The sequence below is a fragment of the Lysinibacillus phoenicis genome (assembly GCF_047238325.1).
Lineage (GTDB): Bacteria > Bacillota > Bacilli > Bacillales_A > Planococcaceae > Lysinibacillus > Lysinibacillus irui.
In genome coordinates this window covers 3,663,357-3,721,027 of record NZ_JBDFMP010000002.1, presented here as the reverse complement: position 1 = coordinate 3,721,027, position 57,671 = coordinate 3,663,357, and the positions used below count along the sequence as shown (strand labels likewise).

The following is a 57,671-nucleotide window of genomic DNA, read 5'->3' as shown; positions in this document are numbered from 1 at the left end:
TTTTTTTCAGATGATGATATCCTTATCCTTATTTACTGATACAATATTGCTCACCTTTATGTATGGAGACGGCGGGAGTCGAACCAACCGTCTCAGAATGTAGTTATATCAAAGGTTGCGGGGGCAAATGAATTTTTTGACTACGTTTTTGACTACGTTTCAAAAAGAAAAAATATTTACAACTTTTTAAATGCCACTCTTAAAAGACCATTCTTTGTAAAATATCAATCGAGACATCTTCATTTGACCAAGCCCAACCATATGATTCTATATCTCTTACTACTATATAATCAGGATGTCCATATTTACCAGTCTGAGCAGAGGAAATAACTGAGATAGGATAGTTACAATCAGATAATAATCTATTATCCCAATTATGTCTTGAGCCATGATGAGGTACTGTTAAAAATTGAACCCTTTTAAGTTTATCTTGATAATGATTCACAAAATCTATGTATGTATCACTTTTTGTACCATTTTTATTAGCAGAGAGATTAATATCCCCTGTAAAAAGATAACCGAAATATGCATACCTAACGCATAAATAAGCCCTATTCGTTAGTTTTTCTCTAAATAGTGGTAATTTTACACCTCTAAAACTCACTGAAGAATTATAGCTTGGCCAATTTAGACTTAAATTTTGAGAGTTTCCTAAATAATTGTCTCCTAAGAAATAACATCTGGCTTTTATAATTTCAGATACATTAGAAATTAAAACGCAAAGTGAGGTATCATTAAAGTCCTCATGTAACTTTTTATAAGCAGCATAGACTCTTTTATCTTTAGAAATTTTTGAAGCAATTGTTTGTAATGAAGAACCGCTACTAATAATTCTATCCATATTTGATGTAAACTCTTCTAATAGATCTGGATTACATTTTTTTACCCAGAAATCAAATTCAATTAATGCTAATATAGTAACTTTTACATCGGTCAAATGATATAAAGTAAGCATATGACTTACATTTTCGCTTTCAATACCTAAAACGTTTGTTCCAACAATCTTTACACTATCATCATCTGATAGAGGAAGAACAGCGTTGTTATTGATTTCCGTATTATTTAAATCACTCGGATGTATAAAAATGAGATTATTAACTATATTAAAATTATCTAGAAAGCCTACTGGATTTAATATAAAGTCCAATATCCAGCCTTCAGATTTACTTAACTTCTTACTCCAATATATATATAAATAATTCCTTTGCATTTTTGTATAATATGGAATAAAAAAATTTTTTATCCTTATATTCTTTTGAACAAACCCTTCAAGAAGCTGCTTTAATCCTGATATATGGTCCTGATGGAAATGTGAAATTATAAGAATATCTAAACAACTATCTTTATTGAGATTAATCAAGTACTCTTCAATTTCCATCTTTAATTCAGTTGCACCCTTTGAAGTTCCACAATCAATAATATATTTAATATTTTCATCTGAATCTATATTTTTTATAGTTGCAGAATAAAATAGCCCTTGCCCTACCTTATGGAACCTCGATAAGTGATTAATTTTTATCATTCAATTCTCCATTCAAAATCTATGATATAAATCCTAATTCTTTTAATGCATTAGAGCTTTAATATTAGTCTATTTTTAGAAAATAAGCTCCTTAAAATTTAAATACAAGTTTTTTGCTGATTGTTGACCACTAGATTCAAAATTACTTGCATTAATTTTTCCATTAAGTATTTTTAGTTTAGACAAATAATTATCAAAAAAATCTTTTGACAGTGTTCCATTTTCAAAACCAATAACAAATAAATCTTTAAATAATAGCATCAATGCGTTATATCCTGTAGTTTTCTTGATAATACTCTTATCTCCAGATTCCCAATCTTTATATAGTACTTCTGAGAGAGAATCAAAATAATTATTTAAAATTTTATAAAGTAATTCTTTTTTGTACTCAACATAAACATCCCATAATATGTATTTTTCTGAACCACTAAATTTTGTATAATACTCTAAGTAGTTTTTAAAAATTGAAGGGTTATTAACATCTTCACATAATAAGTTTCTAACTTCAAAATAGAGATCATCATCATAAATTAAATCTAATATTGGTTTATAAAATGCACTAAGACTAATTATTCCTTCCTCTGAGAATTCATCTTTAAAACCTCTAAGTTTTATTTGATTGTACCATTTTGATTTTTTATCTGTAGCAAATGCAACTGCTATTTCTGCAGCAAACTTTCTTGGAGTTAATATCGAATCCTCGTATTCTTGGTATACTGAAACAGATGGATTCACTTTTGTTTGTTCAGAATTTATCGTAACAAATATTCTTGATTGCTCACTTTTATCTAAACCAATAAATATTGAACAACTAAGACTAAACTTACCATTATACCCCTTTAAACCAGCAAGTCTATGTTGACCATCTATTATTGAAAAGGACTCTTTATCAACTTTTATTTTCAAAGTAGATTCTTTTAATTCAAGTAAAGATTCTTTATTTAAATTTAAAATAATTGAGTTAGGAAAAGTTGCGTCATTTGATTGTAGATATTTTTTAATTTTATCCACTTTCCTAAGGTCTAATTCTCTCTGAATCCCCTCATAAATAGTATCTGCTTTATTAGAAATCCTCATAATATCTGCTTTTGCCATTGAATATAATATTTCACTATCAATCTGAGCAATGTAAAACTCTCCAATAGGTTGTGTAACTTTTTCCACTTTGATTTCTAAAGTTTTCATCCTTTCACCTCATTTCTTATTTATTAAACTTCAATTTCTTTCCCTGCTACAGTACCCGTAGTTTCTTTTTCACTTTCGTTCCTAAGTTTCTTAGAATCGTTTTCATATTTTTTTCTTTTAGTTCTCTCTTCGTTTGTGGAGATTACCAAATAATGAAATGATAAAATTACACCTAAAATAGCAATAGTGAATAAAAGTTTTGTATTAATCTCGACAGAACTGTCAATCAAAAAATAACTCATAAATCCAAATATCGGTAAAATGGCAAGTATATTAAATAACATTGGCACAGTCTTTAAAGAAGTATTATTTTTTTCAATTGTTACAGAAGCAACTGCTAGCATACTACTACTACAACCTAATATTGAAAAAATAATATCCCTGCCTAATTCAGTTCCAAACAATTGCTGGTTGTTTAATTTCAAAATTAATATTACAACTATTACAGAAGAATAGCCCATTAAAAAACTAAAGATGATTTTCTTAAAATCAGATTTATAATCCTTACACCATTCAATAAATATCTTCACCGCTTTATGTATTACTTTCAAAATTTCACCTCCTTTAAATATTTATAGCAAAATATAAAACTATCTTCCATAATAATTCATTATTTACTTACAAATATAGTTATATTTTTAGGTTCTATAACTATTAAATAAGTACAAAAACAATAGTTTAAAATTCTAACTGTCCTTGCTGTATTCGGCATTCAAAAGATGACGTTTATGGCGGTATGTTTTTTGAATGTAAAAAAGCTGAAAATATGCAAAGAATGAATAATAAATTGCATATTTTCAACTTTTTATAATTTTGGACGCTGATCTTTATTAAAAAAAGGCGCCCGATTGTTCAATATCATAGCTTAAATCTTATTCAAGATAAGCACCCGTTACTTAAAGTACATTCCTTTCCAATCTAACATAAAAAATTGCACAATCTGAGCATAGATAATAATATCGTTAATTTCGAAAGGAGAATAGTTCATAATCTCCCCATATACTAATTTACGCTTTCTGTTGTAGTATAATATGGTAAAATTACCAAATTAATTACAGGATGGGCGTATGGAAGGATATTACAAATTACTACTACTAATATTAATAGGTTTAGTAATTGTAGGATTAATTATTTTTTTAATTAAACTCGCATTTCAAATGAAAAAAGGCTGGTTTTTCTCAGGTATTATAATTATTATATTGGCCGTAATAAATCCTTTCTTTATCATGTTGCTATCAAAAACTGGTTTCTCTACTTCTGAAATAGGAGAATTAGGTACGATAGGAGACTTCTTTGGTGGAACAACTGTTGGTCTACTTTCATTAGCAAGTATATTTTTTGTAATACATACTATTGGAATCCAAAGAAGCGAACTCGAACTAACTCGCGAAGAGTTCAAAACAGGAAATACAACCGCTAAAGTTCAACAAATAGACAATGCTTTTTTTAATATGTTGTCGTTACATCATCAAATTGTAAATAATATTGAATTAACCCTCTTCAAAAGTAGTTATTCAGGTCGAAAGGCGATTTCTAAATTAAAAGATATATATGAAGAAAGATTTGCCCAAAAAATATATTTCATTGAGAATCCTGAAGCTAGTTTATCAAATTGGACAAATAGCTTTTATCTGCGAAATCAGTATTTTCAAAATTTATTTTGGAATTCTGACACTATTAAACAAGAAGTTTTGGATGAAGTTTATAAAGAGTTTCATGATGATTTTGGAAACGATATTGGTCATTATATGAGATTTAATTATCGGATTGTAAAATTCATAGTGAATAATGTTGCAAATGATGAAACGGAACAAATGAAAATAAAAGAAGCAACTGGACGTGAAACAATAATTGCAGATAGAAGATATTATTTTGGATTGCTACGTGCTCAGTGGTCTAATGCTGAATTTGAATTAATTCTTATCAATTCTCTATATAGTGAAAATTAAAAATTTAAAGAATTGATATTAAAATACGATGTATTAGACATTGAAGCAACTGAAAACGGAACAAATTCAGAGACTTTTAAACTTAAAGACAGTATGAACATATTTCAACCTTATAAAAGTTTAATTGAAGTCAAAAAGCAGCTTTAGATATATGGTATTAGATAACTTGGCGAAAGAAATAAAAGAACCTATGAAAATATAACATAGGTTCTTTTCAATATTATCATTTAGGATGTTTGCTTTAATTGATTCGCAAAGTGATTGATTTTTTCATCAATAATTTGCTTCCATGATGGAGCATCTGTAGTAGAACAATCTTCTCGACAACTATTTATTAGCTCTTCAAACATTTTATAATTGATTATTCTCTGACCATTATTAAACCCATTTTCGAAAATAGTAATAAATTGTTCTATTGTAATCGGTAAAATTTCTAAATCCATTTTCTCATCATCTTGATGATACCAGACTCCTAAACGGAATGTTTCAGCAGTATTTGTATCAATTGTATTTGCCATAAATAAACCATAAACCCTTTTTCCTTGTTCTGCATATTGTTCCACCATGTCGGCAACGTGCTTTCTTACTGGAGCACCTTCCATGGCTTCTTGTCTTGAAGAAGTTGAAAGCGTTACTTCACCCACTATAACAAAATCATCAAATTCAAATATTAAATCTGAACCGCCACCAACTGCATGGCCTAATGGATAAAATTCTTCATCGACCCTAAAACGTCTTGCTTCCCAAGGAGAATTTTGTAAATGATTTATTGCTAAAAATGCTCGCCATAAAGCCCATTCAAAGTAAGCAGGTCCTTCACCTTGCGGAATTTTGCTACCTCTTCTAATCGGTTGAGTTAAGGCTTTTAGATATTCAAGAATATCTTCCCACTCATTAACTTGATTGCTAGCAAACTGTTTTTCTAGTACCTTTAACCAATCCTCTTCTAAATTAAGCCTTAACATAGATAAATCTCGTTCATTCATTGATGTTAAAATAGGCAATTCTAATTGTTCACCATTAGTTTCCAAAAGTGAAACTGTAGACTGAATAGCTTCAATTGCTTTTTCAACATTATCGGTTGGTAATATTGCCCCATTCCATAAAGTATTCAAATAATTATCAGTTGGTATTGGTTGCCATGGCTCAGATATAATTTGTCTAAAAATCGTCTGCTTATGAACTGCAATTTTTAAAGAACTTCCGTTTTCCACAAAAAGTCCTGTTAATTTTAAATATCTAAAATTGGAGTCAGCGTAGTCTTTAAGCGTTCCTGAACTTTGACCAGTTAAGTTTGTAGCAACATTATCACGATACTCATTTACAAAACGTTTTTTATCTCTCGCTACTGTAATTTGTGCAAGATTCTCACGATATTCTCTTATATTATTAACAGCGTCATCCACGTCTTCAATTTTTCTTGTAACTTGAACAATTGAAGCCATTTCATCTTTTGAAATTTTGGCTTCTAAACCTTGAGTTTCTAATTTATTTAATACCTCTAAAACAATCCGTAAGGGACTAAATATAGGCTCAGGGAATACCTCAATTACTGATGGGATTTGATGAGCTAACAATGCTCTTAAAAAAACTTCTTGTTCCGCTGGTAAAGTATTTACATTAATTAACCGCAAACCGTTAGGGGTAACTGTAAATGGTCTATCAGCTTCTGGATGTTTGATAAATCCCAATTGCATTAATGCAGCTCTCCACTTTCTCCCTACATCACTAGCATCGTTATCTGGTGATTCATCCAATCTTTTTACGAAAACAACTCCTTCTTCATGTAACAACCTAGCAAATTCTTGTTCATTACTTTTGCCTATTAAGTTCCCATGTAATGGAGAATTAACTAGAACACGTAGTCCTTCTTTTAGTCTTTTTGCATTTCGAATAGTAGTATTTCCAACATACCAAGCTTTTTCAGTCATATACCATCCAGCCCCCATAAAATCAATATCCTACAAACAAATATTCTTCAACCGTATTTTTGTTATCCCCAATTTTATGTCCTTGATTTCCAAACGAATATTTATAGTCAACTGACACTACTTCAACATTTTTTTTATATTTTTTCATTATAGCAACCATTTCTTCTTTATTAGGTAAAGAATTAGACGAATAAGAAACAATCAAAATACTATTACGATGGTATTCAAAAATCTTATCGAATGCTTCATATGTACCTTGTAAATTTTTGAATGGTGTAGGATAACTTTTAAACTTCTTAGTTTTAGTATTCCACTGCATTTCTATACCTTGCCAATCTCGAACAATTCCTTCAACAAAATGGTATCTTCTTACATATTCATTATCACTTAATGGACTGTAATATGGCGGGTCAATATAAACTAAATCGGCGTGTTTTTCTACAGTCAAGGAATCCTCATTATAAGATTTGTTTTCTTTACCATTATCAAATACAGCTTCATTTACGGCTTTCACAGCTTCTAAGAACTGTTCTCGTAATGACAATTTTAAATCTCTTCTGCCATCATCGTAACGAAGTCCAGTATATGTAAAAATTCCTCGTGGTCTCTTTTTTAGACAAGCTCGAACCAAAGCGGCTAATACAAGTGATTTTTTCGTCTCATCTTCTAATAATTTCAAATTCGCTCTAACCATATCAATAAATTTGTTATCTTCATCATTAAAATATATTTCATTAAATGTTTCAGATACAAACTTATCAGTTGCAATAGATTCATTTAGTATTCCTTCTAAATCTTCATTAGTTAAAGTAACATGGTTATTTTCCACAAGCGCTTTAGTAATATTAGCTGAAAATGCCATATAATCATTACTCAATACTTGTTTATTTTGGGTTTTAAACATATAACTAACCACGCCACTACCACTGAATAAATCTAGTACAGTCTCAAATTCAAATTGAGATGCCACACCCCAAATATAATTTAAAAGTTTTTCTTTACTACCCATAAACCTTGTTGAAGGAAATTTATGCGTTTGTTCTGGTAGATCTAGTGGTTCTGAATTAATTTTAAGTTTATCATTGTTCAACTTTGACAAGCACGTCTTCTCCTTTTCTCTTTGAAGCAACACTATTAATATTACGTTTTGTTTGATGGACACTAATTTCAAATTCTTTATACAATTCATGTACTAAAGGATGATTGGAATTAGTTAAAAGAACATGACACCCAATATCCCTCAATCTCTTTACTTCTTCCGCCAATTCACGTTGGTCTTCTTCATAAAATTGTTCTTTAGTATATCGCTTAAAGTCTGAGTTCTGTGAGATTGGAATATAAGGAGGGTCTAAAAAGATGAAATCGCCAGGCTCTGCATATTCACGCAGCACATCTTTATAATCACTGTGAATAATTGTGGTATTTTTTAATACTTTGCTAACTACATGTAAATTTTCTTCATCACATATTTTAGGATTTTTATATTTTCCAAAAGGGACATTAAACTTCCCTTGTTTATTTACACGATACAAACCATTGAAACAAGTTCTATTTAAATAAAGCGTTCGTGCTGCTCTACTTACATCTGTTAATGTATCTGGATTTATTGCTCGAATCAAATAAAAAAATTCTTCTTCATTTTTCATTTCTTTTAATTCTTCAATTAATTCATCAACATTTTCAGCGATTATTTTATATAAATTAATTAGCTCGGGGTTAGAATCAGCTATTATTGCATTTGTAGGTGCAAGTTCAAAAAACAAAGCACCTCCCCCAATAAATGGTTCAATATATTTATTAAACTTTGTTGGCATATTTTCTTTGAGAATATCTAACATTTGTGTTTTTCCGCCAGCCCACTTTAAAACAGGCTTCGCTTTTACATAATTGCTTTCATTAAATAATTTTTGTTGTTCCGACATTTTTTTATCATCCTCATTACTTAACACTATCTCAATATTATAGCTTAAAATCATTACTTTCAAAATGGTAACTCTTTTACAGTATAAGGATTATTTATTACCAAAGAAGTAGTTATTTCACTAACTTGCTTCAAATAGTTAGAAAGGTGAAACTGAGAGTGCTCAATTTCACCTTTCTTCGGTTTTTGCTTATCTTGGCTGTTGGCAGTGTATTTTTGCAAATCCACTGTCATTAACACTAGACCCTTTTCGTTTTCAACCTCCGATTTTCTACGGACAGTTTAGAATTCCCCTTATTTTGTTCAATTGGTGGTAACGCATCTGCCCCAGGCTCACGAATTAATTCTTAAAATTCATTTTTTTTCTTTCGTGATCTTTTAAATAGCTTGTTGTTCTTTTCTAACTCATCTTCGAAGCATCTAGGTAGAGCTGATCATCTTCCAATAAGATTGAAGCGTTCATACCATCAAAGCCACCGCAAAAAGAAAGTGCGGTATATTTTGCATTAGACCACCTAATAATCTAAAATAACTTCAAAAATTTCTTTTAAACTTACTTTTTGTAGATCATTAAATGTGGAAGCTCCGGCAATATGCCCCACTTCATACCCTTTCGCTAAAATACAGTTAATATTGAACGAACAAAATATAAAATCCAATTTTATTCAAGAGAATAAGTCTGAAATTTACCCCATTCTTTCTTCTGATAATTGGACTGGAACGCTACGTAACTTTAAGCGATATATAAACTTAGCGAAATTCTTTATTCCTAGAAGAGGTTTTTATTGATGACTTATTATACTTGTTGTATTTACAAGTATTCGTACCACGACTTTATGATTATATTCGTGAAAACCCTTCCGTTTTCTTAAAAGAATCAAAAGAGGTTGACATGGAAGTTAAGGAATTTATAAAGCAATTTAGCTCTGTTCAGAGAGTGATTGTCCACCTCTTTCCAATGGTTGCACTCTATTTTGATGTTCCAGTAAGGCCTAGGGGAATAAAACCACAATTAACAAATGGTCATATTCTCATTTCTGAAAATAAATATTTTATGAAATACTTCATGTATCAAACAGCACATCAAGAAATCTCTGAAAAAGAAATGAATAGATTTCTTAAGGGTATTTCCCATAGCGATATTGATAGCTGCTTAAAAGAACTTTATTATTTTGAAGGACTATATGAATTTAATAAGATACTTGACAAACTTTCAAAGGATGCGCCAATACTTAATGATAGTGCAGTCCATGCAATCACTCGAGTATTTAAAAAAAGGTATGATCAGTTAAAAGAGTTAAAGGCTCGTAATGATATTATTAGAATGCTGGCTCAAGTTTATCATAACAAGCAAGAGCAATTTTTTAAATCCGTTCTTGAGCAAGAAAGACCTATATATTTATTCCTTACTATTTCAATTGGAAAAATTCTTGCATTATATAGTAAGAACAATTCTGATATTGAAGAGAAATTAAATCTATTAATCAAGAATGAATTTAAAGAAAATACATTAGACTATATATTTTCAAACCAAACTAAACAAGAGCGACAATGGGTATTCATAAAATGGATATCTAAAGAAAAAGATATTGAATTCAAACAACAAAAAACACAAGATTATGTTAAAGATATGAGCTATTTTAGAGAGTTAGTAGAATATATTTTGATTGAATATCAAAATTATGATCCCCATGATCTACTGTTAATAATACTTGAAAACTTTGGAGTTGGATTAACAAGAAGCTATCTAATTGAAATTGTTGAATCAGACGACTCACCCGAATTTAAAGAAATGAATACAAATTTGCACAGAATCTTTCAGGATATTTTTCATTATCTTCTGGACCAACTTGCTACTGCTCTAGAAAACTCGAAAAAAGGTGAATTTCCTGTGAAAATGAAAACTGAAATTGAGAGATTGATAGAAATATTTAAAAAAGACAAAGACTCAGAAGAAGAAATGAAACCTATAAATGAAATACTGTTAGAAATTGAAGAATACAACAGGAAATTGATAAAAAAATAGAAAGTGACTTGGTACACGGTTATTGATTTTAATTTAAAATTCAGTCTATCAGACTATTTTCAATTAACCCTAGTAACAGCATAAATGTCGTGAATTCGATTTGTTATACAACTTCTCAATAGATAACAATGTATTTTGCTGTAGTAACTGTAAAGAGGATGGAGATTATTATTAATCTCCATCCTCTTTTTTTAAATACGTAATTAACTTTTTCATACTTTCCTCAATACGATAACAATCTAAAAAAATTACGTTTACTTTGACTTTGAAAACAATTTACTATTTGAATGGATAAGAGGGGAGAATTGAAAGACGAACTAGCACTTTTTATTGTATTATATTAAGCTTTTAGAGCGTACAGACGAAATTACATCAGATAAAAATTTCATTGCCCCTAATCTTCCTAGATAATTTCTTCAATGCTTTAGCCTCAATCTGCCTTATACGTTCCCTAGTCACACCATAAAGTTTCCCAACTTCCTCCAAGGTATATACTCGATTGTCTTTGAATCCAAAACGGTATAAAAGAATATCTGCCTCTTTATCAGTTAGCGATAGTAACAAATTTTGAATCTGCTTCTTTTCTTCGTCTTTGATATAACTCTCTAAAGGTGATAGAATTTCATCATTTTGAATTCCACCAACAATCTCTGCTCTTGTAGGATCAAGTAATTCAAATAATTCTGTGTCTCCACCTTCTTCAGAAACTAATAAATTTAATGATGTCATCTTTAAATAATCTGCCTCTATTTTCTTTAGTGACAAATATTTCTCTCGAGACATCTCTAGTGTTCGCAAAACGTATTCTTCGTTTTCTTGTAAAACTTCAGACTCTCGTTCAACTTTTCTGATTTTTAAAATCGCTTCAAAAACATGTACTGGTAACCTAACAATATGTCCTGTATTAAATATTGCGCGTATAATATTTTTTCTTATGTAATGAATTACATATGTAGACATCATGTTGCCCTTTTCAATATCAAATCTATCTATTCCTTCAATTAAACCTAATATACCTTCTTGGATTAAGTCTTCATCTGATAACTTATGGTTTACAATGCTATTCCATTTAAAAACCTCTTTTCTTACTAATCCTATATTCAGTTCTACTAATTCAATTAATGATTTCTCATCATCATGAGTTTGATATTGAGAAATCAAATATTTATTTTTTGAATAATTATTCTGTAATGCTTCAACAAAACTTACATCTTCTTGATTATTCTCAAGTAATGATAAAAAGTCAATTTCATCATCGTCTTCTACAATTTTTTTTCCTATCATATTATTTTGCTTCGGTCTGCTATTCACAATGTTTTTAAAATTACGGAGCTTTAAAAGTTCAACCACTTGAGTAGCAGATACTTCCTTGTCTGATATCTCACTTAAATACGCTTGGACTTCATCAACATAGATTTCATCAGTCAAATTAAACTCTATTAAGTAGTCATTAACTTTTTTCATCAATAGATTTAATTTCCCCACAATTAATCATCCTATTTTTTTCTTATTTTCTATATTTTATTATATAATATTCTGTATAGAAAAGGAGTGAATAATTTTGGTATATACTGATTCTATTGCATTAAAAGATTTCCTAAGAGATTTAAGTAATTCAAAGCCAGTTTTATTGGTATATAAAGGTTTCAATAAATCATTTATTGAAAAAGTTCCCTTTACAAAATTAATTGATGGTTACTGTGATTTTTCATTAAATTTGCTATGGGATAATAAAATTCAAATGCTTCCGAGTATATTTATGAAAGTTCCGTCTTTAACTAATAGAGACGTACAATGGTGTACTTATGAAGAATTTATTACGGTAAATGAAAACAATATGCTATCTTTGTATTTTGAGATAATTATCGTACAAAATAACCTTTACCACCAAATCTATCCTATTCTCTATACATTTGACGGTCTAGAAACAGTATTTAATGAGTTTTATGCAAATGAAGAATATGTTTCTGATGAAGATTTACCAGAATCATTAGAGTTAGTCTCTAAATACTACGGAAATATTTCAAGAGTACAGGGACAATATTTTATTTCTTATATAGAATCTGAGGTTACCTTAAACTTTTTTGACACTCCTGAACAGATTGAAATTGAAGAAAATTTTATTGGATTGATTGATACATTCATTACTGAAGATGAACTTTCCATCGCTGCATTTACACATCAAATTGAAAATTCTTCTACTAAATCTATCACTGTTGGTATTGAAGGTAACTTCGATGATTTAACAGAATTGATCGCTGAAAAAATCGCTTTATTAAATTCATATTGTGATTGCGATATACGTTTAGTAATACCTAATGAAACGACTCATAACAAATTTGATGATTTACCTTATTTATCTATACTAGAAAAATATTGGGGGCATTCATCATTTCGTTTATTAAAAATGTATGAAAACATTCACAATATAGAAAACCCCAAAAAAACATACGAAATTTCACAAGCACAAATAATTCATAATTTAGTTGAACAAGCTGAACTTGCAAAAGCTGTACCAATGAAAGAATTTAAAGATATTTTCGTAACCTCCCCAACAGGTGCAGGTAAATCTGTAATGTTCCAAATTCCTGCTATTTACTTGGCAGAAGAATATGAATACTTGACGATTGTCATTTCACCTTTAATTGGTTTAATGAAAGATCAGGTTGAAGGAATGGAAAGTAAAGCAATCCATATGTCTGCAACAATTAACTCGGAAGTAACTCCAGTTGAAAAAATGAATATTACTGAGAAGATAGCAAGTGGGGAAATTTCAATTTTGTATATCTCACCAGAAACCTTATTGAGTCGATCAGACATTAAAATGCTTATTGGTGAGCGAAAAATCGGACTATTTATTATAGACGAGGCACATATTGTTACTACTTGGGGTAAAGCATTCCGCTCTGATTATTGGTATTTAGGAGGCTATTTATCTAAACTTAGAAAAGAACTAATCGAGGAGCAAGGTTATTCATTCCCAATTGCTACCTTTACCGCAACATCAATTTATGCTGGTGTCGAGGATATGTTCTCGGAAACACGTGACGGCCTTGGTATGATTTCACCTATACGTTACTTTGGATATGTAAAACGCGATGATTTAACAGTTAATTTAAAGCGTGTACCTGTCAATAAAGATGGGTATAATGAGTATTTGGCAGATAAGTATACAGTGATGCTAAATCGCTTGCAAAAATTTATGAAGCGCGGTGAAAAAACTTTAATTTATTTTCCGATGATTTCATTTATTCATCAATTTAAAGAGTTTTTAGAGAAGAAGGACCCTGAACTTGCTAAAAGTGTATCTGTTTATTATGGGACTTTGACAAAAGAAAATAAAAATGAAAACTTTTTAAAATTTAGAACTGGTGATTCTAAAATTATGCTTGCTACCAAAGCATTTGGTATGGGAATAGATATACCTGACATCAATAATGTGTATCACTTTGCACCTACAGGTAACGTATGTGATTATATTCAAGAAATCGGACGTGCAGCTCGAGACCTGCCAACTGGAAATGCTTATTTTGATTTCTTTCAAAAAGACTTTATGCACGTAAACCGACTACACGGAATTTCTACAATCAGGCAAAATCAACTAATTCAAGTAATGGATAAAATAATACAACTTGCTAAAGTTCGAAGACCGATCAAACGTAATTTACTTGTCAGCGCTGAAGAATTTAGATATATATTCGATAGTAACAAGAAATCTGATTTTGATGATGATATTGATAATAAACTAAAAACAGCTTTGCTAATTATAGAAAAAGACTTTATTTCACAGTATAAATATTCACCGATCGTAGCTAGACCAAGAAGTGTATTTTCAAGAGAATTTTTCACTTTCCCGAAAGAAAAAGAACAAACAATATTAAAAAAATATAGTCGCTACCTAACGATTGAAAAATCTCGAAGAGAAGGTACTAGTTCTAATCTTTACGGTGACATTTACCGAATGGATATGAAAATGCTTTGGGAAGATAAGTTTAACTCAATTTCATTTTCACAATTCAAATTCTTCTTCCATGCTCAAAAGGATAAATTAAAACTTCAATATTTAGAAGATTTTATTCCTATATTACAAATTGAATTAATGATTAACAATGGCACACCTAAGCAACTCTTGAGAGATTTTAAGAAATATCTAGATCAATTTGCAAGTATCTTGAGCCCATATGCTTTAAATAATAAATTCTTCTCAATTGAAGATATCGCGAAATTACTAATGCCTAAATTAAATCAAAGCTATTTCAAATGTGAAAACTTAGCAAATACCTTTATTCAATCATTAGAGAAATACGATTCCCTTCAACGTGCACATCGTAATTTCTACACAAGCTTTATTAAATATGACGCTGCTCGTAATAAAGTTTCAACATCTACACTTGATAAGGCCTACACTATTACACAGGGCTTTGATGCATTTATAAATGAAACTTATCAAAGCTTAGAAAACCTACTTAATCGTCCAGATAGTGTATACTCTGAAGATGGAAACTTATTAATTTTCATGAAAAAACCACTTCCAAATACAGAAGACAAACAAATGGCCGAGTTATTCCTTATACTAGGTATTTTAGAAGCTTGTGAGCTGATCCTTTATAAAATAAATGGTGGAGAAAAGCCTGAGATTTATATTCGTATTAACTCATTACAACCTTTAGAAAATGCAGTATTATCTCCAGCTAGATATAAAAATCGAGTGTTAAAAAATGTACGTGATCGCCATCTTATTTCTACTAATTTACTGACCTACTTATTTGAAAAGGAAGTTGCCTCAGATGACTTTTGGAACTATATTGAGGATTACTTTTTAGGTATAATTCCTGATGAAGTAAATGATTTGATAATGCAAAATACTACTACTTCGAAGAAAAGCTATTTAATTAAACATAAATAAATTAAAAATGCGGGAAGGCACAATTGCTGTCTTCCTGCATTTATAATTCAATGAAAATGTGTTTTCGATGCCAATTGAAAAATATAATATTTTCAGGGTAACAAGAAATTTGTGAATCAGTCTTAATACCATATACTGGAAATTGTTCTTTAGGAATTTGTTTAGAAATACAAATCTTACCTTTTTCATCAAAAGATATAAAACCTCTATCGAACAACGCATCATGATTACAACATAGTAAAATTCCATTATAAGGATTTAACCTTTCTTTGTCAGAGCAATCCCTCCAAGGTTTTGCATGACTTGCCCGTAATAAAGCTGCTATTTTCACATCACATAATGCACATTTGTGATTCCATAATTGTACTAATATTTTTTTAAATTTCTCCTGTCCGATACGGATTTTTCGTTTAGCTTCAGCTTCAGTTTCTTTCACAATACCGAGTAACTGATTTTGTTTTGAATCCCCTAATGAATCAAACTTATAATCTCGTATTTCAGTTAAATTCTCTTCACTAATTAAATCTAAAATTTTGATTGTTAACTCTTCATTGCAAGGATATAAATATCCCAGATTTCCAGAACCATTTTGTTGAAATGGTGAGTACCTTAGAGGCAAAAATCCCTTTATTTCAGAAAAGTGCTTTCTAATTGATAGTGGATATTCAAGTCTAAAGTATCTTAACTTTACAATGAAACCTATATCAACACCTTGTTCAAATGAATTTATATACTCTGGCTTTTTACCTTCTTCGCAATCTGAAACGGCCACACTAACAGCTACTATTTCTCCTTTTAAATAATGGAATATTCGGTCACCATATTTGACCTCATTCATCCTTAACCATGAGTGAGGAATATTACCATTTTTATCTTTCTGAGGCGCCCAAATTATCCCCTTTTGTTTCTCAATATCATAAGTTTGTCCTTGCATCACAATGAAATATTTCAAATTAAAGCCTCCATTAACTATCTTATATTTTTAAAAGTATTAAGTATTCGCTCTCTTTAACGATCAATATATATTGCAGCTGCTAAAGTAACTTCTCCTCGATATGTATACTGATTTGGCTTCATTACTTCAAAAAAGTGAACCTAACTCCAATAATGGTGATTGTTTCATATACTTCCATTGTACTATAAAAAAGAATATCGTTACGTTATGGTAGGGTTACAAACTTATAAACACTTTAAACCGTTGAATACCCCATGTTATATACATTTTACTAAGGCTGTTACTAAAAAGAATGTATATAAACTTCGTGTAATCATAGTTTTTATTTATATATTATTCACATGAATAGGCCCTAGCACCTTATAAAATGATAGAGCCTGATTTTATATTAGGAGGTAATAGGTTATGAAAAATTACGAGTTTAAATCTACTATCCAAGACGGGGACTTAACGATTAAATCTCAACCAGCAAAACGTGTTCACATTGTTCAAGTCAAACTTGTACGTGAAAAATCAATGCTTTATAAGGAACGCAGAATTCGTTCACCTCATGATGCTTATCAATTAATACAAGAATTTTTAGGTGATCTCGATCGTGAACATTTTGTCGTTCTATGCCTAGACACAAAAAATCAACCTACATGTATCCAAACTGTTCACATTGGTAGTCTCAACTCAAGTATTGTTCATCCTCGTGAGGTACTGAAATCTGCTTTATTAAGTAACTCTGCATCAATAATAGTTGGTCATAATCATCCTAGTAATGTAAGTAACCCTAGCCCGGAAGACATTGAAGTAACTGAACGTCTTAAAGAAGCCAGTAAAATTTTAGGAATTGAGTTGTTAGACCATCTGATACTGTGCACAGATACTTTTACTTCATTAAAAGAAAAAGGTTATTTATAAAGGAGAGATCTTGATGAGGGAGATTATTATTCCAATACTGATTGCTATTGCTAAAGAAATTTTAGATACAGATTATAAACGGTACTAAATAAAAAAGGGCAAAATCGAAGATACGATATTTGCCCTTTTCTCATTCTTAAACTTATACTCAAACTTAAAACCATCAAAAATAATCGAAGCCGCAGCTAATGTTGCTTTATTCGAATTCAAGTCAAATGCAGCATCAATTAATGTGTTAAACTGCGCATACATCAACCGTGAACTGCCCTGTAAAAATTAAATTAGTGTCTAATTTTTACAGGGCATCAGATATTTTAGCTCAACATTTTTTCGCATTCTTTCTATATAATTCTTTATACAACATACCAAACATTTCAAACTCTTTACTACCTATTTTATACTCAACATCACTTAATTTCATAAAGTTTTTTAACAAGCTATCTTCGTAACTTGAATCATTGAGAAGATTTCTGTAAGTTACAAAAGCTGGGGCAATATTTGTAGGTAGCCCATAATCCTTAACTTTTGCACTATCCTTAAATATATTTTCTAATAACATTCTACATTCACTAAAAATCCGATTAAATTTTAATAATAGGTTTTCGTCATGTAAAACTTCCCCATAAAACTGTCCGCTATAAAATCTATTTCTTGTTGACAAACCTTCTAGATATAAAATTTCAACAAGCTTAGAAGAACTACTTATTTTTTTCCCTTGATCACTATTAAGTATCTGAACTAAATCTAAAAAATTTGTTGCCTCATTAAAACAGAATAAACTCAAAGATAAGTTATACCCTTCACACTTAGCCATCTCATACTTTTTTATTATCCGCGCAAAATTTCTGATTCTTTCTTGTGCCTCATTAAAAACCGGAAATTCAATAGGTTCTTTACTTCTAGTCCACCTTAATCCTAAAAAGCGCTGTGATAATATTTTCAAATCTTTCCCTTGTAATTTACTAGTAGCGTAAATTACAAAAAACAACCATTGATACTTTATTTTTGGAATTTGTAGATTAAGATTATTTATTTCATATACTTTATTTGGAACTTCATCAGGCCTCCAAAACCCTAACTGAACTCCATCCTCACGTATCATATCTTTAATGCGATTTTCTGTATAAAATAACTCCAAAAATACTTCACGGTATTTATCTCGATTAACTTTAACAGTAAAAAAATCTTGTAACTCGTCAACAGCGCTATTTAATAAACTCATTTTAATGTCTACGAAAAAATCATTTTCGTTAAAAGACTGTCCAATACTTCTCTCAAAAAAATTCAATAAATGAAATCCACAATCACCTTTAATCGTACTTTCTTCTTTATCTCGATACCACGAAAAATGTTCACCAATTTTATCGTCCTCATCATATTCTTTTGTAACAATACCCAAAAGATCCTCTCTAGTAAGTTCCATCTTCTTTACCACCGTTCAATTTGTTCTATGTAACTAACCTATATAACAATATTTAACACAAAACCTATATATATATCAAATAAGTTAGGAAGAAAGCTATTTGAACACATTGAACAGATTGAACGCAGACTTATATTCCAGATTCAATTCGAGACCAATATCATATAAATAGTAATTTCTTCTTCATCCCATGACCAACAAAAAAGTTCGCCAATTTTATCACTTCATCAAATTCTTTCGTAAGAATTTTCTAAAGATCCTCTTTAGTATGCACCATATTCTTCACTACCTTTCAAATTGTTCTAAGTAACCAACCTATATAACAATATTTAACACAATCCCCATACATATATAAAATAAGTTAGGAAGAAAGCTATTTGAACACATTGAACAGATTGAACGCAGACTTATATTCCAGATTTAATTCGAGACTTATATCATAAAAATTTAAAATGTCAATAAAAGCAAACTACATAATTCGAATTTTTATGTATTTAACTAAGGATGCTTTATAAATATCCTCAATTACACTAAAAGTAGAAGTTCAAAAAAATTTAGGAGGAATCATTAATGACAAACCAAAAAAAGAAAATACAGAAAAAATTCAGCGAAGTTCTTACCTGGAGTCAATCACCAAATAATGGGGCTTTGGCAATTTCATTTCAAGAGAATACAGTTTTAGTTAACGGAGTTAATACAAATTCAGTTAAACCACATTTAGCTGTTTTATATGCTTCGTTTGAGGGTAAAGAGACTTTTCAATATTGGACACCCATAAGCGAAAGCTCTAACGATCGAGTTGTTTTAGCTTTCAATCTAAAGAAAACTGACAACCCAATATTGTATACAATGAACTTACACCACACTAAAGATGAAGCATTAAAATTCGATAAAAAATATTCAATAAAGGATGATGATTTTATTTTGCTATATTGGGAAGTAGCGGACTTTTCATTCTTTTCAATGGTTTTTAAGGATCCTGGTTCAGATCAAACAATAATTGAATGTCAATTTAACATAAAATATTCAAGCAAAATATTTAACCGTAAACTATTAACTGCTATACTCCCTAAGAAATACGCACTAGAAATCGAAAAGATGCTCAATAAATCTGATAATAAAAAAATCTTAATTGGTGGTGTAGAAGAGGAAGATGAAGAACAAGAATAAAAATCTCAATAAATTTACCCCTAAGTCTATTACTGATTTTATTTTTGACGGAGAAACTCTATCCTTTCCGGAAGAGTTTCTACCTCCACCTAAATTTGATATTGAGTTAAATAGCTCAAATGTAATCGAAAATGTTTATTTTGGTGATCATGACATTAAAAATTCGACTTACAAAAAGAAATCTAATCCTATTTCAAATAATAATTTAGCTGCTATTTTAGCTGAGAATCACACATTTATAAAGTTTGAAGAAATGCTATATGTATGGGATGACGATTTATGCCATTACATTCATTTTTACAGTGAATATGCCGATCAATTTATACGGAGAAATACTCCAGTAAATTTCAAAAATAAAATAACATTAAACACAAACAAAGAAATCATTCAATGGATAAAAGCTGAGTTTTCAGAAGACATAGAAAGAAGTAAACAAATTACCTTTAGCGATGAATTGTTACTTTTCAAAAATGGCATTTTAAACCTTAGAACTAGTGAACTAATTACACCTAGTAGTAAATATTTCTTCACATCAGCGATTAATGGTAGTTACAAAAAATTTAAATTTGATTACAATACACATTTCGAAAGATTTATGGAAGATATTACTGCTGGGAATGAATTATTATACGCCCGGTTACAAGAACTTTTTGGTGCAGTAATTTCTAATACCAGATCTATAAAATATATTCCATATTTAGTAGGTGTAAAAGACTCGGGAAAAACTCTCACTTTAAAACTGCTTGAAAGTTTACTTGGTGAAAAATACTGTACTAATTTAAGCTTCGATCAATTAAATAAATCCGAATACTTAGCCGAGCTAATCGGAAAAAGATTAAATACATGCGCGGAAACTTCAGAACTAACATTAAACCGACTTGATATCCTAAAAAAGCTTTCTGGAAATGATCCGTTAATGGCTAGACCACTGTATGACTCGCCCATTAAATTTGTCAACAAAGCTTTATTAATTTTTGCTGGGAATCATCTACCTACTATTAGAAGCGCCGATAACTTAAATGCTTTTAGCAAAAGAATTGAAATCTTTCCATTTAATAACCCCACACCTAAGGAGAAACAAGATCCAGAATTACTAGAAAAATTGCTAAGTGAAAGAGATTATATTGTAAGCTGGGCAGTTATTGGTTGGCAACGTTGGTATTCGAATAATTTTAAGTTTACTACTTGTCAAGAGGTTATAACCCTGTCTGAAAACTATAGCAGACAAAGCAACTCAATTGATGCTTTTATAAAAGATAGCTGTATTTTTGACTCATCATTCAGAATCCATGGTCATGTGTTAGAAAAAGCATATCTGAATTACTGTGATGAAAATAATCTTTCTGCTGTATCTACTAAAAGTTTCAATCAGTATCTAAAATCTATTCCAAATCTAAATTACTCTAGGTTTAGACTAGCTAATGAAAATAAATACGGATATACGGGAATTAAATTACTAAAGTAGTCGTTAGGAGTTGGAATAATTGAATCGAAACGATGTTTACAACCTTTCCAAAGATTCATTAATCTTTGGAATAGAAAAAATACTAAACGATTACATTCCTAAAGAATGGTTATCTTTAAAAGAAGCTGCAAAATACGCTGGTGTTTCTTATAATACCTTTGTAAAATTCCGCCATAAAGGGTTAAAGGTGTGTGAAATTGAAGGGGTAAAACGAGTTTCAAAAAAAGAAATTAATCGCTTTCTGGAAGAATACAGCATTTAAATGCCGCGAGAGGATTTTTCATGAGTTAAATTATATATTATAACTGTGAGGATTAATCCTCTCCTTTATATCTTGCCCCCGCAACGATATTAGGAGGATTACTATGACCAAAAATAATTCTTCCCCCATTAAAAGTTACCAAAACAAAGATGGTAAAACTTTATATAAATTCCAAGTTTATTTAGGGGTGGATGAGCTTACAGGTAAAGCCCGCAGCACTACTCGCAGAGGTTTTAAAACGAAAAAAGAAGCAGAGCTTGCTTTAGCACGAATTAAACTTCAAGTCTCAGAAGGCACATACAAACAAAAAAGCGCGGAGACATACCAGGAAGTATACGATCTTTGGATTACTCAATATGAAAAAACAGTTGAAGAAAGTACGTTTGTTAAAACGGTCGGCTATTTCAAAAATCATATTCTACCTTCTATGGGAAATTACCGTATTGAAAAAATTACGATTGCTATTTGCCAAAAACACTATAATGAATGGGCTGCTAAAGTTCAAAAAGCACGTACAATTAAATCTTATGCAAAAAAGGTTTTAGACTTCGCTATTGTTCACGGCTTTATTCAATCGAACCCATTCACTCATGTTGAGATAAAAGTTATAAAAGCTTTTACTGAAATTGTAGAAGAAGACAACGAAAACTTTTATGCAAAAGATGAGCTAATTTCATTTCTTGAAAAAGCGAAAGAGTGCCTTAATTTCAAAGCATATGCTCTACTACGTTTGATTGCATATACCGGAATGCGAAAAAGTGAAGCATTAGCATTAACGTGGAATGATGTAAACATTGTAGAAAGTGAGCTTACAATAAATAAAGCAATCGGGCGTGGTAAACAAACAAAGCTTTATTTGAAAACAACTAAAACTGGTAAGCCACGTACAATTAAAATAGATGAAACAACCTTATCGATCTTGAAAGAATGGAATAAGCTCCAGAAGCAGCAATATATTCAACTAGGTATAAATACGCTGAAGAAAAATCAATTGATGTTTAGTAATACAAAAAATGAATATATTCAGCCTGTACAAGTGCAAAAATGGATGTATAGCGTACAAAACAAGTTTTCGTTAAAACGTGTTTCGCCTCATGGATTACGCCATACGCACTGTTCACTATTATTTGAAGCCGGTGCAAGTATTAAAGAAGTGCAAGATCGACTTGGTCATTCTGACGTAAAAACTACATTAGACATTTACACACACGTTACGAAAAAAGCCAAAGAAGGCGCAATTCAGAAGTTTGTTAATTATCTAGAGGGCTAAGTTTTGACTGAGTTCTGACTAGAAATTGACTAGATTTAAATGAAATTCAATGAAATTAAATGAAATTAAAAAAGTGCCAAAACCCTATAATACCATGGGTTTTGACACTCTATGAAATCATTTTATTTCTAAAAATGGAGACGGCGGGAGTCGAACCCGCGTCCAGAAACTCCAATACTTCAGCTTCTACGCGTGTAGTTTGTCCATTCGCAATTCGCGTAGCATTACTCTCCCAAAGCTTTATAGCCCGCCCCACACATGTAGTTTTAGCGATTTTCTCCACTAGGGAGTATTACATATTTACGAACTTGGTTCAAAGACCTTATTATAGTTATTCTACTCGGCTTCGCTCGAAGCTGCAACTTCAACTTGTGCCATTTCTTTTTCTCTCTTTTCTAAATCAACGAATTTTAAATATTTCATTCCGTCCTTAGTTGTTTGCATTCTTAAAACAGGTGTACCTGCTTGTTTTAATTTTTCAACTAAGCCATACTGCATAAGGTACGGTGCAACATTAAAGAAAATTAAATTTTCAATTTCAAGCATCCCTCTCTTATTTTCAATACCAACCGCCAAGCTTTTCCTTGCTCTAACAAACATATCGTGAACATTTGTTTTCAAGTCTTTTGATAACTCAGTTCCCTCTGTTCCTTTTGTAACGACAATCTTTATCCCTTCCAATATAGACCTTACTTCATCAAAAGGTAAACCATCTATCTCTCGCTCTTTTCGTTTTTGCTCTTGTAACTTCCCATTATCTTGTATCAACTTGTTGTATTTTTCTAATAAAGCAGCATACTTACCTTCTAATACATCAATTTGTTCAAGTTTTTCAATACTGCGTACGTCTCTTCCAGATACCCATCCAAAGAGTTCTGGATTACTTTCATACTCTTTCAATGATTCTAGCACAGTAATCTTAATGTCTTTCAGGTCAGAATAAAATTTACATATCTTAGAAAGAACATCCTTTTTAAATCCTTCATACAAAGTAGGATTTTTCCTTTCCATTGCAGATATACCTAAGTGCTTAACCTTCTCTTCAAGGTACTCATCACTAATAACTACTGCAAACCTTGGTTTCCCAATCTCACCAGCATAATTGTACTCCCAATGTGTATAGCTTAATCCTGTTTCCTCATCTATAGAACCATATCTCCCTCCTAGGATAAGCATATAAACGTCCGATTCATCAATCCACCTTTTAATAATCTCTTTTTGCGACTTATCATCTGATTTGAATAATTCCATTCCCGCAGGTATATGCCCTGCATTCAGTACAGATTCAACCGCTACTTGTCTTTCCTCTTTCAAATCCTCATAAGTTGAAGATATAAACACTTGTAGTTTCTTTTTCATAAGATACCTTCCCAATACTAGTAGTTATTACTATATTATCACAAAGAACCATTTAATTTACATAACGTGTAAAAGGGAAGGTTAGGGAACAAACGGGAACGAAAAGGGAACAATACAAACGTAAGCTGTATAACTACGGTTATGCTTGTAACGACAATCAGAGTAGGTTATAACTACTCTATTGTTTGTTTCATTAGACCCCACCCCGTGCCGAATGATTGACTTTAAGCGATAGATGATAGGGTAACGCTCGTTTGACGCGTGAGAAATTTTTGCAAATGTTTCAGACAGCTCCACTTTAAACCGCTTTTCTCTTAGCCTCGCTTCCTCCCCCAAGTCTAATCACACCATACTTAATTTATCTATTCATTATCATGTTATTTACTCTATTAACAATTCTTATAATTTGTATAGATAAATACAAAGGAGGTCGATTGCTCTATGTTTATGAGCGTTAAGCAAGTAGCAGAATTGTTTAATGTAAGTGAACTTACAGTCTATAGATGGGCTAAAAGTGGAAAAATCCCCAGCTTTAATGTTGGTGGCATTATTCGCTTTGAATACGATGAAATTATAGAGTACTTACGTAAAGGAGACAATAACAAATGACGTACACAGTAGAACAGGTAGCAAGAGTCATGGACAAGTTAAATATGGGCTTTACTACGAACGCAGCTAAACGATTAGTAGACAGTAAGTTAAAGAAAGTTGAACGTCCTAGCCACCACTACAATACTAGCTTTAATTACTTAGTAGACGTACAAAGCTTGGAAGAATATTTAATTAACGAATGTAGGCTAGATGCTAATTTAGTTCATTCAGCAGTATATGGAGGGAATCAGTAATGATTAGAGTAGAGCTAGCAAAAAGGATTATGGAGAAATTAGGTTACAGCAGTTCCATAATTCATCGAGCCATTAACGCCAAAGAGTTAGAAACTGTTTCGGACGATAGAATACTCAGTGATTATGAATATGCTATCACTAGAGACTCATTCCATGATTATCTTTATAAGCTTGGTTTAAGCGAGCGTGAGGTTAATTGCATTATGGAATATATCTAGTTAACGAAGTAGCCTTTTTTGCTACTATAACTGTGAGAAAGAGTACCTAAACCTAATAACGGTGTTAATGACACTAGATACAGCTATGGTATTACAGACAAGGAAAGTAACGAGGTTCTACCAGTGTAGGAGTTACTCCCCACTCCCTTACTGTTTACATATTGCCGCTCCTATTTTGCGTACTAGGAGCGGTCTACATAAACTAATAATATATCTGCTTTATCCGTGGTTTTTACTAGGAGAACACGTTAAAAACTAGCCCGCCTTACTAAGCGGTGATTCACCGTTGTGGGTGTTATTCCTTTCCCAGAACACACCGTCGTAGTAGCCTTTTGGCTAGGTGGCATAACAGAGTTATTTAGAATATACGTGGTAAAGCTACACCTGGGCACGTTAAATGTTATGAAGATACCTCAGAATTAGTATCGCCATCCCTTTTATAAGGGGTGGTTTGTTTCCTCGAATTAGTACCATTTAGTAAAAAAATATAGGAATAACAAATAAATCAAATAAAAGGGGGCTAGCAAAGCTAGCACCACCTGTTGTGAGTGAAGTGAAGCGAAACGAGCATCAGGTCAATACAATTAGACAGTAATCAAATTGTTTAACAGTGACTCCTCATTCATGCTCTTACTTTTTATCTATTACCCACTTATTACCAAGGTTCATATCAAAACTATAGGTACTCCCTTAAATCACTAGCAACTTCCTCAACATCTAAATCTAAGTACTGAGTTGTTACCGCTAAATCACTGTGTCCTAGGGCTTTACTGATTAAGGCAATACTTGCCCCCTTATCATGTAAACCCTTTGCGTATGCTCTTCTAATAGCGTGTGCATTGATATTCGATAGTCCAAATCGCTTTGAATACTTGTTTAATTGCTTAGATATAGCACAGTTTGAGGACTTACTCGTATTCATTGGTAAGCCGTTTTGTGTGATAAAGACATTGCGATTGTCTGTACCATAGTAAGAACGGATTCCTTCATTAAGCTTTAGAAGCATTTTAAGCATTTCGCACAGTTCTTCATCAAGTGGGAGCTTCAGGAATTTGTGATTCTTCAATGTAGAACCATCTAAGTTTAAAAACAGGCTTTCAAAGTCTATATGACGCTCTCTAAGCTCTCCTAGTGTACGAATACGAATCCCTGTCTTGTACATCAATTTAACGGCGGCGGCATCTCTAAAGCCTATAAAGGTAGTTTGGTCAATGAGTTCTAGGAGCTTATCAATGTCACTTTCCTTAGCCCCCTTCTTCACTTCCTTATCTATCTTGATATGGATATTACTCCAAAAACGGTCTTTAACCCATCCATTGTTATAGAACTTGCTTAGAACTGCTTTAATCGACTTTAAGCGTATCAATTTAGTGGCGGGGGTAACCTCTAGAACATCTAAATAGTGATAGAGCTTATCTAGGTTAATATCCTCCACATACTCGATACGACATACAGAAGCAAACTGTTCAAAGATATACGAGTAACTATCAATAGTACGTGGTCTATTCCCTGCTATTTGCATTTGCTGAAACACAGTTTTTAGAGCCGCTTCTAGTGTTAAAGCATCCTTTCTTTCATCTCTCTTCTTTGTAGGCATAACCACCATATCACCACTAACAGCGAATATGCCATGTTTACGTCCTTTAGACATGCAAAAACCTCCCAAAACGTAGTTTGAATTAGAAGGTCTAAGAGGCAAATTATAGTAAAAATATGTAGGGATAAGAAAAGGGATATTGCACAAGAGTTCAACTCCCGTTCAATATCCCTAGTCTTAAAATCGTTGATATGACTACGTTTGTAGCCACTTTATGTATGGAGACGGCGGGAGTCGAACCCGCGTCCAGAAACTCCAATACTTCAGCTTCTACGCGTGTAGTTTGCCTATTTACGATTCACGTAACATTATGCCGACAAACAGGCGTCCTGTACGCTAACCTGGAAATCTCTTGCCGATGACTCAGGTGGCACCATCGACCGTATCCCACTAAAGTTGGGCCCTACGTTCTCTACATGGGCGATAGAGAGGCAGAGCGCTTAAGAGCTTACGCTGCGAAAGCTAAGTTTTGTTGTTTGCCAGTTATTATATAACTGTCGTTGATGACGGAGCCGAGCCCTCCGACGCGCGACCAAAGCTTGAACCATCCCTGTCGAATCCGTAACGTCCCCGGATATAATCCGGTTATAAACCGTTCGGACAACGCTGCATAATGCAGGTTGTAAATGAACATCGTATGAGTAGATGCTCACTGGCATGTAGTACTATTATAAGATAAAGAGCTTAAAATATCAAGTAGAGACACTGAATAAGCTAGATCACCAACTAAAACATTCTTATTAGAAGCCAAGGAAATGCTGAACACCTCTACTTTTCTAACACTCTAGTTTATCGCGATTTTTTTTCCTTTGAAGCAGTCTTTCCTCTAAATTGCTTGTGCCGATTATAACGCCTGAAATAATAATTAAACTGCCTATAAATTGCTGAAGTGTAATGATTTCATGTAAAAATAAGGCCGCTCCAATTAGTGCGAATATGGTATTGAAATTCACAAAAATAGCGGATTCCGCTGCACCAATGTGTTTTATACATAAATTATATAGTGTATGTCCGATCGAAGTAGCTAAAATAGCAGACATGAAAAATACGAGCCATATGAACGGACTGAAGGATACAAATGCCCCGTAGCTTCGGAAGCTTGTAGCGAATGTGAAAATTAATAAGATGGATGAGCCAATAAGTAGCATCCAGCCTGTCATCAGCATAGGTGAAATGACTTCAGTGGCACGACGAATTGCGATAAAGCTAAATGCCTGCAAAAAGAATGACATAAACACGAGAAAATCACCTAGCTGTAAATTCGTTAGCTCGGTAATGTCGTCCACCACTGCGAATAGCACGCCAACTCCTCCAAGTGCAAAGCCAATTAATTTAGATTTTGTCATAACCGTGTCTTTAAATAGTACGGCAATGAGAGCCGTGAAAAGTGGACTTAGGCCACTAATAATGGCCGTTTTCATGGCTGTTGTTTGAACGATGCCATATGCTAAAAAGACGTGGTGACAAATGACGCCGAAAAAACAACCAATGAATATGTACTTAAATGGCATTCCTTTTACATAAAGCGGTTGCTTCGTTAGCTTTAAAATAATAAAAATCGTAAGAGCAGCAAGAAAAATGCGGGCCGTTTGTATCGTTAATGGATCGCCGTTGGAGACAATTACTTTCAGCCATGTAACATTCATTCCCCAAAGAAACATAACGAAAACTAAAATGGAATAAACCTTTGCATTTGCCAAGTCATCACCTCCTGTTTTATTCGAGCGCATGATAAGAAGTCTCATTATCTTCTACGTTCTATGGGACAGGCTATCACCTGCAGCAAGACCCAAATTGAAATTCTGCCTCAATAAAGGAAGATTTATAAAAAGTCTAATCGACTATTCATAAGAAAGTAGGCTGTCAGGAAAGACATCGCCTTCCAAACAGCCTACCATACTTCATACCCCTCGTTAAGCAGTCCTCACCTTTTGATAAATGTATGTTCCATCTTTCATTTCATCAAGCTGTACGAGGTCACCGATTTGTACACTTTCTTGAATGCGCACTGTTAGCTTGGCTGTTGAATCCTTTAGCTGTACTAGTGCCACGGTATACGGTGCCAAATGGGCGTACTCTGCGGGTGCAATGTGAATGACCGTAAAGCTATACACGGTTCCCTCATCTGGGACTTCTCGTTCGTTTTTGATTTCTTGGCGGCAAGTGCTGCAATACACTTTTTTCGTTACTGACTCCACACCACAGCATTCATAAACTTTCATCTGCTACACCCTTTCTAATATGTGGACAACCGAATAAGAACCAGTGCCACCTAAATTTTGTGCAAGTGCTAGTCGTGGTCGTTTTTCGAGCTGGTTTGGTGCATGTCCGCGTAATTGCAGTACTAATTGGTAAAACTGCGCCACACCTGTTGCGCCAATAGGATGTCCTCTCGATAAAAGACCTCCGCTTGTATTAACAGGCTTTTCTCCGTTCACGCGCGTTTTCCCTTGCTCAATAGCTAGCCAGCCTTCTAATTTCGGGAAAAAACCGAGCTCTTCAATGGCGAGCATTTCAGTCATCGAGAAGCAATCGTGAATTTCCACAACATCTATATCCTCAGGACCAACCCCTGCTTTTTCATAGGCTTGCTGACCTGATATACGAATAGCTGGTAATGATAATAAATCAATAGCATCCTGCATCATCGTCGGTCCTGAAGCTTGTGCTGAAGCTACTATTTTAATATCCGATGGCTTACGAGATAACACTACTGCTGCTGCTCCATCTGTAATCGGTGAACAATCGAATAAGCCAAGTGGATCGGTAATCATGCGTGCGTTCATTATTTCTTCGAGTGTTGCTGGTTTTTGGAATTGGGCTAGTGGATTTTGTAATGCATTTTCACGGTTTTTTAACGCTAATTTTGCTAAATGGGATTTATTTGCACCTGTCTCATGAAAGTAGCGGTTTGCGACTACGCCAAAAAATCCTGGGAAGGTTAGACCCGCATAACGTTCGTTTGTCGTCTGATCCATTGCAGAGTTAATAAATTGCGTTACAGTGGCGGTTGGCGCATGCTTCATTTTTTCTACACCGACAACTAAAACGCTTTCATATTCGCCACTTAAAATACCTAAAATACCTTGTCGTAACGCAATACCACCTGATGCACAGGCGCCCTCTAATTTAGCTGTAGGAATAGGACCGAGCCCCAAGTCATTTGCTACAATCGCGCCTAGAATCTCTTGATTGACTAAGCTACCTCCCATGTAGTTGCCAACAAAAACCGCATCAATTTTTAGGTCTCTTGCCTCATCTAGTGCCTCCCGACTAGCAGTGAGCATTAAATCCTTCAATGAAGCATTTTCATTGTTACCGAACTTCGTCATGCTTACACTATGAACATATACGGTCATTGTGTCACCTCCATATGCATTTTTACTAGCTCGCGTTTTAAAATCTTTCCGTAGGAGCTTTTTGGTAGGGACTCTACTACGAAAATTTCCTTTGGCTTTTTAAAGCTTGCTAAATGTTGCTGGCAAAGCTCGATTAAGGCATCCTTCTCAATTTCTCCACGCCCGTTTGGCACGACATATGCGACAATGGATTCGCCCCATTTGTCATCTGGAATACCAATTACACATGTTTCCTTGACGAATTCATGCTTGTTTAACACTTCCTCTACTTCTCGAGGATAGATATTAACGCCACCTGAAATAATGACCTCCTTCTTGCGGTCAACGATATATAGGTAGCCATGCTCATCTAGTTTGCCTAAATCGCCTGTATGAAGCCAGCCGTCACGCAATGTTTCTGCTGTCGCCTTTTCGTTATTCCAATAGCCTTGCATAATAAGCGGACCCTTTGCTGTAATTTCACCTATTTCTCCTACTGGACATTCATTGCCCTCAGCATCCACGATTTTCACATCAACAAATGGTCCAACTCTACCACATGAATCAAGTCTAGATGGTAAATCCTCGCGTGGCATCATAGAAATGCACATCGGCCCTTCTACTTGACCATAGGTTTCTACAAATTTTGTCCCTACTTTATCTAGTGCCTCTTGTAACTTTGCAGCAGCAATGGGTGAACCTGCCATATTAATCGATTTAATGGTACGAAGCTTCTGTGGGTTGAACTGCTCGTGCTGAATCATTAGGTTGACCATCGTTGGTACTAGGAAAATGATTGAAATACGGTCCCTCTCTAATAAATGAACAAATTGCTCTGGCTCAAATTTATCGTAGACAACTTGTGTTAAGCCATAGAGCCATGCCACGTGACTTAAAAAGTTTGCCCCGTGTGTGAGTGGTGCAACGTGACCGAGCATATCTTTATAATCAACCTCACACGCCATTGCTAATGACAGAGCTCCACTGACCATATTGCGATGTGATAGCATAACGCCCTTCGGATTACCTGTCGTTCCAGAAGTATACATAATGGCCATTGTATCATTCTCATCTACTTCATTTTCATGGGACTGGCCTTTAAATTGTTTCACTACTTGCTCATACGGTTCTCCACAATTAAGAATTGGAAAATCAATTTGCATCGGATCAATTAATGACTTTTCACCAATAATCAGACTCATACCTGAATCCTTCACCTGATAATTATGCTCTTTCGGATGCAAGCGGTAATTCAGCGGTACTTTAATAAGACCATATAAAGAAACAGCTACATCTAGCTCTATATGCTCTAATCGATTGGACATTAAGATACCTACGCGCTCTCCCTTTTGTAAGTTCAGGCTTTTAAAATATGCTGTTAGTGCATAGGCACGTTCCATTAATTCAGCATAGGAAATCGCACGGTTTTTGAATTTAACTGCTATTTTATCTGGATACGCTCGAGCTGATTTCAGTGCTAGTTGGCCAATTGTACTCATTTATCTTTCCCCCCTATTCATCAAAATGAAAAATTAGAACCCCAAATTGGTCATCCTTTCGTCTTTTCGGTATGGCCTCTTTTAATGGATAGAGTATAAATTCGACTGTGATAGCGATTTCATTTTCTCCTTCAAGAAAATGACCACCAGAAAAATGTTGATCACAATCCACAAAAGATCCATGGAAATGAATATCTAAATCATTCGTCTCCATATCTATCCCAATAAAGCCTAAACCTGAAATAAGTTCGACCGGAGATGTTGTTTGCCGTTTTGGTGAATAAACGATGGTCCCCTGCTTTTCACCTCGCTGAACTTGGACATAGGTCGCCTGCTTTAAGGACCCCATGCATTGAAACTGCCCGCCCCTGACACCAAAGTGATTGCAAATCTCTTTCATCCCTGTAAATAAATCCGTTCCTGCTTTCAATCTGCCGATAATTCTATCCGTAGGTCGGTCATACAAAGCTTGCCACCGAGAATTATCCAATACTAATCCCTCCATCTACCTTTAACACCTGAGCAGTCGCATAGCTAGCCTCCCTAGATGCAAAGTATAAGACAGCACTTGCAATATCATCAGGTGTACCAATACGCTTAATAACCTGCTGATCTAAATTGTATGGAACCCCCGTTGTAATAGCTGTTAAGGTTGCGCCTGGTGCAACGGAGTTACAAGTAATATTGAAAGGTCCCAGCTCCTTTGCTACCCATTTCGTTAGGGCAATTACCCCGCCTTTCGATGCTGCATACGCTGGGCCTGAGCGACCTGTACCATCCTCACCAGATGTAACACCACCGTTTATGCCCGATACTGAGCTAATATTAATAATGCGACCATATTGTGCATCCTTCATATGTGGGTACACACATGCCTGTGTAAACATAAATGTTGCCTTTAAGTTCGTATCCAGATCACGTGACCAGTCCTCAAATGTCATCGTTTCAATATTTTTGCGACTACATGTACCAGCATTGTTCACCAAAATATGAATCTCTCCATATTTTTCTACTGTTCGGTTGACTGTTGCTTTGACAAATTCCGCATCGCGAATATCCCCCAAACACTCTAAATAGCTATCATGTGCTAGTTTTTCAATTGTTGCCTCACATGAATTTAAGTCAACTAATACAACATGTACCCCTTGCTTTGAAAGCTGAACTGCAACTGCCTGTCCAATACCACTTGCCGCTCCTGTAACAATCGCTACATCATCTTTTAATGTCATAATCATTTCCCCTTTGCTACTTAATATTTAATAAATCTGGTAAAAATGTTGATAGAGAAGGTATATACGTTACAAGTAATAAGACGATAATCGAAGCAACAATAAACGGCACGACCCCTTTTGAAATTTGAATAATATTAGTCTTTGACATACTTGCGGCAACATATAAATTTAACCCGACAGGTGGTGTAAATAAGCCGATTGCTAAGTTAATCGTCATGAACACGCCAAATACAGCCGGATCTACATCGAGCATTAACATAATCGGAAGTAATATCGGAACGAAAATATAAAATGCTGAAATGGCATCAATAAATGCACCTGCAATTAATAAAATAATGTTGACTAGTAGTAAAATAATGATTTTATTATCTGTTAAACCTAAAACCGTATTTGAAATAGTTGAGGCAATTTGCTCTGTTGTGACAATATAGGCAAAGACAGAGGCTGCACTTACGATAATCATCACAACAGCTGTTTGTAACGCCGATTCAATAAAAATACGGTACATCATTTTTATGTAGCCTTTTCGGTGAATGAACAGTCCTACAACTAATCCATATACAACAGCAATTACTGCCGCTTCTGTTGGTGTGAAAAAGCCACCATAAATTCCACCTAAAATAATAACAGGAATCATTAATCCAGGAAGTGCTTTAATAAATGCTTCCCACCGTTCTTTTCCTGTGCTTTTTTTCATAGCTGCTTCTACAGAGTCATTAAAAATACCCTTTTGAATATCACGTTTGCGGACATACATCCCAGCGATAAATAAACCGATCCCTACTAAAATACCTGGTATAACCCCAGCCATAAAAAGTCGATTAATCGTAATAGGGATTTGATCGCCTGCTACGACTGCAAAAATAATGAAGGCGATCGATGGGGGAATAATAATGCCAATTGCACCAGCACTCGCCACTAATCCTCCAGCAGTTTCTTTGCGGTAGCCGTTTTTCACCATTGCCGGAATTAAAATACCTCCAATTGCAGCAACTGTTGCGGGGCCAGACCCTGAAATAGCAGCAAAGAAAATCGCGACTAATACAGTTACAAGTACAATGCCACCTTTTCGATGCCCTACTAATGTTTGTGCAAAGTCAATTAAACGCTTGGAGATTCCAATATGGTCCATAATGACACCCGCTAAAATAAAGAATGGAATCGCTAATAGCGTAAACTTAGCTACACTTGTATACATAATATCCGTTAATGCTTCAAATCCTGATAGCCCTTGTGATGTAAATAGGACTACCATTGAAGCTACTGCTAAGGACGCAGCAATGGGTACCCTTAAAAATACGAGCACGATAAAGGAGCCAAAAAGTAATAATGCTGTCATACTAGCTCATCCCCTTTCGCTCCATTCTCTTCATTACTTACCGCTTTATATTCTTCGACCATCGCTTGAACTGTACGAATTAAACATAGTAATGCACCTAATGGTAAGGCAGAAGATAAAATCCACTGCGGCATACCTAAGGCCGGTGTCGTTTGATTAATCTGCATTTGGAACAATACCATATCCATTCCGTAATAAAGCAATACTGCAAACAATACACCACTTGCTAAAGATGAAATAATTACAATCGCCTTTTTTGTCAGCTTATTCCCTTTATCGAACAACAAGGTAAAACCAAGGTGAGCGTATCTACGCACACCTAAGGCTGTACCAACAAATGTCAGTAATACTAACAGATTAACTGTGATTTCCTCTGTAAACGAAAGGGATAAATTGACTACATTGCGAGAAACAATGTTTACAAATGTAATAAATGTAATCGCAGCAAATGTAACGCTTAATACAATCTCTTCAAAGTAGTCTAAGAACTTCATATGTTTCCCCCCTATGGCGTAAACGCTTTCAGTAAATCTTCTCCCCAAATATCTGTATATTTATCATATACAGGCTGAACGACTTTTTTAAACGCCTCCAATTCCTCTTCTGTTGGCGTATAGACATTCATTCCTTTTGACTTTAAATCTTCAATTTGTGACGCTTCTTTTTCGCGTGCAATTTTTACTTGATAAGCAGCTGCTTCTTTCCCTAAACGATCGAATAATTCACGGTCTGCATCGCTTAAAGAATCGTATAGCTTTTTATTCATACCTAACACTAATGGGTCATAGGAATAGTTCCATAATGTTAAATAATCTTGAACTTCCTCTAGCTTTGACGAAGCAATTACATCAATAGGGTTTTCTTGACCATCAATTGTTCCTTGCTGTAACGCTGTAAACACTTCTGAGAATGTCATGGTTGAAGGATCTGTTCCTAATGAACGATATAAATCTGTGTACATCGTAATACCAGGTATACGAATCTTTAATCCATTTAAGTCTTCTGGTAGTTTAATTTCACGCTTACTGTTCGTTATTTGACGGAAGCCATTTTCACCATATCCTAAAGCCTGTACACCCTTTTCAGCTAAAAGTTCTTTAAGCTTTTCTCCACCTTCCCCGTTAAACACTTTATCTACCTCAGAATGATCCTTAAGTAAAAAAGGTGCACTTGCCACACCAAAGCGTTGATCTAAAATCGAATAAATAATAGTAGAGTTAAAAGTTAAATCGATTGATCCTTTTGCTAAGCCTTCAACAGCCTTTCCTGAATCTCCACCAGATAATTGCTCATTCGTGAACACTTCAATTTTAATGCGACCATCTGTTTCTTTGTCCATATCATCTGCCAGTTTTTTGGCTGCCTCATACCATGTGGATGAATCTGATACAGTGACTGACATTTTTAATTTATAGGACTTTTCCTTCCCTTCAGCATCAGCACTCTCTCCACTGCTACCACCACAGGCAGCTAATATTGCTGAAACGATTAAGAGCATTGCAAGAAGTAGATTTCTCCCTTTTAAAAATTTCCTCATAAAATATCCCCCTACTCTTTTTATGTTAGACTTAATAATTATTTTATAATTCCGAAAAATCTAAATATATATTCTTTGAGGATAAAAAATTATAAAATAATTGATCGATTTTTGTCTCTAACATATAAAAACCACACAAAAAGCAGCATATTAAAGTATTTAATGACAAGTTTCTCTCCTAAAACTTAAACACTCTTTCTTTTTCGAAACAGTAAAATAGCAATCATTAACTCCAATTTATTTTCATTATTATTAATATCAATATTTAAAAGCTTTTCTATTTTTTTTAGTCGATATTTTAAAGTGTTTTTATGGATATGAAGCGCATCGGCAATTTCCTGTAAACCTCCTTTGCTTTTTAGCCACATTTCTAGATTGTATATTAATTCCTCCTCCTCTATTAAAGAGCCAATGGTTCTGCAGATGAAATTGCCAACCTTTTGTTCATCGAGATCAGATAATAGTAGCTCTAATTTCAAATCCTCCTCAAACACGATCTGTCTATTTTCAACAGCAACCGTTAGCGCAATACTTGCTTCATTGTAGGATTCATTTAGTGCAAAAAAGGAATGTGAATTGCCAACACCTATAAATATTTCGTCATCATAGAGCTTTACAAGCTTTCGGTTAAATGAATGCAGCGTTTGCTCTAAATGAATTCGAGTGACCTTTGGTACAAGTAGAACGAGCTTATCAAAGCTCCATTGAAAAATATGTAGTTGAGGATGGATTATTTGAATTGCACGCAAATAATCCATCCCCTTTTCATCAATTCTCCTATTCAATTGAATAATAATCACTCGATCATAAAGATCCGTTTCAATATTTAGCATTTCAGCTCGTTGCTCTAGTAGTAATTGATTTACCTGTCCATTTAATAAATCTAGTAAGAAAAGCTCAAACATTTTTGTCTCTCGTTCTTTTTTACGGTGCATTAAAAAATCTTCAACAAAAAACTGTGTAATTTTCTGGACAAGCTTCCCATATTTTTCGATTTCAAATGGTTGTCCAGTAACACCAATTACTCCAATTGGAGTATCCTCAATCACTAATGGCATGACGAGGCCCTCCCGCACACCCTTTAATTGTGCTGAAAGCTCCTTCGTCATATGCATAACTTCTTTGTTTTTCATCGCTATTAATGCACCTTCATGAAATTGATTCATCCTCGACATGTCTGTGCTGGCGATAATAAATCCGTTATGATCGATTACAACGACATGTTGATCAATTAGTTCTCCAAGCTCCCTAACAATCTTTGTTCCAATAATTTGTAAATCAAACATTGTGCCACCTCCATAGAGACTAATATACTGATTATACTGAAAATTTAGTATATTTTAGATATTTTACTATAGTTTTCTATGCTCTTGTAGATAAAATCAACAATATGTGCGGCTTGCATGCTTGCTTCTAGCTTTTCTTTATGGATACCAGATTGAATTTGCAGCAAGCAACCTGGATTGGCTGTGACAATCACTGTAGGCTGTAGCGCCTTAATCGTAGCCATTTTTGTAGTTAAAATATTACCTGCTGACGCAGGCTGCAATAAATTATATATTCCTGCTGAACCACAGCATGTATTGGCATTTGACAGCTCTTTAAAGTGCACATTCGGTAGGGCCTGTAAAATCATTCTTGGCTCATTGAAGACTTTATTAACATTGCGTAAATGGCAGGAATCCTGATAGGTTACAAGAGTCTTGTTTTCTTGCTGTGGCAAGGTTGCTAAATAATCCAGTAGCCCAGCTTTGACAAGCAGGCTTGAAATATCAATTGTCTTCTCTGAAAATCGAACTGCTTTTTCACGATAGCGTTCATCACTATGTAAGTGCTTTTCATATTCCTTTAAGAAAGCACCACAACCACCTGCATTATTAACAATATAGGTATAATCATCTGAATCAAATAACTCTACATTACGAATTAAGTTTTGCTTACCACGCTTTAGCTCACCACTATGCCCATGGAGAGCCCCGCAGCAACTTTGATTATCTGGAATAACGACATCAACACCAAGCATTTGTAGCAAGGACACCGTTTTTTCATTTGTTTCCTTATAAAGTGTATCCATTAGACAGCCTGTAAAAAAGGCCACCTTCATCGAAGCCGCTTTTACCTTCTTTAATGGCTGTACCTTTTTAGCTACTGGTGGTAAAGATGCCTCCATTGTTTTTAAATGCTTTGGGAATAAATTTAAAAAGCCAATTTTCCGTACAGCTTTTTGTAAACCTGTTTTTTGATAAAGATGCACTAGACTAACTGCATGCTCCATATTTTTTTGCTTGACGAAAAGATGATTGAAAACAATTTTTCTTGTCGTTTTTTCTACGAAGGTTGACTGCTTCACCTCTTGTACGGCTTCACGGGTTTGCTCGATTAAAGCACCATACTGTACACCAGCTGGACATGCCGGCTCACATGCGCGACATCCTAAACATAAATCGAATGATTGTTCTACAGATGCATCGAAAGGTACAATCCCGTCACGTACTGCCTTCATTAAGGCAATGCGTCCACGTGGTGATTGTGCTTCATCCTGCTCCATGTGAAGATATGTCGGACAGCTTGGCAAACAGAAGCCGCATCTCATACAGTCTAGCAATAGATTTTCATCGACATGTGTCTGGAAGGATTGCTGCATTTGCTGTTGTACGTTAGTTACCACCATGTACCACCACTCTTTTCTTCGTTTCTTTAGCAAAGACTTTGCCAGGATTCATAATATGGTTAGGATCGAAAGTTTGCTTAATGTTTTTCATTACATTGATACCGATAGGACCAATTTTCCATTCTAAATAAGGTGCTTTCATTTCACCTACACCGTGCTCCCCTGTAATCGTGCCACCTAGTGACAGTGCTGCCTCAAAAATTTCTGCAAATGCCGCTTCTACACGATGCATCTCCTCTTCATCTCGCAGGTCTGTTAAACATGTAGGATGCAAATTTCCATCCCCTGCATGACCAAATGTGGCAATATTGACATTGTACTTTTCGGATATATCATTAATTCTCATCACCATTTTGGCCAGCTCTGATCGTGGTACTGTGGCATCCTCTAAAATAACTGTCGGTTTTAATTTTGCTAATGCTGATAATGCGACACGTCTTGCTGTTTTAATTTGCTCCGCTTCCTGTGCATCTTTTGCAATTTGCGTAAAGAGAGCTCCATTTTCTTCAGCGATTCGTACCATTTCTTTGACATCTTGTTCTACTTGATGCATTTCACCATCCTGCTCAAGTAATAGCATTGCTTCTACATCTGTTGAGAGTCCTATTTTCATATATTGCTCGACGGCGCTAATTGTTTTTTTATCAAGAAATTCTAGCGTTACGGGAATGATTTTATTGGCAATAATGCTGGAGACTGTTCTCGCTGCATCCTCTAAGGATTCAAAGTATGCGATGCTCGTCATTTTATATTGTGGCAACGGAATAAGCTTTAAAGTAATCGCTGTTACGACACCCAATGTTCCCTCTGCTCCAACAAATAATGATGTGAGGTCATAGCCCGCTACGTCCTTTGCTAGTTTGCCACCTGTTTCTAAAATATCCCCGTTTGGTAAAACAACTTGTAGACCTTTAACATAATCCTTTGTTACACCATATTTTAAGCCACGCAAGCCACCTGAGTTTTCACTAACATTGCCACCAATCGTAGAAATTCTCATGGAGCTTGGATCAGGAGGGTAAAATAAACCATGTGCTTCGACGAATGTACAAAGATTCTCAGATATAATGCCAGGCTGGACTGTAATCGTTAAATTTTCCTTATCGAAATTTAAAATTTGATCCATTCTATTAAATAAAATCACTACGCCCCCATCGTAAGGCACCGTTCCTGCTGCAAGATTTGTTCCAGAACCTCGCGGAATAATTGACATTTTATATTCATTACATACTTTAATTACCTCAGCAATTTCCTCTGCATTCCCTGGTGAAATGACAAGATCAGGTAAGCGCTGAAAATTTGCCGTTGCATCATAGGAATATGCTAAAAGCTGTGCAGTTGAGCTTTTAATGTATTTTTCACCAACAATGTGCGTAATTTTTTCGATAACTGTTTTATTCATAAGACTCACCTCGAAATGAAATATGTAGTTACTACAATTTTAATTGTTGGAATTTTCTAAACATATGTCTTGGAAGATAAAAAAGGGGATTATATTTTAATTTTTTTGTGTTATAGGACCAAAAAAGAAGCTGTTGGATAAATCCAAACAGCTTCTAAAAAGGTTTTGCTTCAATATAGTAAAAAGCAGATGAGAAAGTTCGGCACTTGCCTGCTTTCTCATCTGCTTTGCTAACGCTGACGTTCCTTAAAGACACGTTCCATTTCGCGTTTGGCTTCTTTTTTGCGCATGTCGTTACGCTTGTCGTAGTCTTTTTTCCCTTTGCCGACGCCGATGAGGAGCTTGGCGTAGCCGTCCTTGATGTACATTTTTAGTGGGACGATTGTGTAGCCGTCACGTTTTACAGCACCGACTAGCTCGCCGATTTGCTTTTTGTGGAGCAACAGCTTACGGGTACGTAGTGGATCGTGGTTAAAGCGGTTGCCTTGTTCGAATGCGCTCACGTGCATATTATTGATCCATGCTTCGCCATTACGGACACGAACAAAGGAGTCTTTAAGTTGGACTTTGCCTGCACGGATAGATTTAATTTCTGTGCCTGTTAGTACCATGCCTGCTTCAATTGTCTCTTCGATGAAGTAGTCATGGCCTGCTTTTTTGTTTTGTGCTAATACTTTACCAGTACCTTTTGCCATATTTTCACCCTCTACTTAAAAGGTTGAGCTTGAGCGAAAGCATCCACAACAAAGATACTTTCGCTCATGCTTATTTACGTTTTGATTTTTTCTTTTTGCCTTTTTTAGCAATGCCTTCATAGAACTTTTGCTTTTGTTTCACGCGTTTTTTAGGTCCAGGGCTTGAGTCATCTTTGCGGCGTCCACGTGGATCACGGTCGCTTTCACGGCGTTCACCTTGTTTGCTGCTTCGACTTCCTCTTTCTTCCTCTTGGCGACGGCCTCTTCGACTACCACCACGACTGCCTCGTTCCTCATCACTGCGTGTACTTCTGCGACTGCTGCCACCTTTGTTATCACTGTAATTTTTTCGTGCATGGATTACAGTAGGTGCTGCTTTGCGTGTTCGTCCATATGAAGTTACCATTCCAACGATTTCAAAGTCAATCGATGACTCCTCAATAATGACATTAGCCACACGAACGGTCACCTCATCACCAATACGGAATTGGCGATTCGTTCGTTCACCGATCATAATCATTTGACGATCATCGAAGCGGTAGTAATCATCTGTCATATTGCTAATATGGACAAGTCCTTCAATCGTGTTTGGTAGCTCCACAAAAATACCGAAGTTTGTAATCGATGAAACAATTCCTTCGAATTCTTCGCCAATTTTGTCGGACATATATTGTGCTTTTTTCAGAGCGTCTGTATCACGTTCTGCATCAACAGCACGGCGTTCGCGTTCAGATGTGTGATCAGCAATTTCATCCATTGCCATACTCCACTGGGCAATCGTTTCTCTAGATGTATCCTTATTAATTATATACGTACGAATTAAACGGTGTACGATTAAATCAGGATAACGGCGAATTGGTGATGTGAAGTGTGTATAGAAATCCGTTGATAAACCAAAGTGACCAAGGCTTTCTGGATAATATTTTGCCTGCTGCATCGAGCGTAATAGCATCGTTGAAATAACAGGCTCCTCTGGCATCCCTTCAATTGCTTTCAATACATCCTGCAACGCTTTTGGATGGACGGTATTACCCGTACCTTTAATTAAAATACCGAAATTCGTGACAAATTCAAAGAAGCGTTGAAGCTTTTCAGGCTTTGGATCTTCGTGAATACGGTATAGGAACGGTACATTCATCCAGTGGAAGTGCTCCGCTACGGTTTCATTGGCAGCTAGCATGAAATCTTCAATTAATTTCTCGGCGACTGTACGTTCACGTAATTCAATATCTACAGGCCATCCTTCTTCATTTACAATAACTTTAGATTCTTTAAAATCGAAGTCAATGGCTCCTCGCATTTCACGTTTACGACGTAAAATATTGGAGAGCTCTGCCATGTTTTTAAACATTGGAACAAGTGGCTCATAGCGTTTAATTAGCGCCTCATCCTGCTCCTCTAAAATCTTGTAAACGTCCCTATACGTCATACGTTCCGTCGTTTTAATCACACTTTGGAAAATTTCATGTGAAATCACATTACCATTCGCATCAATGATCATTTCACAGGATAGCGTTAAACGGTCAACCTGTGGATTTAAAGAACAAATACCATTCGATAATCGATGTGGAATCATCGGTATAACACGGTCTGTTAAATAAACACTTGTCGCACGGTCGTAAGCTTCAAGGTCAATAACCGAGCCTTGCGTTACATAATAACTTACATCTGCAATATGTACGCCAAGCTTGTAAGTACCATCGACATTTTTCGTTACGGTAACCGCATCATCCAAGTCCTTTGCATCTGCACCATCAATCGTCACAATTGTTTCATGACGTAAATCACGGCGACCTTCTAAATCAGCCTCTGTAATTTCATCTGGTACACGTTGCGCCGCAGTGATGACTTCATCTGGGAATTCAGGTGGGATGTCATGCTTATATAATATCGATAAAATATCCACACCTGGATCATTTTTATGGCCTAAAATTTTAGTAATATAGCCTGTTGCCGATTTTAAATCCTCAGGCCATGTCGCAACCTCAACAACAACCTTATGTCCATCGACAGCTCCTAATGTATCCCCTTTAGCAATAAAGATATCCATTGGTAGCTTTTTATCGTCTAGGACAACAAAGCCGAAGCCTCGATTTGCTTGGAATGTCCCAACAAAGCTTGTTTGACCACGTTCAACGACCTTTGTTACAGTACCTTCGCGACGATCTCCGAATGATTCCTTTAAAACACGAATTAAAACGATGTCTCCATTAATGGCACCATTAATTTCATGTGGTGGAATGAACACATCGTCCATGCCCTCAATATCAGGCGTTACAAAGCCGAAGCCCTTCGCATGCCCAATAAATTTACCTCTTAGTAAATTCATACGCTCTGGTAGGCCATAACGATTGGAGCGTGAACGAACAACTAAGCCTTGTCCTTCCATGCGGACTAATGTTTTTACAAGCTCCTTAAATTCCTCCGCATCCTCAAAGCCGAATTCTTCCTCGATTTCACCAACAGTTAATGGTTTATAATCATCTTGACCGAAGAAATCGAGTAAACGACTTTGTAGTGTATCTTTTTGGTCTTTCATACATATTCCCTCCTTCATGAGAAAATCCTATTTATAATTTATTGTGCCCAATTTAGGCTTTCTAAAAAGCGATAAATGTCTTCATGTAATTGATCTTTTTCTTGATCTAGTGTAATAACATGTTTTGAGTTTTCATACCACTTGATGTGCTTTTCAAGTGACTCAGTTTGATTATATATAATGTTGGCAGATTCTGTCTCTATTACCTCATCATTTGTAGCTTGAACGACAAAAATTGGCGCATAAATCATGTCTATTTCTTGTCGCGTACGTGCAATAAATTCACGTAGCTCCTGTAGTGACGGCATGCCCTTTTCAGCAATGAGCGAAACTTCTGCTTCAATTTGGTCATCCTGTTTCCCTTGGAATTTCTTATATTCTCTAGCGTATTTCAAAACACCCTCAAACATAACGTCTGTTGTACGCATTGTCATGGGTGCACACATTGTGACAATTCCTTTTACAGGATTATTTAATGCAACGTTTAATGCCATAACACCACCTAATGAGAGGCCTGTAACAGCAATTTCCTGATAGCCAGCATCCTGTAACTGTTTGTAGGCGGCTACGACATCCTGCCACCAGTCTGCTGGACCTGTTGTGATCAGTTCCTCCGGCTCCACACCGTGGCCTTTATAGTGAGGTGCTAAAGTAGTATACCCTTTTTTCTCTAAAAATCTACCAAGCATACGCACGTCTGCAGAGCTGCCTGTAAAGCCATGTAATAGTAAAACGGCACGTGGTCCTGCTTGAAAGAAAAATGGCTGTGATAATGATTTGTTCATTGTAAGCACTCCTTCATCTAAACACTCATTTCTACTATACCCATTATAGTCATCTCCATAATGCTAAGCGATTGATAATTTGGTTAGTAGGTTACAGAGAGATTCTTCCATTAAGTTATGATAAAAGAAAACGCCCAACCAATTAGGTTAGGCGATATATCTTCAACTATTAGATTTTTGTAATAGCGATTGCTAGAATAAAGAATAGTATAGCTAACACAATTGTTGCACGATGAAGGATTAAATCCATACCACGTGCTTTTTGCTTTCCAAATAGTTGCTCAGCTCCACCCGAGATGGCACCTGATAAGCCTGCACTTTTACTAGATTGAAGTAATACCACAACGATTAACGCTAATGATACGATAACTAATGAAACTAATACTACTGTATGCATTCACTGCACCTCCCGAACTTTGAAACATCACAACAGACTATATTATAACAAAAAAAGGTTGCCATGACAAACTTAGCTTTACGTTTAACAGTTTTTTTCCGCTTCATGCCCCTCTACTTGTCGACTTTTGCTACTATTAGTGGATATCGCCAACCCTCTAATTAGATTATAATGGAAGAAATGAAATTTTCTCGGAGGAAAGAACTTGAATAAAAAAATAATAACTCTTCTTTTATTATGCTGTATGATTCCCTTTCTTACAGCATGCTCAAAAGCTATAGACCTGCTGCTTGAAGAAGAGGATGACACAACTACGACGTTAGCAGAAGAAACAAAAAATGATGTGAAGCAGCCAGAGAGTAAAGCATTATCCCCCTCTTTTTCGCCTACAGACTTATTCTCAACATCTTTATTTAAAGATGATCCCGCATTATTACAATTTACCAAAAGAGTCGAGAAGCAAGTGGCAACATTTGAACAGCGCTTTCAAGTCCCTTATACAGGAAAGCTAGATTTTGAGGATTTTGAGGTTCAACTAAATGATTTAAATAGCTTGCTTACCTTTGTGGACCCCTATACAGCCGGTTATTTTCTTGACTATGAATGGACGGCTTGGGAAATCGATGATGGCTATTTAGTTGAATTGTCGATTGATTATTTAACAGATGTCAGGAAGGAGCAAAAGGTTGATCACTTTGTAGAAGCCTTTGCTGACAAGCATATTACGAAGGAAATGACAGATTTCGAACGAGCTAAAATCATTAATGATTACGTGGTGCAACTAGCCACGTATACAGAAGAAGGCTCGACGGAAGGACAGACGGTTTTTGAATTGATTAGTGAAAAAACTGCGGTATGCCAGGCCTATGCCTTACTTGCTTACCGTTTATTAGTAGCATCAGGTCTTGATGCAAAATATGTATACGGCTATAGCGAGGATCAACTACATGCGTGGAATTTAGTTAGTGTCGAAGACCAGTGGTATCATCTTGATACAACTTGGAACGATGTTGACTCTGATGAACCCTATGCGATTTCTTACGAGTATTTTTTAGTCAATGATCAAAAGCTTAGCCAGGATCATTTATGGGTAGCGGAAAACTATTTTGCTGCTACTAGTAATGATTATGATTTTATGCATGATATGTGGTATGCCAATACAGTTGCTGATGTGATTTATTATAATAGCATGAAAGATAATATGGTTTATTCCTATAATTTAGCGACCAATGAACATAAAAAGATAACTGAAACAGCTTGTTATTATTTAGCGACTTATCATGACTCCATCTATTGCAGTGATTATGACAACGCTGGTTATTTAACAAAAATTAAAGTCGAGGACGGCTCTGAAGAAATACTAGTGGAAGATGAAGTCCTTAATTTAACGATCCAAGATGGTATTTTATATTACGAAACGATCGACGGCTCACAGCATCAACAAATACTTCAATAAAATCTGTGTGATGTCACACAGATTTTTTTCTTTCTTCCTATGCCACCATTTACAGTATTACCATATTTTATTAACAAATTTTTAACGCTAGCTTTACACCCTTCCTTTACACTTACAATTGAATTCACCTAAAGGAGGAAAATCATGAAATACGCAAAAAAATGGACTTCATTGTTTCTAGCAAGTGCAGTAACTTTATCCGCAGTGAGTATTCCACAGCAAGAGGTACAAGCAGCTGATGTAAAGAAGCCGACAAATGTCATTATGCTTGTGATGGACGGAAGCAGTAATAATGCTGTAACCCTTTCTCGCTGGTATAAAGGTGAAAGCTTAGCAATGGATGAAATTTTATCAGGTGCTATGCGCACGTATTCTGCAGAATCAGCCATTACCGATTCTGCGCCCGCTGCTACTGCTTTAGCAACTGGCCATAAATCGAACGATAAATATATAGGTGTGCTTCCATCGGTGGTTAATTCACCTGGATTAGCACAAATTACTCAAGAGGATGCTTTCAAACCTGTAGCGAATGTGCTCGAAGGAGCTAAACAACAAGGAAAGGCTACCGGATTAATTTCTACATCTGAAATTCAACATGCTACTCCAGCTGGTTTTTCAGCACATGTTAATAATAGAAGTCAATATGGGGATATTGCTGAACAGCAAGTCTATCAAAATATTGATGTTGTTTTAGGTGGAGGGCTAGAATCGTTGTCACCTGGCACATCTAAAAATGCCCGTAAGGATGGCGAGGATTTACTAAATGTACTGAAAGAAAAAAATTACGATCTCGTTCAAACTCGTGATGAGCTAGTGAATAGTCAGTCCTCTAAAATTTGGGGAAGCTTTGCACCAAGCGCACTCGCCTATGATTTAGATCGTGCTAAAACGAGAGCATCTGAGCCTACACTGGCTGAAATGACTAATAAAGCGATTAATACGCTAAAAAAGGATGAGGACGGCTTCTTCCTTTTTGTTGAAGGGAGTAAGGTTGACTGGGCGGCACATGCCAACGATACAATTGGTATTATTAGCGATATCTTATCGTTTGATGATGCAGTAAAAGAAGCAGTTGATTTTGCAAAGGAAGATGGCAACACATTAGTAATTGCTGTAACAGACCATGGAAATAGCGGAATTACGATGGGGAACGCCAACACAACGAGCACCTATTCAAGCATTCCTGTCTCTGCTTATATTGATCCATTGAAAAAAGCTTCGATGACTGTTGAAGGTGCACTAAGCCAATTAAAAGAAGATCGCTCTAATTTAGTAGAGGTGGCTGCCCTTTATGGATTAGATCAGTTAACAGAGGATGAACTAACGACATTGAAATCTGCAAAAGACTTAGGCAGTGAGATGGTTAAGATGTTAGCAAATCGCGCGAACATTGGCTATACAACAGGTGGTCATACAGGGGAAGATGTGTTTTTATATTCATTCGGACCTTCTAAATTGACAGGGCTAGTTGAAAATACGGATCTAGCTCATACGATGGCACAATTTATGGGCTTTGACTTAAATACACTAACAAATGATTTATATGTCCCTGCAACAAAAGCATTTACGGATAAAGGCTATACGACAAAAATCGATTTATCGGATAAAGAAAACCCAACATTTATTGCTCAAAAAGCAGATGTAACTGTGAAAATTCCAGTCAATAAAAACACAATGATTTATGAGGAAACATCCACAAATACTGCAAAAACACATACATTTGATACAATTAACGTCTATAATGGCTCTGAATTCTATGTATCTAAAAAACTGATCAATGCAGTGAAATAAAAACAAAGGCGCGAACATAAGTTGAGATTATTCCCTTATGTTCGCGCTTCTTTTACATAAAAACAACCACCCATAATTGTCCAAACTAAACATCTTCCCCCGGAACCTTAAATTTACCTTAATTTTATCTTATGATTTACTGAATTCACCTTAATTCAGCAACATTTTTCTCCACATTCCGTCAAATCAGTGTTAAAAACATAAGGTAAGGATTTTTAACTAATAAATTACTATTTTTTGAAAGTTTAATCCTATACTTTTTTTCATTGGAGGTGGACAAATGCAATCCATCAAAAATAACGAACATCTGCGCTTTATTGGCATGACGCTATTTTATTTGATCGTTTTGGTACTGCTGTTTCTTATACATGGCTTCCATGATATGAACGCTGGACCATTTATATATACGGAATTTTAATAAAAGGAGTTTTAATCATGTTAAGTATTTTAGCAGCTATTGAACGTGTGGCCATCCAGCAGCCACAAAAAACTGCTTATCAAACGCACAATGCCTCCTTAACATATGGTGAGCTTTGGCACTTATCGGATTGTATGGCCGATTATATCTCGAAGCTTCATTTACAGAGGCAGCAGCCGATTGTCGTTTATGGACATATGTCCCCGCTACAAATTGTTGCCTTTCTAGGTGCTGTCAAGGCTGGACACCCTTACGTACCCGTTGATTCGTCAACCCCTTCTGAAAGAATACAACTTATTTTAGAAGCCTCTGGAGCAGGATTACTATGCACAACAGAGCCATTACACATGCTGACGAACATTCCCGTTGCAGCGGTGAGTGATATCTTAGAGAACTCCTCCTCTGAAGTATCTCTACCCTCCACAGCATGGGTGAAGAACGAGGAAATCTATTATATTATTTACACTTCTGGATCAACTGGTCAGCCAAAGGGCGTTCAAATAACCGCTACTAATTTAGCACATTTCGTTTCTTGGATGCAGGAACACTTCCCTTTACAGCAAGACGGAGTATTTTTAAATCAGGCGCCTTTTTCCTTTGACTTATCTGTCATGGACCTTTATCCAGCACTTGTTGGAGGACATACACTATATGCCATTACACAACAAGAAATTGCGAACCCGAGAGCGTTATTTGATTCATTAGCTTCGTCCAATACTCGTGTTTGGACGTCGACACCATCCTTTGCCAAAATGTGCTTAATGAACAAAGAGTGGAATCAGCAACTCATGCCAGCATTAGATACATTTTTATTCTGTGGCGAGGTCCTGCCCATCGCAGTTAGTAAGGAGTTAATGGAGCGTTTTCCACAGGCAACTATTTATAATTTATATGGTCCAACGGAAACGACTGTTGCCGTTTCCTATGTAAAGGTAACGGAAGAATTGATAGCTCGCTTTGAGCAATTGCCTATTGCTCCACTAACGGAGACAAACATTTCTTTATTAGAGGATGGAGAAATTGCTATTTCAGGTCCGACAGTTAGTGCGGGGTATTTGGGGGCACCGGAATTAACAGCAAAAGCCTTTCCAACAGTAGCTGGCAATCGCATCTATCGTACTGGAGATGTTGGCTATGAGCGAGATGGATATATATTCTTTTCTGGTCGCAAGGATTTCCAAGTGAAGCTACATGGCTATCGTTTAGAAATCGAGGAAATCGAAAAGCAAATAAGTAACCTTCCACCGGTTTCAAGCTGCGTGGTTGTACCTGTTTATAAAGAGAAGGAAATTACTGCTCTAAATGCCCATCTTGTTTTGCGTGAGCCATTAAAGGACTCTGCCTTCAAAATGACAAAACAGTTGAAAGCACTTTTATCGGAGTACTTACCTGCCTATATGATTCCGAAAACGTTTAAATATATGGAAGCTTTACCGCTTAACGCAAATGGTAAGGTGGATCGTAAAGGATTGGCGGTTATGGAAACAGTATGACGCCTTATGGAAATATAGCATTCTTTCTGATTATTGGACTATTATTACTACCAACCATCATACTCGGCTTACGTGGCAAATCATCGAAACACTATAATCTATTTGTCTCGTTGATTGTCTTAGCCCTTATTTTTGGTAGCTCATTAAACGGTAGCATTTCGCTCGTATTGTTTACAGTTTTTCAAATAGTTCTTATTATTGCCTACCAACGCTATCGACTACAGCAAAATAGTGGTACGGTCTTTGTTATCGCTGTGGTATTGTCGATTTTACCACTTGTACTTGTGAAGGTACTGCCTATTCTAGGGTTACACCATTTATTTGGCTTCCTTGGTGTGTCTTACATTACCTTCAAAGCTGTACAAATGATTTTAGAAACCCGAGATGGCTTAATGAAAGAGAACATTTCTGTTGTAGAGCTTGCCTATTTTTTACTGTTCTTTCCTACAGTATCTTCAGGTCCTATTGATCGTTGGCGACGCTTTACAAAGGATTATCATTCGGTACCATCCGCGGAAGACTATCAAAAGCTGTTATTAAGTGGGATTAACTATATCTTTGTAGGCTTTTTATATAAATTTATTTTGGCCTACTTAATTTACAACTACACCCTTATCTACCTGCCAAATCATACGTATAACTATTTAACGCCCTTCCAGGGACAATTAGCGTATATGTATATGTATAGCTTTTATTTATTCTTTGATTTTGCTGGCTATAGTGCATTTGCTGTTGGTGTTAGCCGAATAATGGGGATTCAAACACCCATTAACTTTAACCGACCATTCGCCAGCCGCAATATTAAAGACTTTTGGAATCGTTGGCATATGAGTCTTTCCTTCTGGTTTAGAGATTATGTCTATATGCGATTCGTGCTTTGGATGACGAAGAAAAAATGGCTGAAAAATAAATTCGCCATTTCCTATATTGGTTTCTTTTTACTATTCTTTTTAATGGGCATTTGGCATGGCCTAGAATGGCACTTTGTAGTCTACGGACTCTATCATGCCCTATTAATAGTAAGCTTTGATAAGTTTGAACGCTGGAATAAAAAGCATAAGCGTTGGCCTAAAAATAAGTGGACACATGCCATTGGCGTATTCATCACTTTTAATGCCGTGTGCTTTGGCTTCTATATTTTTTCTGGCAAATTATTTTAACCAAGGGCTAAAAAAGCCTGTTCAATAAAGGAGAATTATTAATGGATCAACAACAAGTTTTAGAAATGCTAGTCGAGTTATGTGAAGATGAAATTATTGTAGAGAACCCAGATATTGATTTATTCGAAGAAGGGCTACTAGACTCTTTCGGAACGATTAATCTATTAGTAGAAATTGAAAATCGATTTAATATTTCTGTGCCAATTACTGATTTTAATCGTGAAGAATGGAACACGCCTAATCGCATTGCAGGGAAATTAGCTGAAAGACAATGATCAAGAAAGGCTTTTTATCTTTATGTATTGCCTTCGCTCTATTTACTGGCTTTATCTTCTTTCCCAATGCGTGGATCAAGGCATGGATATCGGATGAGGATGTAGAGCAGGCCAAAACAAATATGTCTCCGCTTGTATTCCAAGGTACGTATTTACAGGAGCGCATGCTGCAGGAGCCTAATTCCATGCCTTTATATGGCTCCTCAGAATTAAATCGTTTTGATCCCTTCCATCCATATAATTATGCACGAGCAACAGAGGCGCCTTATTCGACCTTTATGGTTGGTCGTGGGGGCATGCAGTCCATTACTCATTTTTTAAATTTTGCTGCACAAGAGAAAAATTTAAAGGATAAAAAAGTAGTCTTTATTATCTCTCCACAATGGTTTACAGCAAAAGGTATGGGGGAATTTCATTTTTCACCGAATTACTCTATGCTGCAAGCCTATGATTTAGCTTTTAATGATGAAATGGATGCTAATCTTCGCAAACGTGCCATGGAGCGCCTATTAGAATTTGATACTGTTAAGCGTGATCGTCTTTTAAAGACTATGTATCAATATCAAATGTCAAACGGTAAGAAAAATCCGATTACTGGTCGCATGGCCATGATAGCAGGGCGTTTTCATAAGGAATTGCTAGAAAAGAAGGATTTATATTATTCGCTATTCCCACGAAAAGGTCATAAATTAAAAAGTAATGATACCCTTATTGCCAACCAAACCTTTGACCAACAAGTGCAGGCTGCTGAAGCATATGGCAAAAAACGTGTATCAAATGATTATATGATTGAAAATCGTGCCTATCAGCGACTTGTGAATGCTAATTTCTCCAAGTTTAAAGGAATGCGCAAGCAAGAGGATTATACGAAATCTCCAGAGTATGAGGATTTTCAGCTTGTGATCGATGTTTTAAAGGATGCTGGTGCTAAGCCATTATTCGTGTCCATTCCGGTCAATGGCTATTGGTATGATTATAATGGCTATCCAGAGGAACGTCGTCACCAGTACTACGATAAGATGGCTCAAGTCCTAAAAGATGCAGATGTTAGCTATGTTGATTTTACAGACCATGAATATGATCCTTATTTTATAATGGATACCATTCATATTGCCTGGAAGGGCTGGGTCTATCTTGATCGTGAAATGGACCACCATTGGGCACAGTCAAAATAAACACGAAGGACAGTCTAAAAATAATAGACTGTCCTTTTCCTTATCGCAATATCCCTTTGACGTAGAGTGCCATTTGGTCACTGACATCGCTTAGTTTTTCAATAGCCTCGCTAAATTGTTGTACAAGTTCCGCTTGTTCGTTGGAAGCGGCTTCAATTTGCTCCATGCTTTCCATAAGAGATTGAACATTACTTGTAATGGTTTTCAGGGAGCTTTCAATTTGTTCTGTTGCAGTTGCAGTCTCACTAGAAAGCTTTCGTACTTCCTGAGCTACTATATTAAATCCTGCCCCGTACTGCCCAGCACGTGCGGCTTCAATAGAGGCATTTAACCCTAGTAAATTGGTTTGTCTGGAAATCGTTTTAATAAAATCTGTTACCTCATTTGAACGAGAAGAATTTTCGAGAGCATGTCGAGATTTCTCTGTAATGGTTTCACTCGTTGCTGACAATTCTTCGGAATGGGCAGCGATAGTATGTATTTTTAGTTGTAGCTCTTGAATAACAGCTTGTAGGCTGTCCATAAAGCCCTCCACTTTTTCTTGAGCATCTAATGGAAACAGTAAGCTTAATACAGCTACCACTTTGCCCTGTTCACGCACAGGATAAAGCTCACTATTCATCGGAATCCCAAAATACTCTTTCGGAATGCTACGCTTTAATATTTCCCCTCTTGCAACACGACGAAAATCCGGTGAATCCTCCGCTAATGAACCGATTTGTAAGTTCGTTTGAACCCTCGTTCCCTCCAAAACAAAAAGCGTTTCCCTTTCTTCTGCACTTGTAATGGTTATCGCAATTTCTTTGTTAAAGATTTCATGAAAAATCGGTAAAGTCTCTTCTAATGATTGTATAATCCCCATAACCCTACCCCCTCTATTTTTCTTTATTATACTTGACTGCTTGGGGTAAACATACTTCTTTTTAAAACATAATAAAATACCTCAAAGTATGAACATACTTTGAGGTATTTTTTGTCTATTATTTAAGGTTGTAGAACGATTGTAAACCAAGATACTCTGCTGTTGAACCAAGTTGATCTTCAATGCGAAGAAGTTGGTTGTATTTTGCTACACGGTCTGTACGTGATGGAGCACCTGTTTTAATTTGACCAGCATTTGTTGCAACAGCGATATCAGCAATTGTTGCGTCTTCTGATTCACCAGAACGGTGAGAGATAACTGCTGTGTATCCTGCACGTTTCGCCATTTCGATCGCTTCAAATGTTTCTGTTAGCGTACCGATTTGGTTTACTTTGATAAGGATGGCATTGCCTACACCTTGCTCAATACCAGCTGCTAATTTTTTCGTATTCGTTACAAATAGGTCATCACCTACTAATTGTACACGACTACCGATACGATCTGTTAATAGCTTGTGTCCAGCCCAGTCATTTTCGTCTAAGCCGTCTTCAATTGAGATGATTGGGTATTTGTTTGTTAACTCCTCGTACCAATCAACCATTTCTTCTGATGTTTTCACAACGCCTTCACCATCTAAGTGGTATTTACCGTCTTCTTTATTGAATAGCTCAGATGATGCTACGTCCATCGCAAGTTTAACTTCTTCGCCTGCTTTGTAGCCAGCTTTTTCAATTGCTTCTAAGATGACAGTGATTGCTTCTTCGTTAGAGCCAAGGTTTGGTGCAAAACCACCTTCATCCCCTACTGCTGTATTATAACCTTTTGCTTTTAGAACAGCTTTTAAGCTATGGAAAATTTCAGCACCAATGCGTAATGCATGGCGGAAAGATTCCGCTCCAACAGGCATAACCATGAATTCTTGGATGTCTACATTGTTATCTGCGTGAGCGCCACCGTTTAAAATGTTCATCATAGGTACTGGTAATTGTTTAGAATTAAACCCACCAAGATATTGATAAAGAGGTACATCTAAATAATCTGCCGCAGCATGTGCAACTGCCATAGACACACCAAGAATTGCGTTGGCACCTAGCTTGCCCTTATTTTCTGTGCCATCTAGCTCGATTAAAGCTTTATCAATGACAACTTGGTCAAGAACTGAATAGTTACCTTCTAATTCTTCTGCAATAATTGTGTTTACATTTTCAACTGCTTTTAATACACCTTTGCCTAGGTAACGTGATTTGTCACCATCGCGTAATTCTACCGCTTCGTATTCACCTGTTGATGCACCTGATGGTACGATTGCGCGTCCAAATGCACCTGATTCTGTAAATACTTCAACCTCTACTGTTGGGTTGCCACGTGAGTCTAAAACTTCGCGCGCATAAACTTGTGTAATAAATGGCATAATTAATTCTCCTCTTTTTCAATTAATGATTTTCCTGTCATTTCAGTAGGTTGTGACACCTCTAATAATTCTAACATGGTTGGCGCTAAATCGGCTAAAATGCCACCATTTCTTAACACTAAATTTGGTTTTGTCACAATTACAGGAACAGGATTGGTTGTATGAGCTGTCATTGGCTCGCCTGCTAAAGTCAGTACTTCATCAGAGTTACCATGGTCAGCTGTAATAATAGCTGCGCCGCCTCTGGCAAGGAGTGCATCTACTACTTTCCCTAAACATTCATCTACTGCCTCAATGGCTTTAATAGTTGGCTCAAGCATTCCACTATGACCAACCATATCAGGGTTAGCAAAATTAAGAATAATGCCATCAAATCGATCAGCCTCAATCTCTGCAAGCAAGGCTTCTGTCACCTCATAGGCAGACATTTCAGGTTTTAAATCATATGTTGCAACCTTTGGTGATGCAATTAAAATACGTTCTTCACCTGGGAATTTTTCCTCACGGCCACCACTCATAAAGAATGTAACATGTGGATATTTTTCCGTTTCAGCAATACGTAATTGTGTTTTACCATTCGTGGAAAGTACTTCACCAATCGTATTTTTCAGGTTGTCGTTTTCATAAGCAACCTGTGCGTTCACTTCATCACTATAGTGTGTGAAGGACACAAATTTTAAATTTTTTGGATGGTTTGCAGATACCGCAAATCCATCAAATGTTTCATTTGTAAACACTGTGGATAGCTGGATGGCACGATCAGGACGGAAGTTAAAGAAAATAACTGCATCATTATCACGAATCGTTGCTACTGGCTCACCATGCTCTTGAATACTAAATGGAATGACAAATTCATCTGTCACTTCACGTTCATAGGATGCTGCCACACCACTTTTTGCACTTTCTGCTGCTTGGCCAACACCATCTACCAATACATTATACGTAAGTGCAACACGATCCCAACGTTTGTCACGATCCATGGCGTAGTAACGTCCATGGATAGAAGCAAATTGACCAATACCCATTTCTGTCATCTGTTTTTCTGTTTCTTCGATATAGTCTAAGGCTGTTGTAGGACCAACATCTCGACCATCTAAGAAGCCATGTACATAAACGTCCTCTAACCCTTGTTGTTTAGCCAGCTTTAATAACGCAAACATGTGCTCATAATGACTATGCACACCGCCATCTGACAGTAAGCCCATCACATGTAGCTTTGACTGATGTGCTTTTACATGTGCCACTGCATCTATAAATGCTTGATTTGTAAAGAAGTCCCCTTCACGAATGGACTTATTTAAACGTGTTAAGCTTTGATAAACAATACGTCCAGCACCGATATTTAAGTGACCTACCTCGGAATTACCCATCTGACCCTCTGGTAATCCAACTGCCTCTCCCGCTGCTGTTAATGTCGCGTGGGGGAATTGGCTCCAATATCGATCAAAATTAGGCTTGTTAGCCTGTGCTACTGCATTCCCAAATGTTTCATCACGAAATGCAAAGCCATCTAAAATAATTAATGCTACTGGCTTTTTAGGCATTTGCTGCCGCCTCCAATAATGTTAAATAAGATTCTGGTTGTAAGCTTGCTCCACCAACTAAAGCACCATCAATATGTTCTTTTGCTAAAAGCTCCTGAATGTTGTCAGGCTTCACACTGCCACCATATTGAATGCGAACAGCATTCGCCGTTTCAGCATCATACAGCTCTTCGATAACTGCTCGAATGGCTCCACATACTTGATTTGCATCATCTGCAGTAGCAGTTTTACCAGTTCCAATCGCCCAAATCGGTTCATAGGCAATGACCATATGCTCTACTTGCTGTGCTTCAAACCCAGCAAGTGCCGCTTTAATCTGACCTGCCACCTTTTGTTCTGTTGTGCCAGCTTCACGTTCTTCTAGTGTTTCACCACAGCAAATAATTGGTACGATGCTATGTGCGAGTGCCGCTGCTACCTTCTTATTAATAGCATCATCTGTTTCATTGTAGTATTCACGACGTTCTGAATGTCCTAAAATGACATAATCTACTTCTACACTTGCAAGCTGTGCTGGGCTAATTTCACCAGTAAAGGCCCCTTCATTTTCATAGTGCATTGTTTGAGCGCCAATCGCTAATTCTGATTCGCTTGCAACCTGCACAAGTGTAGGTAGGTAAAGAGCTGGTGCGCAAACAACAGCATCTACTTTCTCATTAGAAGGGAGTTTATCCTGCACTGCATCTACAAACTGAATAGCTTCCTCAAATGTTTTAAACATTTTCCAGTTACCTGCAATAATTGGTTTACGCATCATCATGCCTCCGATATGTTTAGTTCGCTTATTTATCGTTTAGTGCTACAATTCCTGGAAGCTCTTTGCCTTCCATTAATTCTAGGGAAGCACCGCCACCTGTAGAAATGTGATCCATTTTGTCCGCCACTTCAAACTTTTCAACAGCAGCTGCTGAATCACCACCACCGATCACTGTATAGCCTGTTGTTGCCGCCATTGCATCGGCAACAGTTTTTGTACCGTTTGCAAATTTATCCATTTCGAAGACACCCATTGGACCATTCCAAATGATTAATTTAGAGTTTTTAATCACTTCTGCATAGTGAGCAGCCGTTTTTGGTCCAATATCTAGACCCATCCAATCAGCTGGAATAGCGTCTACATCAACGATTTGTGTTTCTGCATCTTGTGAGAATTCATTGGCAACGACAGCGTCGATTGGCATATGTAATTGCACGCCTTTTGCTTTTGCTTTTTCAATGAAAGATTTAGCTAGCTCGATTTTATCTTCTTCTAACAAGGATTTACCGATATCGTGCCCTTGTGCCTTGATAAATGTAAATGATAAACCACCACCGATAATTAAGTGATCTACTTTTTCTAATAGGCTTTCAATTACGCCAATTTTATCTTTTACTTTAGCACCACCGATAATTGCAGTAAATGGATGCTCAGGGTTAGATAAAGCTTTTCCTAATACATCTAATTCCTTTTGCATAAGGAAACCAGAGACAGCTGGAATATGCTTAGCAATCCCTTCTGTAGAAGCATGTGCACGGTGAGCTGCACCGAAAGCATCATTGACATAAATATCCGCTAGCTGAGCAAATTGCTGTGCTAATGCTGGATCATTTTTCTCTTCCCCTGCATGGAAGCGAACATTTTCAAGAAGAAGAATGTCTCCATCCTGCATGTTTGCAACGGCTTCTTCCACCGCTTGCCCAATAGATTCGTCAAGCTTCGTAACAGGCTTGCCCATTAATTCAGCTAAGCGAATACCAACAGC

General features: G+C 35.7%; 51 protein-coding genes and 1 other RNA gene (1 of these 52 only partly in view). 18 read left to right on the top strand and 34 right to left on the bottom strand.

The annotated features are described in order from the left end of the window. Positions 1-199: 199 nt before the first annotated feature. The 3 genes from ABC382_RS20085 to ABC382_RS20075 form a co-directional block, all read right to left on the bottom strand. Entirely contained in the window at positions 200-1,522 is a 1,323-nt protein-coding gene (locus ABC382_RS20085) for an MBL fold metallo-hydrolase (RefSeq protein ID WP_412927061.1), read from the bottom strand. 75 nt (positions 1,523-1,597) lie between these two features. Beyond that, on the bottom strand, positions 1,598-2,707 hold the full coding sequence (locus ABC382_RS20080; RefSeq protein ID WP_412927060.1) for a DGQHR domain-containing protein: 1,110 nt from the start codon (positions 2,705-2,707) through the stop codon (positions 1,598-1,600). 23 nt (positions 2,708-2,730) lie between these two features. Next, positions 2,731-3,258 (bottom strand): hypothetical protein, encoded by a 528-nt coding sequence (locus ABC382_RS20075; RefSeq protein WP_412927059.1) that lies wholly within the window; start codon positions 3,256-3,258, stop codon positions 2,731-2,733. Positions 3,259-3,774: 516 nt separating this feature from the next. Here ABC382_RS20075 and ABC382_RS20070 point away from each other — a divergent pair. After that, complete coding sequence (locus tag ABC382_RS20070) at positions 3,775-4,656, top strand: putative phage abortive infection protein (RefSeq protein WP_412927058.1); 882 nt, start codon at positions 3,775-3,777, stop codon at positions 4,654-4,656. Positions 4,657-4,883: 227 nt separating this feature from the next. Here ABC382_RS20070 and ABC382_RS20065 read toward each other — a convergent pair whose 3' ends face one another. The 4 genes from ABC382_RS20065 to ABC382_RS20050 are packed head-to-tail and all read right to left on the bottom strand — an operon-like array spanning position 4,884 to position 8,742. After that, on the bottom strand, positions 4,884-6,587 hold the full coding sequence (locus tag ABC382_RS20065) for an AlwI family type II restriction endonuclease (protein WP_412927057.1): 1,704 nt from the start codon (positions 6,585-6,587) through the stop codon (positions 4,884-4,886). 22 nt (positions 6,588-6,609) lie between these two features. After that, positions 6,610-7,686 (bottom strand): DNA adenine methylase, encoded by a 1,077-nt coding sequence (locus ABC382_RS20060; RefSeq protein WP_412927056.1) that lies wholly within the window; start codon positions 7,684-7,686, stop codon positions 6,610-6,612. After that, positions 7,667-8,563, bottom strand: coding sequence for a DNA adenine methylase (locus ABC382_RS20055; protein ID WP_412927259.1), 897 nt, complete (start codon positions 8,561-8,563; stop codon positions 7,667-7,669). Before ABC382_RS20055 ends, ABC382_RS20060 begins: the two co-directional genes overlap by 20 nt. A 5-nt stretch (positions 8,564-8,568) precedes the next feature. Then, positions 8,569-8,742 (bottom strand): hypothetical protein, encoded by a 174-nt coding sequence (locus ABC382_RS20050; RefSeq protein WP_412927054.1) that lies wholly within the window; start codon positions 8,740-8,742, stop codon positions 8,569-8,571. A 658-nt stretch (positions 8,743-9,400) separates the two neighbouring features. Between ABC382_RS20050 and ABC382_RS20045 the strand changes: the two genes are divergently transcribed. Continuing rightward, positions 9,401-10,534, top strand: a complete 1,134-nt coding sequence (locus tag ABC382_RS20045) for a hypothetical protein (protein WP_412927053.1) — start codon at positions 9,401-9,403, stop codon at positions 10,532-10,534. Positions 10,535-10,906: 372 nt separating this feature from the next. On the opposite strand, the gene ABC382_RS20040 is transcribed toward ABC382_RS20045, so the two are convergent. Then, the gene (locus ABC382_RS20040; RefSeq protein ID WP_412927052.1) at positions 10,907-12,019 is read right to left on the bottom strand and encodes a sigma-70 family RNA polymerase sigma factor; all 1,113 of its coding nucleotides are present in this window, start codon (positions 12,017-12,019) and stop codon (positions 10,907-10,909) included. Positions 12,020-12,095: 76 nt separating this feature from the next. Here ABC382_RS20040 and ABC382_RS20035 point away from each other — a divergent pair, with 76 nt between their 5' ends. Further along, positions 12,096-15,440, top strand: a complete 3,345-nt coding sequence (locus tag ABC382_RS20035) for a DEAD/DEAH box helicase (protein ID WP_412927051.1) — start codon at positions 12,096-12,098, stop codon at positions 15,438-15,440. A gap of 40 nt (positions 15,441-15,480) precedes the next feature. Here ABC382_RS20035 and ABC382_RS20030 read toward each other — a convergent pair whose 3' ends face one another. Next, positions 15,481-16,392, bottom strand: coding sequence for an HNH endonuclease (locus ABC382_RS20030; RefSeq protein ID WP_412927050.1), 912 nt, complete (start codon positions 16,390-16,392; stop codon positions 15,481-15,483). A gap of 408 nt (positions 16,393-16,800) precedes the next feature. Here ABC382_RS20030 and ABC382_RS20025 point away from each other — a divergent pair, with 408 nt between their 5' ends. Further along, entirely contained in the window at positions 16,801-17,301 is a 501-nt protein-coding gene (locus ABC382_RS20025; RefSeq protein WP_412927049.1) for a JAB domain-containing protein, read from the top strand. Between the two features lie 319 nt (positions 17,302-17,620). Here ABC382_RS20025 and ABC382_RS20020 read toward each other — a convergent pair whose 3' ends face one another. Beyond that, positions 17,621-18,724 carry a hypothetical protein gene (locus tag ABC382_RS20020; RefSeq protein ID WP_412927048.1) on the bottom strand — a complete coding sequence of 368 codons (1,104 nt, stop codon included), beginning with the start codon at positions 18,722-18,724 and terminating at the stop codon, positions 17,621-17,623. A 570-nt stretch (positions 18,725-19,294) separates the two neighbouring features. Between ABC382_RS20020 and ABC382_RS20015 the strand changes: the two genes are divergently transcribed. The 4 genes from ABC382_RS20015 (at position 19,295) to ABC382_RS20000 (ending at position 22,891) form a co-directional block, all read left to right on the top strand. After that, positions 19,295-19,894, top strand: coding sequence for a hypothetical protein (locus tag ABC382_RS20015; RefSeq protein WP_412927047.1), 600 nt, complete (start codon positions 19,295-19,297; stop codon positions 19,892-19,894). Continuing rightward, positions 19,878-21,359, top strand: a complete 1,482-nt coding sequence (locus ABC382_RS20010) for a DNA primase family protein (RefSeq protein WP_412927046.1) — start codon at positions 19,878-19,880, stop codon at positions 21,357-21,359. The genes ABC382_RS20015 and ABC382_RS20010 overlap by 17 nt, the downstream gene beginning before the upstream one ends. A 19-nt stretch (positions 21,360-21,378) precedes the next feature. Then, the gene (locus ABC382_RS20005) at positions 21,379-21,621 is read left to right on the top strand and encodes a helix-turn-helix domain-containing protein (protein WP_412927045.1); all 243 of its coding nucleotides are present in this window, start codon (positions 21,379-21,381) and stop codon (positions 21,619-21,621) included. Between the two features lie 103 nt (positions 21,622-21,724). Then, a complete protein-coding gene (locus ABC382_RS20000; protein WP_412927044.1) occupies positions 21,725-22,891 on the top strand; it encodes a site-specific integrase in 1,167 nt (388 codons plus the stop codon). 336 nt (positions 22,892-23,227) lie between these two features. On the opposite strand, the gene ABC382_RS19995 is transcribed toward ABC382_RS20000, so the two are convergent. Then, positions 23,228-24,250, bottom strand: a complete 1,023-nt coding sequence (locus tag ABC382_RS19995) for a DUF4062 domain-containing protein (RefSeq protein ID WP_412927043.1) — start codon at positions 24,248-24,250, stop codon at positions 23,228-23,230. 441 nt (positions 24,251-24,691) lie between these two features. On the opposite strand from ABC382_RS19995, the gene ABC382_RS19990 reads away from it, so the two are divergent. From ABC382_RS19990 to ABC382_RS19980, 3 genes are read left to right on the top strand one after another with little or no spacing between them, the layout of a single operon-like run. Beyond that, positions 24,692-24,859, top strand: coding sequence for a helix-turn-helix domain-containing protein (locus tag ABC382_RS19990; protein WP_412927042.1), 168 nt, complete (start codon positions 24,692-24,694; stop codon positions 24,857-24,859). Then, a complete protein-coding gene (locus ABC382_RS19985) occupies positions 24,856-25,095 on the top strand; it encodes a hypothetical protein (protein WP_412927041.1) in 240 nt (79 codons plus the stop codon). Before ABC382_RS19990 ends, ABC382_RS19985 begins: the two co-directional genes overlap by 4 nt. Further along, positions 25,095-25,313, top strand: coding sequence for a hypothetical protein (locus ABC382_RS19980; protein ID WP_103976110.1), 219 nt, complete (start codon positions 25,095-25,097; stop codon positions 25,311-25,313). Before ABC382_RS19985 ends, ABC382_RS19980 begins: the two co-directional genes overlap by 1 nt. A gap of 676 nt (positions 25,314-25,989) precedes the next feature. On the opposite strand, the gene ABC382_RS19975 is transcribed toward ABC382_RS19980, so the two are convergent. From ABC382_RS19975 to secG, 18 genes are all read right to left on the bottom strand, one after another. Next, positions 25,990-26,964, bottom strand: a complete 975-nt coding sequence (locus tag ABC382_RS19975; protein WP_412927040.1) for a tyrosine-type recombinase/integrase — start codon at positions 26,962-26,964, stop codon at positions 25,990-25,992. Positions 26,965-27,126: 162 nt separating this feature from the next. Then, positions 27,127-27,482: a transfer-messenger RNA gene (ssrA, locus tag ABC382_RS19970) on the bottom strand. Positions 27,483-27,686: 204 nt separating this feature from the next. Then, entirely contained in the window at positions 27,687-28,610 is a 924-nt protein-coding gene (locus ABC382_RS19965) for a DMT family transporter (protein ID WP_322611104.1), read from the bottom strand. A gap of 213 nt (positions 28,611-28,823) precedes the next feature. After that, positions 28,824-29,132 carry a Zn-ribbon domain-containing OB-fold protein gene (locus tag ABC382_RS19960; protein WP_322611105.1) on the bottom strand — a complete coding sequence of 103 codons (309 nt, stop codon included), beginning with the start codon at positions 29,130-29,132 and terminating at the stop codon, positions 28,824-28,826. Between the two features lie 3 nt (positions 29,133-29,135). Then, positions 29,136-30,269 (bottom strand): thiolase C-terminal domain-containing protein, encoded by a 1,134-nt coding sequence (locus ABC382_RS19955; RefSeq protein WP_322605846.1) that lies wholly within the window; start codon positions 30,267-30,269, stop codon positions 29,136-29,138. Next, positions 30,266-31,747: a class I adenylate-forming enzyme family protein gene (locus ABC382_RS19950; protein ID WP_322611107.1), complete on the bottom strand. Its 1,482-nt coding sequence runs from the start codon at positions 31,745-31,747 to the stop codon at positions 30,266-30,268. The genes ABC382_RS19955 and ABC382_RS19950 overlap by 4 nt, the downstream gene beginning before the upstream one ends. 13 nt (positions 31,748-31,760) lie before the next feature. Continuing rightward, a complete protein-coding gene (locus ABC382_RS19945; protein ID WP_312505969.1) occupies positions 31,761-32,237 on the bottom strand; it encodes a PCC domain-containing protein in 477 nt (158 codons plus the stop codon). After that, a complete protein-coding gene (locus ABC382_RS19940; RefSeq protein ID WP_312505971.1) occupies positions 32,230-32,976 on the bottom strand; it encodes an SDR family NAD(P)-dependent oxidoreductase in 747 nt (248 codons plus the stop codon). Before ABC382_RS19940 ends, ABC382_RS19945 begins: the two co-directional genes overlap by 8 nt. A 16-nt stretch (positions 32,977-32,992) precedes the next feature. Beyond that, positions 32,993-34,318 (bottom strand): TRAP transporter large permease, encoded by a 1,326-nt coding sequence (locus ABC382_RS19935; protein WP_274794352.1) that lies wholly within the window; start codon positions 34,316-34,318, stop codon positions 32,993-32,995. After that, the gene (locus tag ABC382_RS19930) at positions 34,315-34,812 is read right to left on the bottom strand and encodes a TRAP transporter small permease (RefSeq protein ID WP_312505974.1); all 498 of its coding nucleotides are present in this window, start codon (positions 34,810-34,812) and stop codon (positions 34,315-34,317) included. The genes ABC382_RS19935 and ABC382_RS19930 overlap by 4 nt, the downstream gene beginning before the upstream one ends. Before the next feature lie 11 nt (positions 34,813-34,823). Beyond that, complete coding sequence (locus ABC382_RS19925; RefSeq protein ID WP_312505976.1) at positions 34,824-35,855, bottom strand: DctP family TRAP transporter solute-binding subunit; 1,032 nt, start codon at positions 35,853-35,855, stop codon at positions 34,824-34,826. A gap of 185 nt (positions 35,856-36,040) precedes the next feature. Then, the gene (locus ABC382_RS19920) at positions 36,041-37,141 is read right to left on the bottom strand and encodes a CdaR family transcriptional regulator (protein ID WP_322611108.1); all 1,101 of its coding nucleotides are present in this window, start codon (positions 37,139-37,141) and stop codon (positions 36,041-36,043) included. Positions 37,142-37,185: 44 nt separating this feature from the next. Continuing rightward, positions 37,186-38,526, bottom strand: a complete 1,341-nt coding sequence (locus ABC382_RS19915) for a (Fe-S)-binding protein (protein ID WP_312505980.1) — start codon at positions 38,524-38,526, stop codon at positions 37,186-37,188. Further along, positions 38,513-39,928, bottom strand: a complete 1,416-nt coding sequence (locus tag ABC382_RS19910) for an FAD-binding oxidoreductase (RefSeq protein ID WP_322611109.1) — start codon at positions 39,926-39,928, stop codon at positions 38,513-38,515. The genes ABC382_RS19915 and ABC382_RS19910 overlap by 14 nt, the downstream gene beginning before the upstream one ends. 230 nt (positions 39,929-40,158) lie before the next feature. Continuing rightward, on the bottom strand, positions 40,159-40,623 hold the full coding sequence (gene smpB / locus ABC382_RS19905; RefSeq protein ID WP_274794358.1) for an SsrA-binding protein SmpB: 465 nt from the start codon (positions 40,621-40,623) through the stop codon (positions 40,159-40,161). A 70-nt stretch (positions 40,624-40,693) separates the two neighbouring features. After that, positions 40,694-43,162 carry a ribonuclease R gene (rnr, locus tag ABC382_RS19900; RefSeq protein WP_274794359.1) on the bottom strand — a complete coding sequence of 823 codons (2,469 nt, stop codon included), beginning with the start codon at positions 43,160-43,162 and terminating at the stop codon, positions 40,694-40,696. Between the two features lie 38 nt (positions 43,163-43,200). Further along, positions 43,201-43,947, bottom strand: a complete 747-nt coding sequence (locus ABC382_RS19895) for an alpha/beta hydrolase (RefSeq protein WP_322611110.1) — start codon at positions 43,945-43,947, stop codon at positions 43,201-43,203. A 169-nt stretch (positions 43,948-44,116) separates the two neighbouring features. Then, positions 44,117-44,344: a preprotein translocase subunit SecG gene (secG, locus tag ABC382_RS19890; RefSeq protein ID WP_008173196.1), complete on the bottom strand. Its 228-nt coding sequence runs from the start codon at positions 44,342-44,344 to the stop codon at positions 44,117-44,119. 205 nt (positions 44,345-44,549) lie between these two features. On the opposite strand from secG, the gene ABC382_RS19885 reads away from it, so the two are divergent. From ABC382_RS19885 to dltD, 7 genes are all read left to right on the top strand, one after another. Beyond that, positions 44,550-45,800, top strand: a complete 1,251-nt coding sequence (locus ABC382_RS19885; RefSeq protein ID WP_322611111.1) for a transglutaminase domain-containing protein — start codon at positions 44,550-44,552, stop codon at positions 45,798-45,800. 144 nt (positions 45,801-45,944) lie between these two features. Continuing rightward, positions 45,945-47,591, top strand: coding sequence for an alkaline phosphatase (locus tag ABC382_RS19880; RefSeq protein WP_274794362.1), 1,647 nt, complete (start codon positions 45,945-45,947; stop codon positions 47,589-47,591). Positions 47,592-47,871: 280 nt separating this feature from the next. Then, a complete protein-coding gene (locus tag ABC382_RS19875; RefSeq protein ID WP_274794363.1) occupies positions 47,872-48,009 on the top strand; it encodes a teichoic acid D-Ala incorporation-associated protein DltX in 138 nt (45 codons plus the stop codon). A 17-nt stretch (positions 48,010-48,026) separates the two neighbouring features. Next, on the top strand, positions 48,027-49,502 hold the full coding sequence (dltA, locus tag ABC382_RS19870) for a D-alanine--poly(phosphoribitol) ligase subunit DltA (protein ID WP_322611112.1): 1,476 nt from the start codon (positions 48,027-48,029) through the stop codon (positions 49,500-49,502). Then, complete coding sequence (gene dltB / locus ABC382_RS19865; protein WP_322611113.1) at positions 49,499-50,662, top strand: D-alanyl-lipoteichoic acid biosynthesis protein DltB; 1,164 nt, start codon at positions 49,499-49,501, stop codon at positions 50,660-50,662. The genes dltA and dltB overlap by 4 nt, the downstream gene beginning before the upstream one ends. Before the next feature lie 41 nt (positions 50,663-50,703). Next, positions 50,704-50,937: a D-alanine--poly(phosphoribitol) ligase subunit 2 gene (gene dltC / locus ABC382_RS19860; protein ID WP_016994756.1), complete on the top strand. Its 234-nt coding sequence runs from the start codon at positions 50,704-50,706 to the stop codon at positions 50,935-50,937. Beyond that, positions 50,934-52,112, top strand: coding sequence for a D-alanyl-lipoteichoic acid biosynthesis protein DltD (gene dltD / locus ABC382_RS19855; RefSeq protein WP_274794366.1), 1,179 nt, complete (start codon positions 50,934-50,936; stop codon positions 52,110-52,112). The genes dltC and dltD overlap by 4 nt, the downstream gene beginning before the upstream one ends. Positions 52,113-52,152: 40 nt before the next feature. Here dltD and ABC382_RS19850 read toward each other — a convergent pair whose 3' ends face one another. The 5 genes from ABC382_RS19850 to ABC382_RS19830 all read right to left on the bottom strand — a co-directional run. Further along, positions 52,153-52,974, bottom strand: coding sequence for a methyl-accepting chemotaxis protein (locus ABC382_RS19850; protein ID WP_322611115.1), 822 nt, complete (start codon positions 52,972-52,974; stop codon positions 52,153-52,155). Positions 52,975-53,092: 118 nt separating this feature from the next. Beyond that, complete coding sequence (eno, locus tag ABC382_RS19845) at positions 53,093-54,385, bottom strand: phosphopyruvate hydratase (RefSeq protein WP_274794368.1); 1,293 nt, start codon at positions 54,383-54,385, stop codon at positions 53,093-53,095. A gap of 2 nt (positions 54,386-54,387) precedes the next feature. After that, on the bottom strand, positions 54,388-55,929 hold the full coding sequence (gene gpmI / locus ABC382_RS19840; RefSeq protein WP_322611116.1) for a 2,3-bisphosphoglycerate-independent phosphoglycerate mutase: 1,542 nt from the start codon (positions 55,927-55,929) through the stop codon (positions 54,388-54,390). Further along, a complete protein-coding gene (tpiA, locus tag ABC382_RS19835; RefSeq protein WP_313471691.1) occupies positions 55,922-56,683 on the bottom strand; it encodes a triose-phosphate isomerase in 762 nt (253 codons plus the stop codon). Before tpiA ends, gpmI begins: the two co-directional genes overlap by 8 nt. 28 nt (positions 56,684-56,711) lie before the next feature. Continuing rightward, positions 56,712-57,671 carry the 3' portion of a phosphoglycerate kinase gene (locus tag ABC382_RS19830; RefSeq protein WP_312506000.1) on the bottom strand. It continues 225 nt past the right edge of the window, so the window shows 960 of its 1,185 coding nt (coding positions 226-1,185); the start codon falls outside the window, past its right edge; the stop codon is at positions 56,712-56,714.

Coding starts and splice junctions, on each gene's coding strand:
- smpB (WP_274794358.1), bottom strand. CDS start 40,623: ATGGCAAAAGGTACTGGTAAAGTATTAGCACAAAACAAAAAAGCAGGC.
- ABC382_RS20045 (WP_412927053.1), top strand. CDS start 9,401: ATGGAAGTTAAGGAATTTATAAAGCAATTTAGCTCTGTTCAGAGAGTG.
- ABC382_RS19960 (WP_322611105.1), bottom strand. CDS start 29,132: ATGAAAGTTTATGAATGCTGTGGTGTGGAGTCAGTAACGAAAAAAGTG.
- ABC382_RS19975 (WP_412927040.1), bottom strand. CDS start 26,964: ATGTCTAAAGGACGTAAACATGGCATATTCGCTGTTAGTGGTGATATG.
- dltC (WP_016994756.1), top strand. CDS start 50,704: ATGGATCAACAACAAGTTTTAGAAATGCTAGTCGAGTTATGTGAAGAT.
- dltB (WP_322611113.1), top strand. CDS start 49,499: ATGACGCCTTATGGAAATATAGCATTCTTTCTGATTATTGGACTATTA.
- ABC382_RS19955 (WP_322605846.1), bottom strand. CDS start 30,269: ATGACCGTATATGTTCATAGTGTAAGCATGACGAAGTTCGGTAACAAT.
- ABC382_RS19935 (WP_274794352.1), bottom strand. CDS start 34,318: ATGACAGCATTATTACTTTTTGGCTCCTTTATCGTGCTCGTATTTTTA.
- ABC382_RS19985 (WP_412927041.1), top strand. CDS start 24,856: ATGACGTACACAGTAGAACAGGTAGCAAGAGTCATGGACAAGTTAAAT.
- secG (WP_008173196.1), bottom strand. CDS start 44,344: ATGCATACAGTAGTATTAGTTTCATTAGTTATCGTATCATTAGCGTTA.
- tpiA (WP_313471691.1), bottom strand. CDS start 56,683: ATGCGTAAACCAATTATTGCAGGTAACTGGAAAATGTTTAAAACATTT.
- eno (WP_274794368.1), bottom strand. CDS start 54,385: ATGCCATTTATTACACAAGTTTATGCGCGCGAAGTTTTAGACTCACGT.
- ABC382_RS19940 (WP_312505971.1), bottom strand. CDS start 32,976: ATGACATTAAAAGATGATGTAGCGATTGTTACAGGAGCGGCAAGTGGT.
- ABC382_RS20000 (WP_412927044.1), top strand. CDS start 21,725: ATGACCAAAAATAATTCTTCCCCCATTAAAAGTTACCAAAACAAAGAT.
- ABC382_RS20070 (WP_412927058.1), top strand. CDS start 3,775: ATGGAAGGATATTACAAATTACTACTACTAATATTAATAGGTTTAGTA.
- ABC382_RS20080 (WP_412927060.1), bottom strand. CDS start 2,707: ATGAAAACTTTAGAAATCAAAGTGGAAAAAGTTACACAACCTATTGGA.
- ABC382_RS20065 (WP_412927057.1), bottom strand. CDS start 6,587: ATGACTGAAAAAGCTTGGTATGTTGGAAATACTACTATTCGAAATGCA.
- ABC382_RS19990 (WP_412927042.1), top strand. CDS start 24,692: ATGTTTATGAGCGTTAAGCAAGTAGCAGAATTGTTTAATGTAAGTGAA.
- ABC382_RS19980 (WP_103976110.1), top strand. CDS start 25,095: ATGATTAGAGTAGAGCTAGCAAAAAGGATTATGGAGAAATTAGGTTAC.
- ABC382_RS19930 (WP_312505974.1), bottom strand. CDS start 34,812: ATGAAGTTCTTAGACTACTTTGAAGAGATTGTATTAAGCGTTACATTT.
- ABC382_RS19920 (WP_322611108.1), bottom strand. CDS start 37,141: ATGTTTGATTTACAAATTATTGGAACAAAGATTGTTAGGGAGCTTGGA.
- ABC382_RS20085 (WP_412927061.1), bottom strand. CDS start 1,522: ATGATAAAAATTAATCACTTATCGAGGTTCCATAAGGTAGGGCAAGGG.
- ABC382_RS20050 (WP_412927054.1), bottom strand. CDS start 8,742: ATGACAGTGGATTTGCAAAAATACACTGCCAACAGCCAAGATAAGCAA.
- ABC382_RS19895 (WP_322611110.1), bottom strand. CDS start 43,947: ATGAACAAATCATTATCACAGCCATTTTTCTTTCAAGCAGGACCACGT.
- ABC382_RS19995 (WP_412927043.1), bottom strand. CDS start 24,250: ATGAAAAAGAAACTACAAGTGTTTATATCTTCAACTTATGAGGATTTG.
- ABC382_RS20010 (WP_412927046.1), top strand. CDS start 19,878: ATGAAGAACAAGAATAAAAATCTCAATAAATTTACCCCTAAGTCTATT.
- ABC382_RS19875 (WP_274794363.1), top strand. CDS start 47,872: ATGCAATCCATCAAAAATAACGAACATCTGCGCTTTATTGGCATGACG.
- dltA (WP_322611112.1), top strand. CDS start 48,027: ATGTTAAGTATTTTAGCAGCTATTGAACGTGTGGCCATCCAGCAGCCA.
- ABC382_RS19950 (WP_322611107.1), bottom strand. CDS start 31,747: ATGAGTACAATTGGCCAACTAGCACTGAAATCAGCTCGAGCGTATCCA.
- ABC382_RS20020 (WP_412927048.1), bottom strand. CDS start 18,724: ATGGAACTTACTAGAGAGGATCTTTTGGGTATTGTTACAAAAGAATAT.
- dltD (WP_274794366.1), top strand. CDS start 50,934: ATGATCAAGAAAGGCTTTTTATCTTTATGTATTGCCTTCGCTCTATTT.
- ABC382_RS19880 (WP_274794362.1), top strand. CDS start 45,945: ATGAAATACGCAAAAAAATGGACTTCATTGTTTCTAGCAAGTGCAGTA.
- ABC382_RS19915 (WP_312505980.1), bottom strand. CDS start 38,526: ATGGTGGTAACTAACGTACAACAGCAAATGCAGCAATCCTTCCAGACA.
- ABC382_RS20015 (WP_412927047.1), top strand. CDS start 19,295: ATGACAAACCAAAAAAAGAAAATACAGAAAAAATTCAGCGAAGTTCTT.
- ABC382_RS20055 (WP_412927259.1), bottom strand. CDS start 8,563: ATGATTTTAAGCTATAATATTGAGATAGTGTTAAGTAATGAGGATGAT.
- rnr (WP_274794359.1), bottom strand. CDS start 43,162: ATGAAAGACCAAAAAGATACACTACAAAGTCGTTTACTCGATTTCTTC.
- gpmI (WP_322611116.1), bottom strand. CDS start 55,929: ATGCCTAAAAAGCCAGTAGCATTAATTATTTTAGATGGCTTTGCATTT.
- ABC382_RS19925 (WP_312505976.1), bottom strand. CDS start 35,855: ATGAGGAAATTTTTAAAAGGGAGAAATCTACTTCTTGCAATGCTCTTA.
- ABC382_RS19910 (WP_322611109.1), bottom strand. CDS start 39,928: ATGAATAAAACAGTTATCGAAAAAATTACGCACATTGTTGGTGAAAAA.
- ABC382_RS19850 (WP_322611115.1), bottom strand. CDS start 52,974: ATGGGGATTATACAATCATTAGAAGAGACTTTACCGATTTTTCATGAA.
- ABC382_RS20025 (WP_412927049.1), top strand. CDS start 16,801: ATGAAAAATTACGAGTTTAAATCTACTATCCAAGACGGGGACTTAACG.